This is a genomic window from Aidingimonas halophila (assembly GCF_900106955.1).
Classification (GTDB): domain Bacteria; phylum Pseudomonadota; class Gammaproteobacteria; order Pseudomonadales; family Halomonadaceae; genus Aidingimonas; species Aidingimonas halophila.
In genome coordinates this window covers 516,120-561,773 of the sequence record NZ_FNNI01000002.1, presented here as the reverse complement: position 1 = coordinate 561,773, position 45,654 = coordinate 516,120, and the positions used below count along the sequence as shown (strand labels likewise).

The window sequence follows — 45,654 nt, the reverse complement described above, 5'->3', positions numbered from 1 at the left end:
GCGCCGATGGTAGTGTGGGGCTTCCCCATGCGAGAGTAGGTCATCGTCAGGCCCTCACATGACAATCCCCCGGGAACCCCCCGGGGGATTTTTTTTGGGTCGTCGATGGGCCCGGCCGGGGCAAGGCGATGTGAGCTGGTCGCGTTGGAATGTCGGGCATAAGAGACAAGTCTTCAAATTCCTTGCATATATCAATCTGCTACTTTTGAATACAATGGCTCATGTAGCTGGAGCCAGGACAGCAGATACGATTAGAAGGTTGTAACTGTTGGACAGTCAGGGACTATCTCAGGAGGAGATTGCAATGAAGACGACCATGATCCGCAAGTTGGGTATAGCACTGTTGATGGCCTTGATGCTGGGAGGCCTTGTCGCCTGCGATAATGATGACGACGAAGGGCCCGCAGAAGAGGCTGGCGAAGAAATTGATGAAGGTGCCGAGGAAACCGGTGATGCCATGGAGGAAGGCGCTGAGGAGCTTGAGGAAGAGGCCGATGACGCTGGTGACGAGATGTCAGAAGCCGCTGATGAAGCTGGCGATGAAGTAGCAGAAGAAGCGGACGAAATGGAAGAGTCTGCTGAAGATGCTGGTGAGAATGCAGAAGAAGAGATGGATGAAGCTTCTGAGGAGACAGAAGAGGCTGGTGACGAGATGGCCGAAGAAGCGGACGAAACAGAGGATGAAGCGTCCGACGAGGCTGAAGAAGCCGCAGATGAGGTTGAAGAAGAGGCCGATGAAATGGAAGAGGAAGAAAACTGATTTCCTCTTGCAAGGTCGGAGTTGAAAAAGCCGGGCTTATTGCCCGGCTTTTGTCGGATGGTGGTATGTCCAACGCTGCACCCCTTGGGGGTAGCCTTTCAATCATTTGATGTAGCTTCGTCACGGGTAAAAACGAGCGTATTGCCCTCTGACATCGCGGCATTGAAGCGATACCCCTCGATAGTGAAATCCTTCAAATCATCGGGGTTGTTCAACCGGTTGCGAACCATCCAGGAGCACATCAACCCTCTGGCTTTCTTGGCATAGAAGCTGATGATTTTGTATTGACCATTCTTCGCATCTTTGAAAACGGGTGTAATGACATCAGCATTAAGCCGTTTGGTATCGATAGCCTTGAAATATTCGTTGGAGGCCAGGTTAACCAGCACAGGAGAGCCACTGCTCTCAAGTGCCTTGTCAAGTTCAGTGGTCAGGGTGTCTCTCCAGAATGCATACAGGTCCTTTCCTGCAGGGTTGGGCAATCGGGTCCCCATTTCCAGGCGATAAGGCTGTATCAAGTCGAGCGGTCGAAGCATCCCGTATAAGCCGGAGAGAATTCGAAGATGGTCTTGGGCAAATTCGTTGTCGGCTTCATTGAAACTATTGGCCTGTAAACCGATATACACATCACCCTGGAAAGCTTGTATTGCTTGCTTCGCATTGTCCAAGTCGAATGAGGGGTGCCATTCGGCAAAACGCGCGGCATTGAGACCAGCGAGCTTGTCACTGATTCCCATTAACTCTGACAGATCCTGGGGAGAATACTCTTGCAGGATGTCAATCAGTTGCTGGCTTTGCGGGAGAAAGTCAGGCTGCGTATATGTGGCTGTTGTGGGCGAGGATTCGAAATCCAATGTCTTGGCCGGTGAAATAACACTCAGCATACGGGCTCCTGCCATCCAAATGATTTGACTGTGAGTATATCAAGCTGCAATGGACGACGGGGCTATCGTTCTGATAGCCCATGATGCTTCTCTAGGGGCAAGGATTAGGCAAGCGCTTGTGCACATTCTCGATCGCATCGATGACTTCCTGGTCAAGGCGCAGTCCTTCACTGGCCAAATTGGTCTCGAGTTGTTCCATGGTCGTGGCGCCGATGATGTTGCTGGTAAGGAAGGGACGGGAGTTGACATAGGCCAGTGCCATTTGAGCGGGATCCAGGCCATGCTGGCGAGCGATTTTGACATAGGCACGGGTTGCTTGTTCAGCAGCTTCTGATGTATAGCGCTTGAAGCGTTCAAAAAGCGTCAAACGTCCTTTGGGTGGACGAGCGCCGTCAAGGTATTTCCCGGACAATACGCCGAATGCCAGGGGGGAGTAGGCCAACAGCCCCACGCATTCTCGGTGTGCGATTTCGGCCAGTCCAACTTCAAAGCTTCGATTCAGCAAGTTATAGGGGTTCTGTATGCTGGCGACACGGGGCACGTCCATGGTTTCAGCGAGACGTAAACATTGCATGACTCCCCAAGGTGTATCGTTGGAAAGGCCTATGGCTCTTACTTTCCCAGCATCAACCAGTTCCTTGAGTGCTGATAACGTCTCTTCCAGCGCCGTCGCATCTTCATCGTCATCGGGGGTATACCCTAACTGACCGAAGAAGTTGGTGTGACGATCCGGCCAGTGCAACTGATAGAGGTCGATGTAATCCGTTTGGAGCCGCGACAGACTACCATCGATGGCCTGATGAAGGTGATCGCGCGTCAGCCGTGGACCGCCACGTATGTGCTCAAGTCCTGGGCCTGTCGCTTTAGTCGCTATGATGACATCGTCACGACACTGACGGCGTCGCAACCAGCTACCTATATAGGACTCGGTTCTGCCCTGGGTATCGGCCTTGGGAGGGACAGGATACATTTCAGCCGTATCGATGAAATTGATGCCGAAAGCCACCGCTCGATCCAACTGTTCATGCGCCTCAGCTTCCGTATTTTGTTCTCCGAATGTCATTGTACCCAAGCACAAACGACTGACGTGAATGCCGGTATCGCCAAGAGGTCGGGTCTGCATCCATCTCTCCTGTTTGAAGGGATCGCTATATGAAATCGCATGTTAGCCGCGGGGCGGTTGCTCGGCAAATATCGGAGGGTTGAGTCGCTGACGTGGTGAGCGTATCCTTGCCCTCCCATCGCCCGGCGGTGCCGGCCGATGAATGATGAAAGCTGGATGATGGCAGGAGGTTTCTGCCACAAGCGGTTGTATTCGCTCACAGAATTCAGAGTCGTTTATCATGTCGCAGGCATCGTCACTGTTCACCCACCTTGAATTTCGCCTTGCAAAGCAACTGTGCCATGCACGTTGGCTGCCTCGCTCACCTCGTACGCAACGCTTCGCGATGCACCTGTTTCAACGTTGTGCCGAAGCGGGACATACATCCGCCTTATCGCGTTATGGGCACATGTTATTTCAGCGTGCCGTGAATCCTCAGGACAAGGCTCGAGGAGCGCAGTATGTGCTCCAGGCTGCCCACAGTGGAGAGAGGTGCGCACAGTATCAAGCCGGTCGCATCTATGAACATGGATGTACCCAGTACCCCAGCCGGAATGATCATGCTGTCACCTGGTATGCGCGTGCCGGTGAAGCCGGCCACCCATTGGCGGCTCGACGCCTGGCCCAAGCGTATCGAGAAGGCGTCTTGGGATTGCCGGTCGACTTGAACAAAGCAGCCTATTGGCAGCATCTTGCGGATCAGAATGCCATGCTGGAACCAGGAGACGGAATGACACGATGATCGACTTGGATCTCATGGGATCTTAAGCTGGGAGTGTCATGGGTTATAACCCTCATCGGGTCGTTGTCGTGTTCGCATTCGGGATGTGGAGGAAGGAGCCTTGTGACCTTGCCAGTTCTGCTCGATATCGAGGCCTCCGGCTTTGGACGCGGTAGTTATCCCATAGAGGTCGGACTGGCGCGTGCCGATGGTAGCTATTGTTCATTCCTCGTGCAGCCGTTGTCAGAGTGGACTCATTGGGATCCAAAGGCTGAGTTGCTTCACGGTATTTCCAGAGATCGCTTGGTTCGTGAGGGGCACGCGATCATTGAAGTCGCGCGTTGGCTTAATGATGAACTGACCGAGATCGGAGTGGCGTATAGCGATAGTTGGGGATATGACAACACTTGGTTGTCGTTGCTGTTTCACCACGCGGGAATGCTGCCTCGCTTTCGCCTCGAGGCATTACGCCGTCTGCTTGATGAGTATCAGCTGAGTGTCTGGACGGTCACCAAGGAAGCCTTGATTCGGGACAATGCCATTCAACGTCATCGGGCCGGTGACGATGCACATCTGTTGCAATTGACCTATCAGCACACGCTTGATGCTTCTAGACACCGGCCTAGCTCTGAGTGACTCTGTGTCGGAAACACGTATGAACGCTTCACCGATTACGAGAGGGCGAATAGCAGAACAACATCCATACACAGATGTTAGAGGCGTGATTCCAGTTCCGTGAGCAGCGCTTTAGGTGTGGCGCCCGAGCATAGCGTGGCTCGAGTTTGTGGAGCAAGAAACCCGGACTCGACAGTCGTATCGAGAAATTGCAATAAGGGGGTATAGAAACCTTCGACATCGAGAACGCCGATGGGTTTGTCATGCAGGCCCAGGTATTGCCAGGTCCAGCTTTCGAAAAGCTCCTCCAATGTGCCGATCCCACCAGGCAGCGCGATAAAAGCATCGGCATGCAATGCCATCGTCGCCTTGCGTTGATGCATGTCGTCTACATGGATCAACTTCGTCAGACCATAATGCGCCTGTTCACGTTCAATTAAATGCGTCGGCATGACTCCCAGGGCATTGCCGCCAGCAGCTAGTGTGGCATCCGCGATAGCTCCCATGAGACCGATGCGGCCGCCGCCGTAAACCAGGCGGTGTCCACGCTGTGCTATTTCATGACCCAAGGCTGCGGCTGCCTCCCGAAAATGGGGCTCTCGCCCTTCGCGGGAGCCTAGATAGACACAAATCGAAGCCACTGACTGAAAGTCCTTGTCAAGAATGGAAATGGAACGGTTAGGTCGACAGACTGTCTGCGATGCTGAATTCGGCGTCAAGCCACTCCCCGATCACGTTACTGCCGCACAAGTGGTGAGCATATTGCATATGCAGACAGCGAACTTGATTCCAGTTGCTGATGCCGCCGATGCCGCGTGATTCGAGTATATTGCGATACCCTCGACTCTCTATCTGCTGCCGTTGGGCCTGTGTCATGTAATGCCAGCGACGCGAGACATAGTCTTCATGGCTTTGGTGGTAAGCGGCGAGGAGTGCGGTATCTTCACTCAGCCGGGATTCCAGTTGCTTGATGAGCCCTTTGGCTTCGAGTTTCGATAGCGCGAGGTTGAGCCGGGTATCGCATAGCCAATAGAGGGTGGGAAATGGCCTGCCATCGATGATAGGCGACATGCGAAGTACCAAGGGAACACCTTGTTCATCGCTGGCCGCGATGGCGTCGAGACCTAGGGGAGCCTTCCCCAACTGCTTGGCTATGATGTCGAGTTGATACTGATCAGGTGCCTGATCGACTTGGGTCACCATGGGGTATCTCTAATGAACTTGGTCGAATGTCCTACTGCCAGGAAGAACGCCTTGTTGAGTTGAATCGGTGTGGGTACATACTGCCACTGTCGTTCACAATACTCGGCGGCCCGCGCAATCAGAACATCGTACAGGCGATTGAACGGCGCATCATAATCGTAGGGGTCCTCGCCGAACAAGCGTATATGAGGATAATCGGCAAAACGTTCCAGAAAGTAGTGTTCCAGGTCGGCTTCCACGATGCTATGAAGGGCATGATTGTCCGGGTCGAGCCACAGTGTGTAGCGAATGGCCATTTTGGGTTCCTGCTTGACCGTGTATGGCTATGACCATCAAGGAGCGCAAACATCTCACTTTTGGGTCAGTGAAGCCAGCGTCGCTTTCGTCAAGTGCTTGAGGTCATTGGGAGCCAGGGCGATCTCCAGACCGCGACGACCGCCACTGACGTGAACAAGATCCAGTTGCTCAACTGTGTTATCGATGAAGGTCGGTAAGGCCTTTTTCTGTCCCAGTGGACTGATGCCTCCGACAAGGTAGCCGGTAACTCGTTCCGCTTCTGCCGGCTCGGCCATGGTGGCTTTTTTGGCAGAGGCGGCTTTGGCCAATGCCTTGAGGTTCAATTGACGTGATACTGGCAGTATGGCAACGACAAGTCGACCATCCTCAAGACGAGCGAGCAATGTCTTGAATACGGCATCGGCAGAAAGGCCTAACGCCTTGACGGCCTCCTCTCCATAGGCAGGCGTTTTGGGATCGTGAGAGTACTCCTTCAATTCAAAGGGGACCTTGGCTTGTGTCAGCTGCCGTACCGCCGGCGTCATGACATGGTTCCTGCTGTCGTCTCCACCAGATGGACTTGTAAGGCCCGTCGCAACGCGCCGCTTATGGGTACGGCCTGCTTGAGCTCATGGTCGTAGTGCACCAGAACGACGTTCCCCCGAGCCCCAAGATTTCCCTCCTGCCAGGCTTCCTGGGTGACAGTCAACGAGCTATTGCCAAGCCGGCTCAGGTAAGTGCGAATTTCTACCTCCTTACCAAAATGAAGCTCGGCATGGAACTCGACATCCAGACGGGCCATGATCAGGGTCCATCTAGTGGGGTTGAGATCCGGTGTGAAAAGTTTGAACAGGTCATTGCGAGCCCACTCGAACCAGGCTGGAAGCCGAGTGTTGTTGATGTGGCCAAGGGCATCGGTATCGTAGAAAGCAGGTTCAATGGTTCGAACAAACATGATGCTGTCCTTGCTAGTATGCTATCCAGCATTACTCGGCGAGCAGAGTCGGTCAAGTGTTGCATCGGCTCGTTGTGCGGTACCGAGCCGCAGTAAACATAACTTCCTGATTTGTTGATTCAGAGGGGACTGTCATGCCGTCGGGACATGAGTATTCACCTCCTCCTCGTCCTTCCGGATGTGAACTTTGCGGTCGGGCAGCACCACTGACCAAGCATCATCTGATTCCTCGATCCCTGCATGGTAAGGCCAAGTATCGCAAAAGATTCAGCCGTGTTGAGCGGCAGACCTCGATTCTCTGGTTGTGTCACGCTTGCCATCGCCACATACATCATGTGCTCAGCGAGCGGGAAATGGCGGATGGTTATTGCAGCCGTGATGCCTTGATGTCCCATGAAAGTATCCGAACGTTTGTCGAATGGCTCTCGACCAAACCGGATGGGTTTCGCCCTAAGCGTCGGCATGGCTAGATCGAAATCAGATCAGTCGTAGTTCCTTTTGGTCATTCCAGGCCATCTCCAGGGCAGGCCAAAGTCGGCTCTGCAAGTGCTCAGGTAGTGCCTGCCAGGCCTCGTCTAGTCGTTCAAAGTGACGATTTCGCAACCAGCAATAGGCCCAGGCGCAAGCTTCACAATCATCGTGTGGTACAGGACGCGTGGGCATTTGCACCAAAAGGAAAACGACGGCGCGTGCAGCCCACAGTGGCGGCATGGAGTCCCTGCTCCAGGCTTCCAGGGTGGCACCGTCTGGCGTCTCATCCGGTTCGCCCAGTTTGGCCAAACGGGCCGTATCGGCGAGAATCATGGCCAAACGGTCCGGCGATGCGTCTCCCAACTGAAGCCAGTGGCCTACCAGACGTGTTTTCCCTCGCATCGCCTTGGCATAGAAAGGGCTATTGGGCATGTGTAATACGTATCCTCAAGGTTATGGAGCTATCAAACGTGACTGATGGACGTTCTGTTTTCGATTTTGCCATGCCAATCGAGCGTCGACAGCCTTGGCCTTCGCAGAAATGGCAACGGTATGACAGCGATGTATTGCCTCTCTGGGTGGCGGATATGGATTTTGCGTCACCCCCGGCCGTCATTGAGGCGCTGCATCGACGTGTCGAACATGGTGTGTTCGGCTATGGGCGTATTCCTGACAGTCTACGTGACTCGCTGTGTGGATGGAGTGATACCCATTATGGCTGGGGTATCGAGCCGCGGTCTCAAGTATGGCTGCCTGGTGTCGTTCCGGCGCTTCACTTGGCCTGTCAGGCGTTGACCGAGCCGGGTGATGGAATCATGACCGTTACGCCGATCTATCCCCCCTTTCTGAAAGTGGCATGTCAGCACGGACGACAGTCGCAAACGGTACCACTTTCGGCACCATCGACATCAGGTGACGAGTGGAGCCTCGATGCGGAGGCCATCGAAGCGACGATACGGCCTGAAACTCGCATGCTGCTGTGGTGTCATCCTCACAACCCGACGGGCCACATATGGCGTGACTGGGAGCTATCGGTTGTAGCGGAACTGGCTGAACGCCATGATCTGATCATCGTCTCGGATGAGTTGCACTGTGATTTGCTGCTTGATGAAGGCGCATGTCATCAGCCATTAGCATATCGGTTTCCCGAGTTAGCCGAGCGTATCGTCACCCTTTGGGCCCCCTCGAAGACCTTTAACCTTGCGGGACTGACCTGTGCTTGTGCCGTCATTCCTGATCGTGCACTACGACAGCGGTTCATGGCTGGAACACGTGGCTTGCGACCTGAACCCAATATTATGGGCCTGGTTGCCGCCGAAGCTGCCTACTTGCATGGAGAGCCTTGGCGACAAGCACTGCTGGAAACATTGCGTTCGAACCGTTCACAGTTGAGTAGCGCCGTGACGAACTGGTCGGGTGCTGAATTGCATTGGCCGGAAGCCACGTATCTGGCATGGTTGGACTTGCGCAATACTGGACTCGGCGAGTCGCCAACCATTCCGTTGTTGAACTCGGGGCGCGTTGCGTTATCCGATGGCGCCGACTTCGGTTGGCCAGGCTTCGCCCGCCTCAATTTCGGCACCACTCCGGACCGGCTCGCCGAGGCATTGTGGCGATTGGGGCAAATGATGTCTGCAAGCAGTCAATAGAGCATGGCAAACAGTTTGCGTCTATACGTGACTGTCAGTGGATGATCGGCTCCTAATGCATCGAAGACCCGGAGCAGTGTCTTGCGAGCCGCATCGTCTCCATAAGCGCGATCGGTCTGCATCAGCGACAGTAAGGCATCCAGTCCAGTTTCGTAGTCGCCATCGGCGACGTGCCGCAGTGCCCGCTTGTAGATGGCTTCGCTGTCATTTCGACCTTCCAGCTCATCGAGCTCCTCTCGATCCGGCGCTTCTTCACCGAACTCGATTCTGGCGCGAACCCCTTTTGCCTGAGGGCTGTCGCGATGCTCCGGTGGAAGGCTGTCGAGCAGGTTGCGCGCTTTGTCGGCCTCTCCATCTGCCAGTGTGGCGCTGGCCAGGGCCACCTGGTAGTCATAGTGCGTCGGGTTTTCTTGAACCAGTTGCTGGTAGATGGATCTTGCCGTCGTCGCGTCACCGGCATCGAGAGCCGCCTGCGCCTGTTCTTCTGGAGAGGCCGGAGCGTCTCCGGGGGCTTGAATGTATTGTGACAACCATTCGCGAATCTGGCTTTCGGGTAAAGCTCCCTGAAACTGGTCGTAAAGTTGCCCCTGCATGATCAATTTGACATCGGGGACAGAGCGAATCCCAAGCTGTGCTGCGATCTGTTGGTGCTCTTCTATATTGAGCTTGGCCAGAACGAAAGCCCCTTGATACTCCTTGGCTAGTTTTTCCAGTACAGGCATCAGGTTCTTGCAAGGCTCACACCATGGTGCCCAGCAGTCCAGGAGAACCGGGGTCTGCATTGAGCCTTCCAGTACGACCTGCTGGAAGTTGCTCATATCGATATCCACGATATAGTCCGCCGGGTCAACGGATTGACCGGAAGGAGAGGAGACATCGTCGGGATTGGTCAGCGGTGCGCCGCTATTCGGATCTATGATCGCCATGGGGTACCCTTATACCTTATATATAAATGCTGCAGTTTATCGTAGTAATGCGGGCCATATCGGCCATATTCAAGGGCGGCACATTTGGCCATTAGCCATTGGGACCCTGCTTCCGAGGATGTGCAATGAAACGACTCGCCAAAGTGGCAGTGGCCGCCCTGTTGAGCCTTATCCTGTTACTGTCTGGACCGCTGTTGATGCTTGCGAGTTCGCAGGTGACGCTGGACCACCACTGGTCCAGCGCAGACCGGTCGTCTGCCGGGTTGGCTCCCGCTGCCGATCAGGTTCAGGAAGCTGTAGTGCAGGTGTATTCTGCACGGGCTTACCACTGGCGTGGAGCCTTTGGGGTTCATACCTGGATTGCCACCAAGGAAGAAGGGGCAAATCATTATCGCATCTATCAGGTGCTCAGCTGGCGGCGACCTACTGTTGTCATCAATACCGGTGTGCCGGATCGGGCCTGGTACGGCAGCATTCCGGAACTATTAGCCGATTATCGTGGGCAATCTGCACAAGCCTTGATTCCACAGATCGATGCGGCAGTCGATTATTACCCTGCATCTCAACAATATCGTGCCTGGCCGGGACCGAACAGCAATTCCTTCGTGGCCTGGGTCATACGAAATGTATCTGGACTCGAGGTGGCATTGCCGAATACCGCGATAGGGAAGGATTTCCTGTTCGACGAACGCATTGCTCCTACTACCGGAGGGCATGGTGTTCAACTCAGTCTGTCGGGGGTGCTGGGTATCGCAGTGGGGCTGGATGCAGGAGTCGAGTTCAATCTGCTGGGGTTATCCGTCGGGATTGATGTGAGATATCCCGCCTTCAAGTTGCCCGGTATTGGACGGCTTGGTATGGAGCGTCCCGTAGCGGGGGATATCTACTGAACTCGCTGACAGTCTTTTTCGGATCAGAGTGGCAGACGAAAAAATGGTAGCGGGGACCGGATTCGAACCGATGACCTTCGGGTTATGAGCCCGACGAGCTACCAGACTGCTCCACCCCGCATCGACAAGACAAGATTCTACCTATTTTTTGCGCTGCGTCAATAGTTTATTCAACGCTTCTGTGAGCGTAGCCAGTGTATCCATACTATAGTTCAGGTGACGGCTATGCCATGAAGGGCGTGGCATGGCTGCAGCAAAAATCGCGCTATTTATTACAGGGAGGCCATCTATGACCAACACAGCACCTGTGGCTTGGGTCACCGGCGGTACCGGCGGTATCGGGACTGCGATCTGTCAGGCGTTGGCCAAAGCGGGGTACCACGTTGTGGCAGGCTACCACAATCCTGAAAAGGCCAAGGAGTGGTTGGAGCGACAACATGCTGATGGCTACAGCAATATTTCTCTCTCGGGTGTCGATTTGACGAATTACGATGATTGTATGGCCGGTGCTCGTGAGATGCACCAGACTTATGGGCCAGTGAGCGTTCTGGTCAATTGCGCCGGGATTACTCGTGATGGCACGTTGAAGAAGATGACGTCGGTACAGTGGAACGAAGTGATCGATACCAACCTGAATAGTGTGTTCAACACATGTCGGAGTGTCATCGAGGGGATGCTGGAAACGGGATATGGTCGTATCGTGAATATCTCTTCCATTAATGGCCGTAAGGGGCAGTTCGGTCAAGCCAATTATGCCGCTGCCAAGGCAGGAATGCATGGTTTGACCATGTCGCTGGCCCAGGAGACGGCTACGAAAGGCATCACGGTCAATACGCTATCGCCGGGTTATATCGCTACCGACATGATCATGAAAATCCCGGAGAATGTCAGAGAGTCGATCCGCGAGAGCATTCCGGTCAAACGTTTCGGCACGCCCGAGGAGATCGCGCGTGCCGTCGTCTTTTTGGCCGACAAGGAGTCCGGTTTCATCACCGGCGCCAACCTGGATGTCAATGGAGGGCAGTTCATGGGATGAGGGTGATGCATCCTCACATGTGCGCCTCGTAACGTAGATCAGGGAGGCGGCATACGGAGTAAATGCGTGAGATGTGCGTCAAGCTCCGGCGCCTCCCGAGCCCACAAGTCAGCCGGTACGGGCCCTGTTGCCAGAAGTTCTCTCAATACGTCATGTAATTCGTCGGCCTTGGATGGGTCGCGGCCCAGGTTGTCATTGATCCTCTCGACCTGAATGGCCAAACGCAAAGGTTCATCCTGCTGGCCAATACGACTTCCAGCCAGTAAAGCGAGGTGAACGCGCAGCCGTATGAGGGCGTTTTCCACGTCGTCCGAGGTCGGCGGCTGGAGGCGAGCTGCGTTACGACGCTGGTGAGCCACCAGCATGTCGCCTTCCAGATCATCCGGTGGAGTTACCTGGATGGCTTCCTCGCCATCATCCAGCAGGGCCTTGTCAGCACTCAGGTGTCGCTCGAGAAGAGGGTACAGGTTCTGCCAGCGTTCGACTTCTTCGCTGACCGCGAGTCTTGCCAGGCGTTCACGACGAGCTCTCACGATGCCCGACCAGCGACGACGCATACCTTCAGCGCGCCGTCCGGTCGGCAACGGTCCGATCTCTTCAGCTTCCGCGATGGCCTGTTCCAGTATATGGGTTTCCCGGCTGTTCGATGGTTGCCAGGTGTCCAGGCGGTCGATCAGCGCCTGCATGGTTTCCAGACGTTCCCTTACCCGCTGGGAGCGGTTCTCTCTTTCCGCATCGCGACTGGCAAAGATACGGTCGCATACGCTACGGAACTCTTTCCATAACTGCTGCTCTTCGCCTTTGGCGGCGCGACCCAAAGTGCGCCAGCGTTGCTGTAACTCCTTGACCCGTTCAGCCTGCTTTGTGGCTGGCATGTCGGCATTGAGCAGTGAGGTCGCCTCATCGATCAACGCTTGTTTGGCGGATGCGATCTCTTGAGCACGGCGATCGATCAACGCCTGGAGCTCATGACGTAAGCGGCCGAATCGGCGGCCAATGGCCTCGGCATGATCGCGCGGAACCGGTGAATGATGCCGCCATTGTTCTCTGGCACGGTCGCGAATCTCGCGCAAGGCATCAGGATCGGCATGCGGGTCAGGCTGTTGCAGCAATTGTTCGAGTTGCTCGCATAGTTGACGGCGGGCTTCCAGGTGTTGCTCGCGCTTTTTTGCTAGCGCGTCTTTCCATGGACGTAATCGCTCATGAAGGCGATCTGAAGCAGCGCGAAACTCACGTGACAGTTCCCGGTCGGCAGCCGCATCGCCAAGGGCCTTCCACTCCTTGACGAGTTGGCGGTGCCGACGGTCGAGTTCCTGCTCGCTCAGTCGTTGATCATCAGCCAGTTCAGTAATGGCTTGATGCAGTTGTACCCGTTTGGGGCCCGCCACAAAACTACGCCAATCACGTAATTCCGCGAGTTGAGCGCCTAATCGTTTCAGAGTGACTTCATGAGCATGCCGCTCTCCCGTGGGCAACTGTTCGAGCTGGTGTCGCAACGTATGGTATAGCCGGCTGGCGCTTTTGAAGGCCCCCTTGTCGAGTAATTGTCCCAGTTCATGCAGGTCTTCAGAGAATTTCTGAACAGAGGTTTCTGGCTTTTCTGCCGACGAGTCGGGCTGGAGCCGATGTCGTGCGGTATCCAATAATTTTGTCGGAGGGAGGTCGGAGGGCCATTGGCAGGCATCGAACTGCTGTTGCAGTGCATCCCGGTCATCGTCGTTCAATGCTTGTTGTAACTGATGTTGCCGCTGTTTGTACCGTTCCCATGCCTGGGTAATGTGATCGTAATCGGCTAAAGCATGGTCATATCTTTCACGCAGGCTGTCATCGGGGGCATGGTGGTCGGAAAGTTTTTGCCAGCGTGTGGCCAAGAGTTGCTTCTGAGAGCGGAGGCTGGCAATGTCCTGGGCACTCAGATGAGTCTCCCTGCGCAATCCGGCGAGTGTTTCCTCCAGTGCGTCGATCAGTTCTTCACGGGTGTGATCGGCATCCTCCCGTCTCTGGTCTGCCGCTTCATGGGCATGTTGCTGGGCCTCGTGATCAGTAATCGTCTTGCGGCACTTCAGGCAAGCTTCTTGATAACGGTGTTCCTGATCGGCACTGGGTAGATCGCCCAGTTTTTCCCACTCGCGTTGCAGATGTCGGTAGCGTCCGGCATATAAGGGCTCCCACGGGGTCCTGGCATGTTCTTCAAGTGCGTGGAGCAGCTGTTCCCGCTTGGCTTTGGCCGCCTCCAGCTGTGCGCTATCGACTTTTTTCCTGTTGAGTCTCTCTCTCGCGAGGCGGACCACTTGTTTGTCGCGCTTGGCACGTCGGACTAACTGTCGCAGTCCCTCCTCGCTGGTAACCCGTGTCGCGGCGGCATGGCGAACAGCGGCAATGCCGTTTGTGCAAGCCTGCTCGATCAGGGCGTCTTCGTCAGTGATGCGGGCCAGCGCTGCCAATCTCAATTGCTGGTTATCACCGTGAAATGCGATATCACCCAGCAACGTCGCATCGTTGATCTGAGCTACCAACTCAAGTCGTTCTTCCAGCGAGCCACCGGCTTCACTGCCGGTCAGTAATACCGCGAGCCGGTGTCTGAGCTCCGGGCTGCCATGCTCGGTATCATGCAGTGCAAGCAATTGTGACGCATCGTTCAATTTGGACAGGGCGGCCTGTCTCACGCCCCCGTCCGGATCCTGGGCCAACTGCAGGAGTCGGTGCACATCTGCATGGTGTGTATGGTCGAGTTTTTCGGCAGCGCGTCGGCGTACACGCGGGTCCGTGTGTTGCCAGCGTGGAGTGAACCAATGGCGTATCCAGCCTGACATCATATAAAGTGCTTCCCTGTGAGCCTGGCAAGGCGAAGAGTGTCGCTAATAGTATCTAATCATGTGCTGCGACAACGGAAAAGTCTTGCCACAGAGGTGAGAAACGAAAGTGTTGCTTTATGGAGACGCTGACAGTGATCGGTCTTGGTCGTATGATCGGTTGCAGTAGTGTCTTCTCTCGCTTAGTTTTACTCTCATCACCCGACTTGGAGTTCGGCAATGAGTCTCAATGTGGACAGGGCGGGTCTCGCCTTTACTTTCAAGGGTGGCATGTTGCCCATGACGGTCATGGAATTGACGAGTGCTGACCCGGAGAGAATACGTGATCAGTTGGCCGGTAAACTGAGTCAGTCACCAGCCTTTTTCCAGCACACGCCGGTGGTGCTGAGCGTCGAAAAACTGGATGAGCCGCATCTGGCACTGGAGCGCATCTGTGCCGTGTGCCGTGCGCATAAATTGCTTCCTGTCGCTGTGCGGGGAGGGCCGGATCCGGTAAAACAATCCGCCTGGGCATTGGGATTGGGGTGGTTCCCTCCTCAGGAGATCAAGTCGCGCAACCTGGAGAGTGTCGGGAGCGATACCCCGGCTTCCGATGAGGAAGACACACCAACCTCCCGGCAGGAAGAGGCCCCCGCTTCCAGCGGAGGACGTATATACCGTGGAACGGTACGGTCAGGTCAACAATTGACAGCCCCTGACGGTGACTTGGTCGTAGTGGGTGCTGTCAATGCCGGAGCCGAAGTGTTGGCAGCCGGTAGCGTTCATGTCTATGGAGCATTGCGTGGGCGGGCTCTCGCGGGTATCCACGGCGACCATGACGCAGGTATATTCTGCCGAGAATTGCATGCCGAGCTGCTATCCGTTGCGGGCAACTACAAGCGTCTGGAGGATGTCGACCCCCGTTTGCTGGGGCGCTCGGTTCAGGTACGGTTGAGCGATGATCAACTGACCATGGCATCGCTGGATTAGCGTCGATCTCCGACGTTGGCAATTTGTCGATCTCCTATCAACAACAGGACGTTTATCTTGGCCAAGATCATTGTAGTCACCTCGGGCAAAGGCGGGGTTGGTAAGACAACGAGTGCCGCGGCAATTGCTACCGGCTTGGCGTTGAGGGGCAACAAGACCATCGTTATCGATTTCGATGTCGGGCTGCGCAACCTGGACCTGGTCATGGGGTGTGAGCGGCGTGTGGTTTATGACCTTGTCAATGTCATTCAGGGCGAGGCCGGTCTCAATCAAGCCATGATTCGGGATAAACGGGTCGATAACCTGTTCATACTACCGGCCTCACAGACCCGGGATAAGGATGCCTTGACCAGTGAAGGCATCGAACGGGTTTTGGAAGAACTCAACAAGGATTTTGATTACATACTCTGCGACTCTCCGGCCGGTATCGAACAGGGGGCGCAGCTGGCCATGTATTATGCGGATGCGGCCGTGGTCGTCACGAATCCCGAGGTGTCCTCAGTACGCGATTCTGACAGGATATTGGGACTGCTGGCATCAAAGACTCGCCGTGCTGAGCGTGGTGAAGACCCCGTGAAAGAGCATCTGTTGATCACGCGATACAATCCGGCCCGCGTGGATGATGGTGATATGCTGAATCTCGAGGATATTCGTGAAATACTCGCTATCGATTTGATTGGTCTGATTCCCGAGTCGGAAGCCGTTTTGCGCGCTTCAAACCAGGGCATTCCTGTGGCTCACGATCAAGGGAGTGACGCAGGTCAGGCTTATGTCGATACGGTATCGCGTTTGTTGGGTGAAGATGTGCCGCTACGCTTTCATGAATATCAGAAGAAGGGCCTGCTAAGCCGTATGTTCGGGGGAGGTCGTCGTTGAAACTTCTCGATTTTCTCAAGGGTGAGCGCAAGAAATCGGCATCGGTCGCCAAGGAGCGGCTGCAAATCATCGTTGCCCACCAGCGAAGTCAGCGTGACCAGCCGGATTATATGCCGATGCTGGAGCGTGAGCTGCTGGAAGTGATCCGGCGCTATGTTCAAGTGGATCAGGATGCCATCAACATCAATCTCGATCGTGATGAGGATTGCTCGGTGCTCGAGCTAAATGTGACGTTGCCGCGCACCTGACACTATTGGCGCCATAGCGTGGATCCGACGGGTGACGGAGTCACTGGCTAAAGCGGCTGAGCCAGGCCCCATGTCTGTGCTAGGCTTTCGCACTCTGGCAATGATAGTGGGAGAGTCGCCCTATGGCGCAGCCTCAAGCCGCTCCAAAGACATTTCTCTGGCACGATTATGAAACCTTCGGGGCGGATCCGCGCCGTGATCGTCCGGTTCAGTTTGCCGCCATCCGTACAGATGCCGACTTCAATGAAATCGGTGAGCCAATAGAGCTGTACGCCAGACCGGCCGATGACGATATTCCCAATCCCCAGGCCTGTCTTGTCACAGGCATCACCCCTCAGCATGCGACTCGAAATGGTGTGCCGGAGACAGAGTTCGCCGGTGCGATCAACGCGGCCATGAGCGAGCCGGGAACATGTGCACTGGGTTATAATAGCCTGCGTTTCGATGATGAAGTCAGTCGTCATCTCTTTTATCGCAATTTTTTGGATCCCTATGCACGTGAATGGCAAAACGGCAATTCACGTTGGGATCTGATCGATGTCGTACGAGCTTTCCATGCGCTTCGTCCGGAGGGGATCGAATGGCCGCATCGCGATGATGGCGCTCCCAGCTTCAAGCTCGAGGACCTGACTGTCGCCAATGGTATCGAGCATGTCGGAGCCCACGATGCTCTGGCGGATGTCCGTGCAACCATCGCGCTCGCGGGTCTGTTGAAGTCCTGTAACGAGCGCCTGTTTACCTATCTGTTGAACCTGCGTAGCAAGCGTGAAGTGGCTAAGCTGCTGGATATTCCCTCGGGCAAGCCGATGCTGCATGTTTCCCGACGCTATCCGGCGAGCCGGGCATGTAGCGCGTTGATCATGCCTCTTGCTGAGCATCCGACTAATCCCAATGGCGTCATTGTCTATGACTTGGCTGAAGACCCGACGCCGTTACTCGACTTGTCCGAAGAGCAGATTCACGAACGAGTCTTCGTAAGTGCCAGTGAGTTACCGGAAGGCGATAGCCGTATTCCCTTGAAGGTGATACACATCAACCGGAGTCCGGTACTCATGCCCCTGACGGCTGTCGATGATGCCGTGGCCAAACGCACCGGGATCGACCGGGACCTATGTGAGCGCCATTGGCAACTGTTGCGTGAACATCCGGAGGTGGCGCGGAAAGTGGCTTCGGTATTCGCCGACTCGCCGACCGGTGAGAGCAGTGATCCGGACCTGATGTTGTACTCTGGCGGTTTCTTTTCTCCAGCCGACCGTCAGGAGATGCAACGTGTGCGTGAGACTGACCCTTACCAGCTGGCCGAGACGGCATTCGCTTTTCAGGATCCTCGTCTGGAAGACATGCTGTTCCGTTATCGGGCACGCAATTATCCCGATACGCTTACCAGTGATGAACAGATGCAATGGGACGCCTACCGTTGGACACGTATGAACGATGCGTCAGTCGTGTCATTGACGCTACAGCAATTTGCACGCCACATCGAGGAACTCAATCAGCAGTCGCTGAGTGAACGGCAACGACAAATTCTCGAAGAACTCGTCATGCACGTAGAAGCCATCATGCCCCCCCAAGCGTTTGAGTATTGAACGATTTCGCTTATGTCATAATGGGCCCTCCGGCGTCCGGAGGGCCCATTATGATTGGACGGTGGTCGGCGATTGCCATCACTCCTCGCCTTCTGGCAGGGGGGATAGTTCCGATACGACCTCCAGTACGTCGCTGGGGGTGTCGCCAGGATCGTAGGTAACGCTGACGACAGCATCACCACGTAATGATTCCCATGTTTCTCGCAACGCCTCATGATCCACTTCCATGACCTGCTCCGCGAGTCGTTCACGTCGATCGAAGTCGGTGTCCCCGTAAGCCAGAGCATACCAAAGCCGATTGGTCAGTTCTCCCAGTGAATTGTCCCGTTGCATCAGCCTGTCTCGAACTGCTTGGCGATATGCCTGGATATCCTCGTCATTCAGTGAGTCGAGCCGGTCACTGAACGTGTCGAGAAAGTCATCGATGTGTGATTGGATCGTTTCGCTCTCGGTGTCCGGTGACTGGACCAGTAGAGACAGGCCGGGGGCATCGAGCATGGGGGAGTAGCCAGCGTTGACGACGTAGCCGAGTTGTTGCTCGGTACGCAGGCGATCATAGAATGGGGACTCGATCAGTTGGCCCAGAACGGCCAGCTTGGCTTGGCTGGCCAGGCTGCGGTCTTGCCCCTGCAAATAGCGCAATACGACGTGCTCCTTCCGGGTGGTTTCCGGATGCAGGGTCGGTAATTCGCTGGTTATGGCTAGGGGCTCGAGCCGAGGAGTATCGTCTGCCTCCAGGCGAGGCTCGAGTGCATCGGCCACCAAGCGTCCGGCACGGGCCGCTTGCTCTTCATCGATATTACCGATAACCATCGATTCGATACGCAGGTTGTCGAGAAAGTGGCGACGGTACTCGCGGACATCTTCTGCACTCAATTCGGCACTCGCGGCGAGCAAGTCGCCCGTCGGCCATTGCGGACGAATCAGCGCCTGGCTCAAGGTGCGGTTCGCTTGACGATGGAGGGCATCCTGAGGTTCGTTGCGCCACTCGCGTTCGAGACGGTGGCGGACCCGTTCGATGCTGCCCTCATCGATGTCCCCCTCCACCAATTGGGAAAGCGCTTCATGCATGACCAGTTCCTGGCGATCACGCCAGCCTGAGAACGATAGCGTCATGCCGCGTGAGTGGGCGTAAGGGTCGAAATTTTGCCCTGCCAAGCGAGCGGGATAGAAGGTTTCATTCAGGCTATCTCCCAGCCATCCGGCCAGCAACCGGGCAAGCACGGCCTCCCTGGCGCTGGTGGCAGCATCCGGATGCTGCAGGCTGAATCGCCATTCCACCTTGGGCGTGTCGAACCCGCTATGTGCCTGGTGCCAGAGCGTGAAACTCTCTTCATCGATCAACAGTGACGGTGCATCATCCTGTTCATCGAGCAGTGACATGTCCTTGGCGATAAACGGGTTTGGCTCCGGAAGAGAAAGGCCGGAAAGGGGCTCTGCCGAGCTGTCGGCCTTTTCATGGATACGATAGTTCGCCTGGAACCAGGGAGACTGTTGATCTCCATCGACATCGGGGCCGCTGTATAGACGTATCAGGTTGTCCGGATTCAGAGCCTGCAGGTACGTTTCTATCTGTTCGGCGTCATAGCCGTCCATGCGGTAGGGAGCATAGTTGACGTCTTCCAGAGGATAATAGGCAAGGTTCATGGACAGCCGCATGGCACTTTGCAATGGGGACCCATGCTGCTGAAACCGAAACTCCTGTTCCGCAAGCTGGGCCTGCTCATCGTAGCGCCACTCTTCGAGGCCGTCTTTCCTGATCAGTTCGATGGCCTCGAACAGGGTGGCCTGGATGCGTGACAGGTGTTCAGCGCCGGCCGGTGTCAGGCTGATATCGATACTGAAGAGGGCTTCATTGCCGTCAGATCGGCTGACGCCTGCCGATAGACCATCGGCGAACCCTGCATCACGTAATGCAGCCAACAGGCTGCCCTCTCCTTCATGGCCCAGGAGGTTGGCCAGATACGCGGCCGGCTTGGTCCGGTAGTCTTCATGTGGGTCGGGGATCGGGAACAGGAACCGTACGCTACGGCTGTCTCGCAGCGATTGCATTGAGACGATACGAGGTAGCTCGTCCTTATTGGCCAATGGTTCCTCAATGGTCTCACGCTCACGATCGTTGTCGGCGATATTGGTGAACCGTTTCCGCACCATGTCTTCGAGTTCATCGAGCGACTGTGGCGCGACGATGGCCAATTGCATGACATTGGCATCGTAGTAACGATGATAGAAATCGATGACGCGCTCGCGCAGGCTCGGCTCGCCCTCCGGCTGATCCGCGAGCGTTTCGCGGCTGCCTACTGAAAAGCCGGTGGTGGGATTATCCGGGTTGAGAAGCTGGTTGAGAACGTCGTTCTCGCGGCGACCATCATCGCGAATCCGCGATTGATATTCGGAATGAACAATACTCCGCTCACTACTCAGTTGGTCGGCGTTGAAAAGTGGCGCGATGAAAAAGCGACTGAAACGGTCCAGGGCGCCTGCGAGGGCATCAGGTTCGATGTCGAAAAAGTAGTTGGTGTCGCGTGTCGACGTGAAGGCATTGTGATTACCGCCGTGACGACTGAGATAGCTCTGGTAGGCATCGGGGTCTGTGTAGTCGTCCGTGCCAAGAAAGAGCATATGCTCCAGCAGATGTGCCAGGCCATCCAGGTCCTCGGGATCATTGGCGCTTCCTACCCCGACATTCATGGAGGTCGCTGCCTTATCTGCCTCAGGGTCGCTGACCAGGAGGACTTCGAGGCCGTTTTCGAGTTCGAGCGTGCGATACTCCCGGGAATCGTGCTCACTGATCTTGGGTGTATCGATGTCGGCGATACCTTCGGCAGGGGCGTCGTCCGCTTTGACATGCCCCGTCGTCACGAAAGCCAGGATGACCAGGATGGACAGAATGGGAATCGGCATACGACGCATGTCACCTGTTGTCGAGATAGTCCATGGGAGCCGGTACGTCGTTAAGCGGGACATGCAAGCAGCTAGGGTAGGCATCATCTCTCCTGTACGTGATGCTGACAGAACATGGGGCCTGTCGGGTAGGCGCAGGACCACTCCTGGCAGGTTGGATCATTCACTTGTCTTGATACCGGAAATGCGCCCAACAGTTCCGCAGGGGACGAAGAAAGTAGCGTCTCTGCATGCTCTCCGGACGCTTCGGAATCCAGCCATTCGGTCGCCCTGTCCGGGGCAATGATGGTCGGGAGACGGTCAGTGAGTGAGGCGAGAAAGGGCGGTGCAGGCACCGTGATCAAGGCCATCGAGTCATGATACTGGGATTCGGAGGTCGGATAGCGGGTCCATATTCCGGCAAGCAGCAAAGGCCCCCTATCATGACGCGTGATCAGAAACGGCTGTTTCATGCGTGGGGCGGGTTTCCACACATAGAAGCCCCCCACTGGCACCAGGCAGCGCTGTGATGCCAGGGCCTCGGCAAACATCGGGCGGCTTCTCAGCGTCTCGGCACGTGCACAATGCTGGGCATGATCCAGTACTTTCAACCATGGTGGAGTGAAGCCCCAGAAAGCACTGGACAGCCGATGTCCCGGGGAAGCCTGCCTGATGATCGAGACAGCCTGTCGAGGTGCCATGTTGGGGCTGGTATGCATGGATGTGTCGCCATGTAAATGATTCAACAGCGTTTCCGGTTCAAATGCAGGTATATAGAGTCGACCGGCCATGGGAGCTCCATTCATGCGAGGGTGATCACGAAGGACAGCGGCGTTCGTGGATCGTCTGCAGCAGGTGGCGGATTGGCATCAGATTCGACATTCTGGTCGAAAACAGTGTTCGATTGCGCTATTCTGGGGCTTGTCCGTCAGCCTATCAACATGCGAGGTGATCATGGCACGTCCCAGACAGCATGCGCCCGAGGCGTTGCATGCCCAGGTCATGTCGGCATGTGATGCCTGGCTCAAGGACAATCCGGTACACTCCCTGTCGCTTCGGGCGCTGGCGAGAGAAGTCGGCTGTGCGCCCAGTACGCTACTCAAACTCTACGGTAGCTTCGGTAATCTGCTTCAGCACGTCAATATCGAGACTCTCTCGCATTTGCGCAATGCGATGGAAGGGTTGAGCGACGCCGGGCCGGAATCTCGCTTGAGGGGGCTGGCGATGGCGTATTGGAGCTTCGCCGAACAGGAGCCCTATCGCTGGCAACTACTGTTTGATCATCCATTGGCCCAGGAAGGTGAACTCGATCAGCGTCAGAATCACCTCATTGAGGCGCTATTCGTCAGGGTCGAGGGGACGTTGAAAGAGTATCAGCCAGCGTTGGATGATCAGGAAGCACAGCGATTGGCGCGGACGTTGTGGGGAAGCGTTCATGGGCTGGTTCAGCTCGGGCTGAATGAACGTCTGGGATATTGGCGGGGGCAACAGCTGGAAGTCAGCGACTTGATAGAGCAGCTGCTGATAACCATCCTGGCAGGCCTTAGGCAGGCACCGAGGGGAACGTGAGTTTGAGGGTGCTGCTCCAGCGCCGCTTTGCTGCTCTCTTCTGGACCCAGGCGTTGGGAGCCGTCAATGATAACCTGTTTCGCCATGTGTTATTGCTGACACTGGCCTATGCGGCGATCCCGCGGCTGGAGTGGGATTCGGGGTTGGTCCTCAATCTGGCGGTTGTCCTCTTTCTGCTGCCTTATCTGTTGTTGTCGGGGTGGGCCGGCAAGTTGGCCGATCGGCTGGATCGGTCGCGACTTATCCGACGGCTCAAACTGCTGGAGCTGATGATTGTCCTCATGGCTGTCGCGGCTATCGCGATGGATGCCGAGATTTTGCTGCTCGTATTATTGCTCATGATGGGCATACAGTCGGCCCTGTTTGCCCCCGTCAAGTATGCCATCCTGCCGCAGTTGGTATCCTCGACCGAGTTGTTGCATGGCAATGCCTGGATGGGGATCGGGACCTTTGCTGCGATGCCGGCAGGGGTCCTGCTGGCCGGTTCCATTGTTGTCCTTCCCGACCCCTGGTGGCATATCGTTGCGATGGCTAGCTTGTCCGTCCTTGCCTTGGCAGGACTTGTTGCCAGCCTGAAGATCCCGCTCATTCGGACGCAGGGCCGAGCGTCCATCGAGACGGTGGGAATTACGCCTTGCACATTGGTGCGCCAGGCGAGTCGTGAACGGCATGTGTTCCCGGCAATACTCGGTATCAGCCTGTTCTGGTTCCTCGTTGCCTGTTATCTGGTGCCGCTGCCGAGCTGGGAAGCGGTGGCTAACAGAGGCGCCCAGGCGGAAACAGCTATCTTGTTGATGGCCTTTTCAACGGGGGGTGCCGTTGGCGCCCTGTTATGTGCTCGCTTGTCGGCCGGTCGCCTGGAAATGGGGTTGGTATCCATCGGAGCGGCAATCATGGGGGGGGCCGGCTTATATCTCGCCGGGCTGGCAGTCAATGGGCAGCCCTTGCAGGTCTCTAACGCCGTCTCCTTCTGGCAACTGGCGTTGGGGTTTTCTCTGGTGGGCGTCGGTGGCGGCCTGTTCGTCGTGCCTCTCTACACCCTGCTTCAGCTGATCAGCCGAAATGAACATCGTGGTCGGATCATCGCGGCAAATAACATCGTCAATGCGGCTGCGATGGTGTTGGCCATGGTATACGCCACGGCGCTACTGTCCTGGCTTGATATCGGACAGCGGCGTTTCGTGGCCAGTTTAGGACTGGTCGCCTTGCTGGTCGGTGTCGTCTTGATGGTGCGGCGCCCCCGGCCGGTCCTGCGACTGATGGTGTTCACTCTGGTGCATTTGATCTACCGCTTGCGCTTTCGGGGTCGACACCATATTCCGACGCGGGGGCCGGCGCTGGTCGTGTGTAATCATGTCAGTTTCATGGATGCGTTGGTCGTGGGAGGGGGATGCCCTCGGCCATTGCGGTTTCTCATGGATCGTCCGATTTATGAGTCGCCGTGGTTGAACTGGTGGTTCCGCATCGTGGGTGCCATTCCCGTCGACGCCGATCGGCGTGACCCGGGGAGTGTGCGGCGTGCGCTTGATGAGGTAAGCCATGCGTTGCGTAACGGGGAGGTCGTCATGTTGTTCCCCGAGGGACGCTTGACCCCCGATGGTGAAATTCGTCCCTTTCGCCGAGGGTTGGATATCATCCTGGCTCGGGATCCCGTGCCGGTAGTTCCTGCCGGGCTGGCTGGATTGTGGGGGTCCTGGACGTCACATTGTGGTGGCAAGGCGCTGACCAAGATGCCAAGGCGAGTTCGGGCAAGAGTGGCGCTTTACTTTGGCCCTCCGTTGACCCCTGAGCAGGCAAGGCGGGGGGAAGTCGAAGCGCATGTCCGCCGCCTCAAAGAGGAAGCCGATCAGTGGGCATCGCCCACTGCATCGTCTCTTTCCAGGGGATAACCGAGAGGCTCAGTCGTTACGCAGGGACCGGCGGGCGTGCTGCCAGCACCGTGCCGAAGTGATCAACTTGTCATGTACGTCGATGATTTCCATCCGCGTTGTCCCCACCTGCAGGCAGGCTGGGCCATCCGGAAAGGATTCCAGATGTTCGAGTATCAGGCCGTTCAACGTCTTGGGACCATCGGTGGGTAGCTGCCAACCGAGTGTCTTGTTCAACTCCCGGATATTGGCGGTGCCTTCGATGACATAGCTGCCATCGTCCTGTGGATGAATCTCCTTTTGCATACCGGCGACGTCTGTGGTGAATTCACCGACGATTTCTTCAAGGATATCCTCGAGCGTGACCAGGCCCTCCACATCCCCGTATTCATCGACCACGATACCGATGCGCCGTTTTTGCTGCTGAAAGTTGAGTAACTGCGTATGCAAAGGGGTGGATTCAGGAATGAAATAGGGCTCTCTGGCCTCTTGAACGATGGCGGCCTTGGTGACCTGGTCTCGTGAAAGAAAACGTGCCGCATTGCGCAGATGAAGCATGCCGATGATGTTGTTGATATCGCCTTTGAAAACGGGAACCCGTGTATGCTGACTGGTGCGAATCTGGGCCAGGATGCTGTCCAGGTCGTCATCCAGATCGATACCGGCGACTTCATGGCGAGGTACCATGATGTCATTGACGGTGACATTTTCCAGGTCGAGTATCGAGAGCAGCATATTACGGTGGCGATGGGGGATCAGCGTCCCGGCCTCATGAACGACGCTACGCAGTTCATCGCGATCGAGACTCGCGGCATTGCCGTCGATCTGTTTGACCCCTGTCAGCCGCAACAGTCCATTGGAGATAATATTGACGAGCCAGACCAATGGGTAAAGCAGTTTCAGCAACGGCTCTAGGGCAAATGAAGCCGGAAAGGCGATCCGTTCAGGCTTGATGGCCGCGTAAGTCTTGGGGGTGACCTCGGCAAAGATCAGAATCACGATGGTGAGAAGCGTGGTGGCAATCGCTGGGCCGGAGACTTCGCCGAAGTAATGGATTGCAATGATGGTGGCGATCGATGCGGCAAGGTTGTTGACGAAGTTGTTGCCGATCAGGATCACGCCGATAAGGCGGTCCGGTCGTGACAGCAAGCGCGTCACGCGCACGGCCGAGGATTCACCGCTACTGGCCTGGTGATTCAGGCGATATCGGTTGATCGACATCATGCCTGTCTCTGAGCTGGAAAAGAAAGCCGACAGGCAAATGAGCAGAAAAAGTAAGCCGAACAGAAGTCCGAGCGGGAAGTCGTCGCTCAAGATCGAAGGGTCCTCGATGACATGTCTGGCTGTTTTTAGGGATAACCGGCACAGGTGTCAAGGTGACGGTCGTCTAAGGTTCGGTACTGCGGGGCTAGGCCCGATGAAACACGATCTCCAGGGCGAACTTGCTCCCGAAATAGGCAAGAAGCAATACAACGAAACCGCCAAGCGTCCAACGAACCGCTTTCAGGCCACGCCACCCAAGCAGGTGGTGTCCTGCCAGCAATAACGAAAAGATGATCCAGGCAGCCAGTGATAACACTGTTTTATGAGCCAGGTGCTGGGCAAATAAGTTGTCGACGAACAGAAAACCGCTGACGATGGAGAGGGTCAATAAGCCGACACCTGCCCAGATGAGTTTGAACAATACCCGTTCCATGGTCGTCAAGGGCGGCAGTGCCTGGACGATACCGAGGGTATGATGGTGACGTAACGCGTGGTTCTGCAAGCCCAGCAGCACGGCTTGTACGGCAGCGATGATCAGTAGCGCGAAGGCCAGAGCCGAACTGATGGCATGGAGTGCGATCCCCGGGCCCAGTTCGCGCCCGGGGACAGGGCTGGCACCAATGATAAGGATCAGGCTGATTGCCGCCAGGGGAAAGACGCCGACAGACGCATTGGTGAGAGGCAATGCCACGCTCACGATTAACAGCAGCAGGACAACCACGCCACTGGCGAGGACGAGGCTCGACAACAGATCCAGGCTCAACCCACCGTGATGGATGATGGCGCCAGCGATGACGACCCCGTGACACGCTAGGGCCACGCAGCCTGCGCCACGAATCAACGTCGGCTGCTGGGAAACACGGCGCCCCAGTGCCAGGGCCTGCCACAGGGCGGCTCCGGAATAGAGTATGATGGCCAGTAAAGCAAAAGGGAACGACTGCATCGATTGCTGTCCATGCGCCGACGATGTCGGCGTTGCGGTCGTGAAACACAGGATGACGAGAATACTTACGCAAGCGAATACTATACCGAAGTCTGGGCCCTACGCACAGCCGGCTGGAATCGATACATCATGATTGCATGGAGACTGGGCCGGGTAAGGCGTATAATCCGTAACCAAAGGCTAGGTTTACCCGCCGGAGAGGCAACATGTTCGAGAGTCTGACAGATCGCCTGTCGAAAACGCTCAAGTCAATTAGTGGTCAGGCCAGACTGACCAACGAAAATATCCAGGATACGCTGCGGGAGGTTCGTCGCGCCCTGCTGGAGGCCGATGTCGCCCTCCCGGTGGTGAAAGCGTTCATCGAACGGGTGCGTGAGCGCGCAGTGGGCCAGGAGGTGTCCAAAAGCCTGTCGCCAGGCCAGCAGTTCGTTAAGATCGTCCAGCAGGAGCTCGAGGCGATCATGGGCGAAGGCAATGTCCCGCTGGAACTCAAGGCACAGCCTTCGGTCATTCTGATGGCCGGTCTGCAAGGGGCAGGCAAGACGACATCCGTGGCCAAACTGGCGCGCTATCTGCGTGAGCGTGAAAAAAAGAAGGTGCTGGTGGTTTCTGCGGATGTGTACCGTCCGGCGGCGATCGATCAACTCGAAACCCTGGCGGGTGAGGTCGAGGTGGATTTCTTCCCCTCGAGCAGTGATCAGCAGCCGGTTGCGATCGCCAATGCGGCGATCAAACACGCCAAGATCCAGTTTCATGACGTGGTGATCGTCGATACGGCCGGACGGTTGCACGTCGACAGCGACATGATGGACGAGATCCGGGCCCTCCATAAGGCGGTGTCCCCGGAAGAGACGCTATTCGTTGTCGATGCCATGACCGGCCAGGATGCTGCCAATACGGCCAAGGCGTTCCACGATGCTCTGCCGCTGACGGGGGTGATTCTGACCAAGGCGGACGGTGATGCGCGTGGCGGCGCGGCATTGTCGGTGCGCCATGTCACCGGGAAGCCGATCAAGTTCATGGGGATGGGGGAAAAGGTCGATGCCCTGGAGTCATTCCATCCCGATCGTGTGGCTTCACGTATTCTCGGCATGGGAGATGTGCTCTCCCTGATCGAAGAGGCCGAGCGAACCGTCGACAAGGGAAAAGCCGATAAGCTCGCCAAGAAAGTCAAAAAAGGCAAGGGGTTCGACCTCGAGGACTTTCGTGATCAGCTTCAGCAGCTCAAGAAAATGGGCGGCATGGGGGGCCTGATGAGCAAGATGCCCGGTATGGGGCAGATGGCTGAGATGGCGCAGGGGCCGGGTCCCGAAAAGGAGTTGGGCAAACTTGAGGCCCTGATCAATTCCATGACTCCCCATGAGCGGCGCAAACCCGAGATCATCAATGGGTCGCGCAAGCGCCGTATTGCGGCTGGTGCCGGCTTGCAGGTTCCTGACCTCAATCGTCTGCTCAAGCAGCATAAACAGATGCAGAAGATGATGAAGAAAGCCGGCAAGAAAGGCGGGATGCAGAATATGATGCGGGGGCTGCCCGGTATGGGAGGTGGCCAGGGAGGTCCTGGCGGCCCCGGAGGTCTCGGTGGGCCGGGGGGCATGCCCTGGCGTTAATGGGCTGTCAAGGAAAAGGTTTCCAATTGGCTGCGATTTACGTAGAATACTGCGTCTTCGCAGCGTGGCTATGTAATGTCGCCTAGCCCGCTAGCCCTGATATTCATTCAGCAAATCCAACTGAAGGACAGATAACGCAATGGTTACCATTCGTCTGGCTCGCGCTGGCGCCAAGAAGCGTCCCTTCTATCATTTGGCGGTCAGCGATTCACGCAATCCCCGTGATGGCCGTTTCATCGAGCATGTGGGCTTCTTCAACCCGGTCGCTCGTGGCCAGGAAGAACGGCTGCGCATTGACCTTGATCGCATTGGCCATTGGCAAAGCCATGGTGCACAGGTCTCTGATCGTGTCGCCGAGTTGATCAAGGAAGCTCGCAAGCAAGCGCAAGCGTAACGTCTGCTGGATAGCATGGTGCGTTGAATCCGGTTCCGGTCTACCGGTGCAGCGGCGTCCAGGAGTCCCTCGACCATGTCGACAGGTCACGAGCACGAAATGATATCCGACACCGGAAAACAGCATGTCGTGCTGGGAAAGCTGACCAGTGCTTATGGCACCAAGGGGTGGCTGAGAGTGTACTCCTATACCAGCCCAATGGACGGCATCCTCGATTATCCGGAATGGCTGTTGCATCAGGGAGAGACGGTGGGCTCCTGGAAAGTCCGGGAGGGGCGTCGTCAGGGCAAGGGTCTGGTTGCTTGCCTTGAGGGGGTCAACCATCGTGACCAGGCAGAGCGGTTGGCTGGCGCCGAGATCTTGCTGCCCACCGAGGCGTTACCGGCGCTCGAAGAGGGCGAGTACTACTGGTATCAGCTGGAAGGTCTCGATGTCGTCACACGTCATGGGGTCGTACTCGGACGGGTTGATTACATGCTGGAGACGGGCGCCAATGATGTGCTGGTTGTCAAGCACCCTGATGAGGGCAGGGAGCGGTTGCTACCGTTCGTTCCCGATGATGTCGTGGTCGATGTTGACCTGGAAGGTCAGCGTATGACGGTCGATTGGGATCCGGACTTTTGACGATGCCGGGTTGCTCATGTGGGTAGGCGTCGTGTCTCTGTTCCCCGAAATGTTCGATGCGGTGACGCGTTATGGTGTGACCGGTCGAGCCGTGTCGAAGGGGCTGCTGGAAGTCGCATGCTACAATCCACGGGATTACGCACAGGACAAGCATCGTACTGTGGATGACCGCCCCTATGGAGGTGGTCCCGGCATGCTGATGAAAGTCGATACGCTCAGGCAGGCGATACATGTCGCTCGTGAAAGCGCAGAACGTCGAACCGGGCAGCGTGCCAAGGTGGTTTATCTATCGCCTCAAGGTCGGTTGCTCGATCAGCGAGGAGTGAAGAACCTGGCAGCCTCGTCGCCGCTGGTATTGGTTGCCGGGCGCTATGAGGGTATTGATGAGCGCGTCGTGGAAGCTGACATCGATGAGGAGTGGTCGATAGGTGATTACGTGCTCAGTGGAGGCGAACTGCCGGCGATGGTACTGATCGATGCAGCGGCCAGATTGGTCCCCGGCGTCTTGGGGCACCAGGATTCGGCGGATGAGGACTCCTTTAGTGATGGCCTTCTCGACTGTCCGCATTATACCCGACCGGAGGCCGTCGATGGGCGTGAAGTTCCCAAGGTCCTGCTCAGCGGCGATCATGGGGCGATAAGACGCTGGCGGATGAAATCCTCCTTGGGTCGAACGTGGCTTCGGCGCCCGGATCTGTTGGAGAATAAGACGTTGGATACGGAGCAGCGCAAGCTGCTGGATGAATTCATTGAAGAATACGCCGACCAGGCGGAGGTGCAGGGTTCTTCGGAATCGACATGACTGGATGTCGTCGGTCTGATGGTCGAAACACCTGTGTCACTCATAGGATTCCCGCGTCATCGCGCCATGAGGCCGAGAGCGTCGGGGTCACGACTTCCGGGGTAACCCGGTTGGCAAGAATTGACGAGGAGCTAGCAATGAGTAGCAAGAACAAGGTGATCCAGGCGGTTGAAGCCGAGCAGATGACCAAGGAAATCCCGGCATTTGCACCCGGCGACACCGTGGTCGTACAGGTCAAGGTCAAAGAAGGCAACCGAGAGCGCCTGCAGGCATTTGAGGGTGTGGTCATCGGCAAGCGCAACCGGGGACTGAACTCCGCTTTCACCGTACGTAAGGTCTCTCACGGTGTGGGCGTAGAGCGCACCTTCCAGACCTACAGCCCGTTGGTGGACTCCATCTCGGTCAAGCGTCGCGGTGACGTTCGGCAGGCGAAGCTCTACTATCTCCGCGAGCGTAGCGGCAAGTCTGCACGTATCAAGGAAAAGCTGGCGTAACGCCCCAGGCCTCCCTGGTACGGCACTAGGCCGTGAACCGTATACCCCGTCACCGCATGCGCGGGGCGGGGTATTGTCGTTTCGGGGGAACCCTGATGAGTCGAGCGGACGAGCAAACAGGGCAGGTGGATGCCTTTCTCGATGTCCTGTGGCTGGAGCAGGGGGTGAGTCCACATACCTTATCCGCTTACCGTAATGACCTGGAGGCATGGAGCAAACGGCTCCGGGAGCAGGGGCGGTCGCTAATGTCACCAGGCCAGGAAGCATTGCCAGCATGGCTCGACGAGCGTCGTGCCCAAGGATATCACTTGCGCACGAATGCCCGTCTATTGTCCACATTGAGACGTTTCTACCGATGGGCATTGGCATCGGGAGCCATCGAGCATGATCCACTGGCCGACGTAGCCCTTCCCCGTGTTCGTCCCAGCCTGCCAAACACCTTGGACGAGCAAGAAGTCGAGCGCTTGCTTGAGGCTCCGGATGTGAGTACGGCCATCGGCCTACGCGACCGTGCCATGCTTGAAGTGCTCTACGCTGGAGGCTTGCGGGTGTCCGAATTGGTCGGTTTGACCATGGATTCGGTGAATGTTCGCCAAGGTGTGGTTCGCGTGGTCGGGAAAGGGGACAAGGAGCGTTTGGTCCCCTTGGGGGAAGAGTCGCTGTATTGGTTGGAGTCCTATCTGCGATCCGGGCGAGGAGTGCTGATGAAGGACGTCGCACGGCCAGCACTGTTTCCTGGACGAGGAGGCGGTTTCATGACACGCCAGACCTTTTGGCATCGTATCAAGCATTACGCTGTCGTGGCCTGCATCGATAAACCGTTGTCCCCTCATACGCTGCGCCATGCGTTTGCAACGCATCTATTGAATCATGGCGCCAACTTGCGTGTCGTACAACTGTTGTTGGGTCACAGTGATCTGTCGACGACGCAAATTTATACGCATGTTGCGCAGGCTCGCCTGGAAGCGCTACATGCCGAACACCACCCCAGAGGTTGATGATGAGAATCCCCCCGTTGCTGGCATTTGGCGCCTTCATGTTGGTTGCACTGACAGGACCTTCCGTACAGGCAGACCCTCCGGATGCGTTGCTTGAAGATATTGAAGTCAACGGTGAACCCATGCCGGTCGAGAGCGTTCGTGATACCCCGTTGCCGGACATTTATCACGTCCGACTGGAAAATGGCGAAACCTTCTACAGCGATAGTGAGGGCAAGCACTTTCTGGTTGGCGATCTTTACAGGAATGGTGAAGATGGGTTGGTCAACTTGAGCGAGCAGGGGCGTAATGAAGAGCGTGCTGCCCGTATCGCCACGGTGCCTGAAAGTGAAAGGGTCATCTTTCGTGGTGTGCATGACACCAAGGCAAGAGTCACGGTATTTACCGATGCCACCTGTCCGTATTGCCGTAAATTTCATGAAGAGGTTCCGCGGCTGAACGAGATGGGCATTGCAGTACATTATCTGGCATTCCCGCGCGGCGGGTTGTCGTCCGAGGGCGGTCGGGAGTTGCGTCAGATCTGGTGTGCCGACAACCGAACCGAGGCGATGAACGCCGCCAAGCGGGATGAAGCGCTACCCGATACCGAAGACTGCGACAACCCGGTCGAGGATCAGTATCATCTTGGTATGGATATCGGGGTCGAAGGCACGCCGGCGATCGTGCTTCCCGACGGTCGCCTGGTGCCTGGATACGTACCGGCCGAACGGCTCGCTGACATGCTGGGCGTGTCGGGTTAAGCATAGCCGTTGACAGGCCCGATGGGGCTTTTTAGTTTGAACGATTCTATCGGCGGTTTGGCGAAAGTGCTGAGCCCGAAAGCAGGATACAATCAAGGGGATGGCAACATTGAAACCGGTGAGAGTAGGAATCTGTGGTCTTGGAACCGTCGGTGGCGGGACGTTTAATGTGCTCATGCGCAATGCCGACGAAATTGCCCGGCGTGCCGGACGGCCGATCGTGATCGAGCAAGTGGCGATGCGCCGCGACAACCCGGACTGCGATACCACCGGCGTCAAGACCACTTCCGATGTGTTCGAAGTGGCCGGCAATCCCGATATCGATGTCCTGGTCGAGCTGATCGGTGGCTACGACACGGCCAGGGAATTGGTTCTGACAGCCATTGGCAACGGCAAGCATGTCGTCACCGCCAACAAGGCACTGATCGCCGTTCACGGCAACGAGATTTTCCAGGCGGCCCACGAGAACGGTGTCATTGTGGCGTTCGAGGCGGCTGTGGCCGGTGGTATCCCGGTGATCAAGTCGCTTCGCGAGGGTTTGGGCGCCAACCGGATCGAATGGTTGGCTGGCATCATCAACGGTACAGGCAACTACATCCTGACCCACATGCGCGATGAAGGCCGCGCATTCGAAGATGTACTCGCCGAGGCGCAAGCCCTGGGGTATGCCGAAGCGGATCCGACATTCGATGTCGAGGGGATCGATGCCGCCCACAAGTTGACCATTCTGGCCTCGATCGCTTATGGCGTTCCTTTGCAGTTCGACAAGGCCTATACCGAGGGGATTTCACGGATCACCTATGATGATGTCGAGCAGGCCGATAACCTGGGCTATATCATCAAACACCTCGGTATTTCCAAACGCACCGAATCCGGATTCGAGTTGCGTGTCCATCCGACACTGATTCCCAAGGAACGTTTGCTGGCCAACGTTCACGGCGTCAAGAACGCTATCGCCGTGATGGGGGATGCCGTGGGGCCGACACTGTATTACGGCGCCGGGGCCGGGGCCGAACCAACGGCCTCCGCCGTTGTCGCCGATTTACTCGATGTGGCGCGCGACATCACGACGGATCACCACTATCGTGTCCCGTATCTTGCCTTCAGCGGCATCCATGAAAACGATAATAACCTGCCGATGCTGCCAATGGAGGATATCGTCACAGCCTATTATCTACGGCTATTGGCGGTGGATCGCCCGGGGGTGCTGGCCAGGGTCGCAACGATTCTTTCCGAGCGGGGCATTTCGATCGAGGCAATTATCCAGAAAGAAGCCACCGAGGGCGAACTGGTACCGATCATCTTGCTGACGCACCGCACGCGCGAAAAGCATATGAACGAAGCGATTCGCCAACTCGAATCGCTGGCTGACATTGCCGGTCCGGTAACGCGGATTCGGGTCGAATCGCTCGACGAGCAGGAATAACGACGCCACGCTTGGTACCAGCGGAGCCAGGCACAGGCATGCGCGAAGCGTCTTTCTCAGGGGTGAAAAAGCCGAGCCCCCAAGGATGTTCACCGCGTCTTCGCGTAGCCTGTGGCTGGCCAAGCCGCGAGCTGGACGACAGGATAAACGCATGCGCTATATCAGTACCCGCGGGCAGGCGCCCGCACTGAGTTTCGAAGAGGTCGTGCTGACCGGCATGGCCAGCGATGGCGGACTCTATGTGCCAGAGGAGATTCCGCCACTATCGCACGAGGCGTTGGCCTCCATGGCGGGGCTTTCGTACGCCGAGATCGCCTTTCGGGTCATGAAGCCCTATGTGGGTGGGGAAATCGACGACGATACCTTCCGTACCATTGTGCGTGACGCTTATGCCGCCTTCAGTCATGATGCGGTCGTCCCTCTGAACCAGCTCGATGCCAACCATTTCCTTCTCGAGCTTTTCCATGGACCGACACTGGCATTCAAGGATGTCGCTCTACAACTGCTCGGCCGTATTCTCGATCATTTTCTGGCCAAGCGCGGTGAGCGTGCGGTGATCATGGGGGCCACTTCCGGCGATACCGGGTCGGCGGCGATAGAAGGCTGCCGTCATTGCGATAACCTCGATATCTTTATCCTGCATCCGCATAATCGGGTGTCAGAGGTGCAGCGCCGCCAGATGACCACGGTGTTGGCCGACAACGTATTCAACATTGCCATCGAGGGCAACTTCGACGATGCCCAGGCCATGGTCAAGGCCAGTTTCGCCGATCAGGATTTTCTCGATGGCACGCGCCTGGTCGCGGTCAACTCGATCAACTGGGCGCGCATCATGGCCCAGATCGTCTATTACGTGGCCGCTGCGGTTGCCTTGGGAGCCCCCCGTCGTGATGTCAGTTTCTGTGTGCCCTCGGCCAATTTCGGCAATCTCTTCGCGGGTTACATGGCTTATCGAATGGGGTTGCCGGTCCAGCAGTTCATCATCGCGACCAACGCCAACGACATCCTGCACCGGACCCTGGCCGACAACGATTTCTCCAAGCGCGATCTGATCGCGACTCTGGCCCCATCGATGGACATCGTCGTCTCATCGAATTTCGAGCGTTTGTTGTTCGAGGCTTACGATCGTGATGCCGAGGCGGTAGGCACGTTGCTGGAACGCTTTCAGGTCGAGCCAGCCGCATTGGCTGATGCTCCGCTGGCCGATTTAAGGCGTCTTTTCGCCAGCCACAGCGTCGATGACGACACGATTCTCGACGTCATTCGTGAAGCACATCAGCGAACCCAGGAAACGCTGGATCCTCATACCGCCACTGGCTATCGAGCCGCAGAACGGGTCCGCAGTGACAGCACGGTACCGATGATCACCCTGGCCACAGCGCATCCGGCCAAATTTGCCGAGGCCGTGGTCAAGGCCGGCTTTCCAGGCGTGCCGTTGCCTCCCCACATGGATGATCTGCTGGAGCGCGAAGAGCGGTATACGGTGTTACCGGCAACGCTGGAGTCGGTCCAACGCTTTGTGGCCGAGCAGCGTCGCTGATGTCACTGGTGCCGCGTATCGAGCAACGTCTCCGCGATGAGGCGCTCTATGCCCGCGCGCGGTCCGAGGGGATGACCGAACTGCAGGCACGGGTCCTGGCCGGGCGACTGTCGGGATACCAGGGGGATGTCAAGCGACTGGTTTCTCCCAGCCTGCGATACCTGGACCATCCCGAACATCTGCAGGATGCTCGGCGTGCCGCGGAGCGTATCGCTCAGGCGGTCAGCGAGGGAGAGCACATCGGCATCCTCACGGACTACGATGTCGACGGCATCACTTCGCATGTCATCATTCTTCGAACATTGAATGAGCTGTTCGGTGTCGCCTCCAGTAAACTCCATAGCCTGATTGGTCACCGTATCCACGATGGTTACGGGATCAGCTTGCCATTGGTGGAACGTGCGCTGTCGCTGTCTCCGCCCCCGAGCGTCGTGATCACGGCTGACTGTGGCTCGTCGGATGAGCCCCGTATTGCGCGACTCCGGGAGGCGGGGATCGATGTGATCGTGAGTGACCATCATGCACTGCCTCACGAGGGGCCTCCTCCATCGGCTTATGCCACCATCAACCCGACACGCGATGATTGCCCTTATCCGGACCCGACGATTGCCGGGTGCATGGTGGCGTGGTTGGTCATGTCGTTGACCCGTAGCGTATTGATCGAGTGGGGAGTGTTGTCTGAATCGACGCCCAAACTGTCGCCCTGGCTCTCTTATGTTGCACTGGGTACCGTGGCCGATTGTGTCTCGCTCGGTGGCAGTGCCACTAACCGAGCCGTCGTCACCCATGGGCTGACGCTGATCAATCGTATGGAAGCTCCCTGTTGGCGGGCCATGGCCGAACGACTCGGCCCCGATAGTCTTCCCTTTGATGCCGAGACGCTGGCTTTCCAGATGGGACCTCGAATCAACGCTCGGTCTCGCTTGGATGACCCCTATGCCGCCTTGCACTTCATGCTGGCGAGCGAGGATGCTGCGGCAACCCGTCATCTTGATGTGCTGGAGCAGGATAACCAGTCACGCAAGGCGATTGAAGCCGATATGACAGAAGCTGCACGACAGCTGGCGATGCCCCAGTTGGCAGATGAGATGCCTGCCTTGGTAGTGTTTCTCGATGATGGGCATGCAGGGGTACAAGGGATCGTTGCCTCGCGATTGGTGCAGGCCTTCGGAAGGCCGACCATCGTGCTGACGCGGGCCTCGACCCCGGGCATGCTCACCGGCTCGGGACGTTCCGTAGAGGGAATTCATCTACGCGATGCGTTGCAGCGGGCTCATGACTTGGCCCCAGAGGCGTTACCCCGGTTCGGTGGACATGGCGGTGCAGCAGGCGTCGGATTGCCGGAAAGTGAAATGCTTACCTTCCAGACAGCCTTTCTCGATGCGATACGTGAACAGTTGGGTGACCGGGAACTCTACCCACGTATTCTCACCGATGGCGAATTGGCTCCGGAGCAGTTGTCATTGGCAACGCTCGAGGAGTTGGACAGCCTGGCACCCTATGGCCGAGAGTTCGAATCGCCCTTGTTCGAAGGCGAGTTTCTGCTGGAGAATCTCCGGGTTGTGGGAGCGGAGGGCAATCATTTGATGCTGGAGGTGTCGTCTGGCCACATCGCATTACGAGCGATCTGGTTCCGGGCGCTGACTCCGGGAGAGGTGCCGGGATTCACGCTGGGGCAACGGTTGCATTGCGCGTTCAAACTCAACCGCAATCGCTGGAAAGGGCGGGAGTCTCTCCAGCTCATGATTGAACATGCAGAGCCTGTTCAGTAATTCGGCCAGACACCAGGCGTCGCCAGTTCCAGCAGATGACCGTCAGGATCACGGAAGTAGACACTCTCCCCGCCGCGCGGCCAGTGAGTGCGACCTTCGATGGTGATGCCGTGATCCTCGAGCTGAGCTTCCCAGGACTCGAGCTCGCGAGTCGCGATGGCAAAGGCCATATGGATACGGCCCTGGCCGTCATGGGGAGGAATCGTCCCCATCTCATCGGGAAGCATGACCGTTTCCAGAGTTTCACCACGCAGGAAAAGTAGCAGCACGGTACCGGCCCCGGCGTCATAGGCAGTGAACCGGTGGTCGGCAGTGAAGGGAATGAGCCCCAGCGCTCCCTCGAAGAAGGCGCGCGCCCTGGCCATATCCTCTACGTAGAGTGCCGTTTCTAACACACCATTGAGCTTGGGCATCATCACTCCTCATTACCGATATCACTTGCAGCTTAGCAAGTCTCACGACCTTAGTGTCTAGGCCACCAGAACCACCAGGCGATCGCTGCGATCAACATGATTCCTGTCAGATTGACCACCCATGTCATGCGTTGACCTCCTCTGCCCGAGACATTTGATTATCCTGGCGTGGTGTTGCCTGATGCGACGTGCGGAACATTCTCAGTCGGTTGGCATTGCTGACCACCGTGACGGACGACAGTGACATGGCGGCACCGGCAATCATGGGGGAGAGCAGCATGTCGGTGAATGGATAAAAGATACCGGCAGCAATGGGGATGCAGAGACTATTGTAACCAAAGGCTCCCCACAGGTTCTGCTTGATATTGATCAGTGTAGCGCGGCTGATCTCGATGGCATCGGCGACGCCATGCAAGGAATTACGAATGAGGGTCATACCGGCGCTTTCGATAGCGACGTCCGTTCCCTGCCCGATGGCGAAGCCGACATCGGCCTGTGCCAGTGCAGGGGCATCGTTGATGCCGTCACCGACCATTCCCACGACCTCGCCCCGTTGTTGCCGACGCTCGATATCAGCGTGTTTGTCCTCCGGCATCAGACCGGCCTGGAACTCGTCAATGCCGACACTGGCGGCGATGGCAGCCGCCGTATGCTGATTGTCACCAGTGAGCATCACGATGCGCAGGCCATCATCTTGCAGGCGTTTGACGGCGGCGATGGCATCGTTTCGCAAGGGATCGCTAATGCCGAATACGGCTTCGAGCCGTTGGTTGCGTGCAAAGTAGATGATGGTTCGTGCGTCTTGTTCCAGTTGACTGGCCCAGTCAGAACCATCGGCAAGTGATATGCCGGCGTCCTCCAGCAACGCTGCATTGCCAAGACGCAGCGTATCGCCATTAGTCTTGGTGGCCATGACGCCACGACCGGTAAGGCTGCCGAAATCACGAACCTCTCCCGCTGCGGCTCCCCGGCTTTGTGCATAACTCAGCAGAGCACTGGCCAAGGGGTGTTCCGACCCACGTTCCAGGGCGGCGACATCGGCCAGTATCTCGCTCTCCCCTCGTCCAAAGCACCGAGCTTCGGTGACCCGCGGCTTGCCTTCGGTCAGGGTGCCTGTCTTGTCGACGATCAATGTGGTCAGTCGGCTGGCGGTTTGCAGAGCGTCACCGCTGCGAATCAGGACACCTTGCTCGGCGGCCTTGCCGACGCCGATCATGGTCGAGATCGGGGTGGCCAGGCCTAGCGCACAAGGGCAGGCGATGATCAGCACGGTAGTGGCAGTGACCAGCATGTGGATAACCCGTGGTTCGGCACCGATGTTGAACCAGACCATTGCCGTGAGTACGGCGACGATCATGACGGCGGGAACGAAGACGCTCGAGACGCGATCTGCCAACTCACCAATGGGGGGGCGCGAGTTCTGAGCACGAGCGACCTGCTCGGTGATCTGGCCAAGCCGGGTATCGGCCCCGACACGGGTAGCCTGGTAAACCAGACTGCCCTTGCCGTTGACGGTGCCGGCATTGACCTCGTCACGGGGCTGCTTGGCGATGGGGACAGGCTCGCCGGTCAGCATGGACTCATCGACATGGCTCCGGCCTTCGATCACCTCTCCATCCACGGGTAAACGTTCACCGGGCCTGACCCGGATGTGATCGCCTTTGCGTACAGCGTCGACGGCGATGTCGATCTCATCGCCATTGCGGATGACCCGAGCCGTCTTGCTTTGCAGGTCAAGCAGTCGTTTCAGGGCCTCACTGGTGCGGCCGCGTGCTTTGAGTTCCATCGCCTGGCCCAACAGAATCAGGCCGATGATCATGGCTGATGCCTCGAAGTAAATACCCCGTGCCGCTTCGGGCAGAAACTCGGCGAACAGCACCACGACCATGGAGTAGAGCCAGGCAGTGCCGGTCCCCAGTGCGACGAGCGTGTCCATGTTGGCCTGGTGATGGGTGAAGGCTTGCCAGGCGCTGATAAAGAAGTGGCGCCCAGGCCCGGCGAGGATCCCCAGTGACAACAGGCCAATGACAATCCAGAACAGTTGACCGGAGCCGCTGGGATCGGGATGGACAATGAACATGCCGGCCATGAGAGGCACTCCGAGCCCCAGTGCCATGGCGCTTCCGCGCAGGTGGCGGCGATAGTCTCGCGTCTGATTGTCCTCGCGTGCCGCTTCCGCCTCCTGGAGATCGGCCATGGGTTCGGCACCGTAGCCGACGGCCGTTACCGAGGCGACCAATTGCTCCGACGACGCCGTGCCATGGACCTGCGCCGTGTGTGTCCCGAAATTCACGTCCGCATCAGTTACGCCGGATGTCGAGGATAACGCTTGTTCGACGGTACGAACGCAACTGGCACATGTCATCCCGGAGATGGCAAGGCGTTGGGTTGTGCCATGTTTGGCCGGGCGCTGCTCAGATATCAGGGATCGAGGCGATTCAACTTCTCCGTCCTGTTCGCGCGACAGAGGCGTCTGTCTGCCGTTGTCCGTTCCTGTGCCTTCCCCCTCTGGCGGATAGCCGGCGTCAGCGAGCAAGCGGTCGAGTGTTTCCGGTTCCAGCGAGGTTGTGACATGGAGTTGCTTATCATCGGATGAACCGACGATGTCCGCGTTATTGTCGTGCGCTTGTATCGCTCGCCGTATGTTGTCGATGCACCCCTGGCAACGGATGTTCGGGACATGACGATGTTGGAGGTTCGGCTGATTCATGAGCCTTCCTCCTTGTCTTCCGACGACGGGTCGAGCGGTTCGGGAAAACTCTCGATCAGCCGGCACAAACTATGGCCATCAGGCGTACCGTCAGGCATGTCGGCCCAGTTCTCCAGCGCCTTCTCCATGCGTGTTGCCAGTGCCTGGAGCTCGGCGATTTGTGCGCGAATCTGAGGCAGGCGGGTGGCTAGCAGGTCACGGACCATCGGGCAGGGAGAATCGCCATGGTCCGCGTGGGCCAGGATGTCAGCGACTTCTTTCACACTGAACCCCAGTGTTCGGGCTCTCTGAATGAAACGTAACCGTTGCAGGTCCTCCCCGTCATAAAGCTGATAGCCGTTATTCGGGTTGCGATCCGGTGTCAGCAGCCCCTCTCGGGTGTAATGACGTACGGTTTCTGGCGTAACGCCTGTGGCACTGGCCAGGTCACTGACTTTCATCAGGGTCTCCATCACGGGAACACGTTATCGTGAGTGTAAAACCTTTGTGTTACACAAAGGTCAACTCAGAAAAAGGGTCGGCTGGAGGACGAGTGCGGCATGACACATTAACTGATTGAAAGTTCGGGATATGACAAGGATCTAAGCCTAAAGTATGAGCAAAAATTCGATTAAAACGAACGTTTGCTCTTGAACGATGCGGGAAATTGCGCCAAAAAAGAAGTGTACGCCAGTGCCCGGTCAGGGCATGCCTGTCAACACTTCCAGTTTCCTGGAAAAGGACGTCACAAGATGCATAACAAGTTCAATAAACTGTCAATCGCCGTGGCGATTGCTTCGTCTGCCCTGGTCACTACGTCGGCTTTCGCCTCGGGTTTCCAGGTGCGAGAGCAGAGTGCCAAAGCCCTGGGGAATGCGTTTTCCAATGCGGCGGCAGGGGCCGAGGACGTCAGTTTCATGGCCTACAACCCAGCCGCCATCGGCAATATCGAGGGGACCCAGATCGCCGGTGGTCTCTCTTATATCGATGCCAATTTCGAACTGACGGATGCCGAGGCTTCCAATGTCGCCGGGGTACCTTATTCATCCAGTGCATCAGGCCAGGGAGGCGAATCCGCCTGGGTTCCCAGCTTTGCGGCCAAGACCCGGCTCCACGAGGAACTGGACCTGGGGCTGGCAATCTACGCACCTTATGGGCTGTCGACCAAGTACGATCAGGAATGGATCGGCCGTTACCATGCCATAGAGACGGAACTGGAAACGATCGACATTCAGCCTACCCTGAATTATCGCGCGACCGATCGTCTCGATCTTGCCGTGGGACTGCGCGCTCAGTATGCCGATGCCACGTTGTCCAATGCCATCGATCTGGGAGGACGTTCCGGCAATCCGGCATTGGTGGGTAACGCTGATGGCATGGCCGAGGTGACCGGCGATGACTGGGGATACGGCTACACCCTGGGCGCACTGTTTCAGGCCACCGAAAAAACTCGTTTCGGGGTCAGCTATCGTTCGGAGGTCGATCTAACATTGGATGGTGAGGTCGATTATAGTGCCGACAATGCTGCAGGCCAGCAAGTGTTGGCGGAGTCGCAGGCCACTGGCCAGTTACAGGATGGGGGCGGAAAGGCGGATATCACTACTCCGGCCAATGCCAATCTAGGTGTCTATCATCAACTGACCGATCGCTTGGCGTTAATGGCCAATGTCGAGTGGACCGAGTGGAGCAGCTTCGATGAACTGGTCGTCGAGTTCGCAGATGGCTCAAACAGTACGACCACTGAAAACTGGGACGATACCTGGGCCTTCTCGGTGGGGGCGAACTATACGCTGAATCCTCAGTGGATCTTGCGTGCCGGGTTGGGCATCGACGAGAGTCCGGTGCCGAGTGCCGAGTATCGCACCCCGCGGGTACCGGATGCAGACCGTCGCTGGGCCTCCCTGGGGGCGACCTGGATGCCGAACGAGAATCTGGGGATTTCCGCCGGCTACATGCGTGTCTTTGCCGATGATGGCGACATTGATCAAGACGCGACTCCCTCCAATGAAAATAGGATACGAGGCAATCTGTCCGGAACCTATGAAGTCGATGCGGATGTGTTTGCCCTGTCAGTCGATTATCGTTTCTGAATCGCCACGAGCCCTGCACGAAAACACCCGGTTACACCGGGTGTTTTCGCGAGTGAGTCCCGGTGGCGGGATAGCCGCTTCGCCTTGCTTTCGCTACAATGATGGGCTTTCCGCCGTCGCGCGTGACGGCGCCATTTTCGCGAACGCTTTGGCGAGATAGTCATGCAAGAGATCAACCCGATCAATCAACGTATCAAGGACCTGTCGGATCGGACAGACGTCCTGAGGGGGTACCTTTGACTACCCTGGCAAAAAGGAACGGCTAGAGGAAGTCACCCGCGAGCTCGAGAATCCCGACGTCTGGAACGACCCAGAGCATGCTCAGAAGCTGGGTAAGGAGCGTGCCAGTCTGGTTTCTGTCGTCGAGACTCTGGATCAATTGTCACAGGGCGTGACCGACAATGCGGATTTGCTCGAGTTGGCAGCCATGGAGGACGATGGCGAGACTGTCGAGGAAGTCGAACGCGAACTGGATGGTCTGCAGCAAAGCCTGGAAAAGCTCGAGTTCCGGCGCATGTTTGCCGGTGAATTGGATGAGAATAACGCCTATCTGGATATCCAGGCCGGTTCTGGTGGCACAGAGGCTCAGGATTGGGCGAACATGCTGTTGCGCATGTACCTGCGGTGGTGTGAGCACCACGGCTTCAAGGCGGAAATCGTCGAGCTGTCCGAGGGAGACGTGGCCGGCATCAAGTCGGCGACGATCCATGTCGAAGGGGATTACGCATTCGGATGGTTGCGTACCGAAACCGGTGTGCATCGATTGGTGCGCAAGAGCCCCTTCGATTCCGGCGGTCGTCGCCACACCTCCTTTGCATCCGTCTTTCTGTCTCCCGAGATCGATGACAGTTTCGAGGTGGAAATCAATCCGTCGGATCTGCGCGTCGATACCTATCGCTCCAGTGGTGCAGGCGGTCAGCATGTCAATACGACCGACTCTGCGGTGCGCATCACGCACGAACCGACCGGCATCGTCGTGTCGTGCCAGAACCAGCGCAGTCAGCACGCCAACCGCGACCGGGCCATGCAGATGCTCAGAGCCAAGCTTTATGAGCGCGAGATGCAGGAGCGCAATGCGGCCAAACAGCAGGCCGAAGATGCCAAGGCCGATATCGGCTGGGGGAGCCAGATTCGTTCCTACGTTCTGGATGACCAGCGCATCAAGGATCTGCGGACCGGTGTGCAATCCAGCAATTGCGAAAAGGTACTCGACGGCGACCTGGACCAATATATCGAGGCCAGTTTGAAGCAGGGACTCTAGGCGCTTCAGCGAGCGACGCGTTCGGGTGACGAACGGGGGCCGTGATGACGCTGTACCCTGATGAAGCCTGAAGCCCAACTTTTGATAGGTAATGACATGTCGAACCAGAGCTCTTCCCAGGATGGCTCCCAGCAAGACGAAAACCACTTGATCGCCGAGCGCCGTGCCAAACTGGCAGCCCGGCGTGAGAAAGCGGGGGAGCAAGGCGGTAGTGCCTTTCCCAATGATTTTCGCCGCGACAGCATGGCGGCCGAATTACAGGCCGAGTTGGGCGACAAGGAAAAAGCCGAGCTTGAAGAGTTGGACAGGCAGGCTGCCGTTGCCGGTCGAATCATGCGTAAACGTGGTCCCTTCATCGTCATCCAGGACGCCTCGGGTCAGATACAGCTCTATATCGACAAGAAAGGGTTGTCGGCCGAGCTTCTTGAGGACATCAAGGGATGGGATATCGGTGATATCGTCGCGGGGCAGGGGCCTGTGCATAAGTCCGGCAAAGGGGACTTGTATGTGATGATGCGTGAGGCGGTACTCCTGACCAAGAGCCTGCGTCCGCTGCCCGACAAGTTCCATGGCCTGACCGACATGGAAGCGCGTTATCGTCAGCGCTATGTCGACCTGATCATGAATCCGGAATCACGCCGAGCCTTCGAGATTCGTGCCGGTGTGGTGTCGGCGATTCGCCGCTTCTTCGAGGCGCGGGGATTCATGGAAGTGGAAACGCCGATGCTGCAGCCGATTCCCGGCGGTGCGGCGGCACGTCCGTTCATTACCCACCATAATGCGCTCGATATGGATATGTATCTGCGTATTGCGCCGGAACTCTATTTGAAACGTCTGGTGGTGGGGGGCTTCGAGAAAGTCTTCGAAATCAATCGCAATTTCCGTAACGAGGGGTTGTCGACGCGGCATAACCCCGAGTTCACGATGCTTGAGTTTTATTGGGCGTATGCTGATTATCGCGATCTGCTCGATCTGACGGAGGCGTTGGTTCGGCAAGTCACTCGGGAGGTGCTGGGAAGCGCAGCGCTGGATTACCAGGGGCGGCGCTATGACTTGGAAGCTTCCTTCCAGCGATTGACGCTGCGTCAGGCAATTCTCGAGTATGGCGAAGGGATCGGTGAGTCCGATATCGATACCCATGACGGGGCAGCTGCCTTATGCGAGCGCCTGGGAATCGAGCCCAAGCAAAGCTGGGGGTTGGGCAAACTGCAGACGGAAATATTCGAGGCCGTGGCAGAACCCAAACTCGATCAACCGACCTTTATCATCGAGTACCCGGCCGAAGTGAGCCCCTTGGCACGACGTAACGATGATAATCCGTTCGTCACCGATCGCTTCGAGTTCTTCATCAATGGTCGTGAAATCGCCAACGGTTTCTCGGAACTCAACGATGCCGAGGATCAGGCGGAGCGCTTCCGTGAGCAAGCCGCCGAAAAGGATGCTGGTGATCTGGAAGCCATGTATTACGATGCGGATTACGTCCGTGCGCTGGAATACGGTCTGCCGCCCACGGCAGGAGAAGGTATCGGCATCGATCGTTTGGTGATGCTGCTGACTGATAGTGCGTCGATACGTGATGTACTGCTGTTCCCGGCGATGCGCCCGAGTGGAGACTGAGCGTTCACGTGTGCCAGGCGGGCTCCCCGTGGGGTGGATCTGGACCACATGGCGATTCCTTCACGGAATTCGTTGGTAAGCGGCGAGACAAGAGCCCATAATGATCAGCGTTTCGATGTCGAGGAGAGTCCAATGAAACTGCTCAATCGCTCTGCGCTGAGCGTCAAGCCCACCCAGGCGTTTCTGGATTGGGTCAACTCGCTGGAGCCAACTGTCGGTGAGGAGGACCTCACGCTGGATGATGTCGATCGGGAGAGCACTGTCTACCTGATTCCGGAGATGGATACTCCGGAAGCGCTGGAAGCCTTTATCCAGGAGCGTTTCATGGACATCCTCGAGTGCGAGTTGCGCGCTTGGGAGGAGGATGAGCGCCAATGGCCCGAGGCTCTGAACTGGGCGCTGTTCCAGCGTTTCCTTCGCATCGAACACAGCTACTTGGCGGTAGATCTCGACGACGAGACACCCTTGGAGATCGCTGAACTCGATGACTCGCTGCTGCTGGAGACCGACCTGGACTGAGCCGCGCGGTTATGGCTTCCCGCGGGCTCTCCATGTCCGCTTATGACCGGCGTTTGCCGGTTTTTTCGGTACTAATGAAAGAGTGTTAATGAGCAGATTGTTCGAGACACGTCCCGGCGATGATGGCTTGCCCGGTCCGGAGCGTCGTCTTGCGGTACT

The 45,654-nt window shown here is 57.0% G+C and carries 44 protein-coding genes and 1 tRNA gene (1 of these 45 cut by a window edge); 27 read left to right on the top strand and 18 right to left on the bottom strand.

Features of this window, described 5'->3' with window-relative positions; genetic code table 11:
- Nucleotides 1-304: 304 nt before the first annotated feature.
- A complete protein-coding gene (locus BLW01_RS18645; RefSeq protein WP_229806393.1) occupies nucleotides 305-760 on the top strand; it encodes a hypothetical protein in 456 nt (151 codons plus the stop codon).
- 98 nt (nucleotides 761-858) lie between these two features.
- Here the strand turns inward: BLW01_RS18645 and yaaA are convergent, their stop codons facing one another.
- Nucleotides 859-1,644, bottom strand: a complete 786-nt coding sequence (gene yaaA / locus BLW01_RS05970) for a peroxide stress protein YaaA (protein WP_092568556.1) — start codon at nucleotides 1,642-1,644, stop codon at nucleotides 859-861.
- 91 nt (nucleotides 1,645-1,735) lie between these two features.
- A complete protein-coding gene (locus BLW01_RS05965) occupies nucleotides 1,736-2,767 on the bottom strand; it encodes an NADP(H)-dependent aldo-keto reductase (protein WP_092568555.1) in 1,032 nt (343 codons plus the stop codon).
- A 220-nt stretch (nucleotides 2,768-2,987) separates the two neighbouring features.
- Here BLW01_RS05965 and BLW01_RS05960 point away from each other — a divergent pair, with 220 nt between their 5' ends.
- Together BLW01_RS05960 and BLW01_RS05955 are read left to right on the top strand one after the other, a co-directional pair.
- A complete protein-coding gene (locus BLW01_RS05960) occupies nucleotides 2,988-3,488 on the top strand; it encodes a tetratricopeptide repeat protein (protein WP_092568554.1) in 501 nt (166 codons plus the stop codon).
- Nucleotides 3,489-3,590: 102 nt separating this feature from the next.
- Nucleotides 3,591-4,103, top strand: coding sequence for a hypothetical protein (locus BLW01_RS05955; RefSeq protein ID WP_092568553.1), 513 nt, complete (start codon nucleotides 3,591-3,593; stop codon nucleotides 4,101-4,103).
- Between the two features lie 77 nt (nucleotides 4,104-4,180).
- On the opposite strand, the gene BLW01_RS05950 is transcribed toward BLW01_RS05955, so the two are convergent.
- From BLW01_RS05950 to BLW01_RS05920, 6 genes are all read right to left on the bottom strand, one after another.
- A complete protein-coding gene (locus BLW01_RS05950; RefSeq protein ID WP_092568552.1) occupies nucleotides 4,181-4,723 on the bottom strand; it encodes an LOG family protein in 543 nt (180 codons plus the stop codon).
- A gap of 37 nt (nucleotides 4,724-4,760) precedes the next feature.
- Complete coding sequence (locus BLW01_RS05945) at nucleotides 4,761-5,285, bottom strand: DUF501 domain-containing protein (RefSeq protein ID WP_092568551.1); 525 nt, start codon at nucleotides 5,283-5,285, stop codon at nucleotides 4,761-4,763.
- Nucleotides 5,279-5,581 (bottom strand): hypothetical protein, encoded by a 303-nt coding sequence (locus BLW01_RS05940; protein WP_092568550.1) that lies wholly within the window; start codon nucleotides 5,579-5,581, stop codon nucleotides 5,279-5,281. The genes BLW01_RS05945 and BLW01_RS05940 overlap by 7 nt, the downstream gene beginning before the upstream one ends.
- A gap of 54 nt (nucleotides 5,582-5,635) precedes the next feature.
- Nucleotides 5,636-6,106, bottom strand: a complete 471-nt coding sequence (ybaK, locus tag BLW01_RS05935) for a Cys-tRNA(Pro) deacylase (protein ID WP_092568549.1) — start codon at nucleotides 6,104-6,106, stop codon at nucleotides 5,636-5,638.
- Nucleotides 6,103-6,516, bottom strand: coding sequence for an acyl-CoA thioesterase (locus BLW01_RS05930; RefSeq protein WP_092568548.1), 414 nt, complete (start codon nucleotides 6,514-6,516; stop codon nucleotides 6,103-6,105). Before BLW01_RS05930 ends, ybaK begins: the two co-directional genes overlap by 4 nt.
- Nucleotides 6,517-6,993: 477 nt before the next feature.
- On the bottom strand, nucleotides 6,994-7,419 hold the full coding sequence (locus BLW01_RS05920; protein ID WP_092568546.1) for a hypothetical protein: 426 nt from the start codon (nucleotides 7,417-7,419) through the stop codon (nucleotides 6,994-6,996).
- 71 nt (nucleotides 7,420-7,490) lie between these two features.
- Here BLW01_RS05920 and BLW01_RS05915 point away from each other — a divergent pair, with 71 nt between their 5' ends.
- On the top strand, nucleotides 7,491-8,636 hold the full coding sequence (locus BLW01_RS05915) for a MalY/PatB family protein (protein WP_229806398.1): 1,146 nt from the start codon (nucleotides 7,491-7,493) through the stop codon (nucleotides 8,634-8,636).
- On the opposite strand, the gene BLW01_RS05910 is transcribed toward BLW01_RS05915, so the two are convergent.
- Nucleotides 8,630-9,562: a thioredoxin family protein gene (locus BLW01_RS05910; RefSeq protein ID WP_092568544.1), complete on the bottom strand. Its 933-nt coding sequence runs from the start codon at nucleotides 9,560-9,562 to the stop codon at nucleotides 8,630-8,632. The genes BLW01_RS05915 and BLW01_RS05910 overlap by 7 nt on opposite strands.
- A 125-nt stretch (nucleotides 9,563-9,687) precedes the next feature.
- Here BLW01_RS05910 and BLW01_RS05905 point away from each other — a divergent pair, with 125 nt between their 5' ends.
- The gene (locus tag BLW01_RS05905) at nucleotides 9,688-10,452 is read left to right on the top strand and encodes a DUF3750 domain-containing protein (protein ID WP_092568543.1); all 765 of its coding nucleotides are present in this window, start codon (nucleotides 9,688-9,690) and stop codon (nucleotides 10,450-10,452) included.
- Between the two features lie 44 nt (nucleotides 10,453-10,496).
- Here BLW01_RS05905 and BLW01_RS05900 read toward each other — a convergent pair.
- Nucleotides 10,497-10,573 (bottom strand) — tRNA-Met (locus BLW01_RS05900).
- A gap of 168 nt (nucleotides 10,574-10,741) precedes the next feature.
- On the opposite strand from BLW01_RS05900, the gene phbB reads away from it, so the two are divergent.
- A complete protein-coding gene (gene phbB / locus BLW01_RS05895; RefSeq protein ID WP_092568542.1) occupies nucleotides 10,742-11,488 on the top strand; it encodes an acetoacetyl-CoA reductase in 747 nt (248 codons plus the stop codon).
- A 38-nt stretch (nucleotides 11,489-11,526) separates the two neighbouring features.
- On the opposite strand, the gene BLW01_RS05890 is transcribed toward phbB, so the two are convergent.
- On the bottom strand, nucleotides 11,527-14,304 hold the full coding sequence (locus BLW01_RS05890) for a DUF349 domain-containing protein (protein WP_229806392.1): 2,778 nt from the start codon (nucleotides 14,302-14,304) through the stop codon (nucleotides 11,527-11,529).
- A gap of 216 nt (nucleotides 14,305-14,520) precedes the next feature.
- Between BLW01_RS05890 and minC the strand changes: the two genes are divergently transcribed.
- From minC to sbcB, 4 genes are all read left to right on the top strand, one after another.
- On the top strand, nucleotides 14,521-15,270 hold the full coding sequence (minC, locus tag BLW01_RS05885; protein WP_092568541.1) for a septum site-determining protein MinC: 750 nt from the start codon (nucleotides 14,521-14,523) through the stop codon (nucleotides 15,268-15,270).
- Nucleotides 15,271-15,327: 57 nt separating this feature from the next.
- Complete coding sequence (gene minD, locus BLW01_RS05880) at nucleotides 15,328-16,146, top strand: septum site-determining protein MinD (protein WP_092568540.1); 819 nt, start codon at nucleotides 15,328-15,330, stop codon at nucleotides 16,144-16,146.
- Nucleotides 16,143-16,394 carry a cell division topological specificity factor MinE gene (gene minE / locus BLW01_RS05875; RefSeq protein ID WP_092568539.1) on the top strand — a complete coding sequence of 84 codons (252 nt, stop codon included), beginning with the start codon at nucleotides 16,143-16,145 and terminating at the stop codon, nucleotides 16,392-16,394. The genes minD and minE overlap by 4 nt, the downstream gene beginning before the upstream one ends.
- Before the next feature lie 122 nt (nucleotides 16,395-16,516).
- Nucleotides 16,517-17,980, top strand: a complete 1,464-nt coding sequence (sbcB, locus tag BLW01_RS05870; protein WP_092568538.1) for an exodeoxyribonuclease I — start codon at nucleotides 16,517-16,519, stop codon at nucleotides 17,978-17,980.
- Between the two features lie 78 nt (nucleotides 17,981-18,058).
- On the opposite strand, the gene BLW01_RS05865 is transcribed toward sbcB, so the two are convergent.
- Together BLW01_RS05865 and BLW01_RS05860 are read right to left on the bottom strand one after the other, a co-directional pair.
- Nucleotides 18,059-20,884, bottom strand: coding sequence for an insulinase family protein (locus tag BLW01_RS05865; protein WP_092568604.1), 2,826 nt, complete (start codon nucleotides 20,882-20,884; stop codon nucleotides 18,059-18,061).
- A gap of 83 nt (nucleotides 20,885-20,967) precedes the next feature.
- Complete coding sequence (locus BLW01_RS05860; RefSeq protein ID WP_092568537.1) at nucleotides 20,968-21,654, bottom strand: SOS response-associated peptidase; 687 nt, start codon at nucleotides 21,652-21,654, stop codon at nucleotides 20,968-20,970.
- A gap of 163 nt (nucleotides 21,655-21,817) precedes the next feature.
- Here BLW01_RS05860 and BLW01_RS05855 point away from each other — a divergent pair, with 163 nt between their 5' ends.
- Nucleotides 21,818-22,432, top strand: coding sequence for a TetR/AcrR family transcriptional regulator (locus BLW01_RS05855; protein WP_092568603.1), 615 nt, complete (start codon nucleotides 21,818-21,820; stop codon nucleotides 22,430-22,432).
- Complete coding sequence (locus BLW01_RS05850; protein WP_092568536.1) at nucleotides 22,429-24,321, top strand: MFS transporter; 1,893 nt, start codon at nucleotides 22,429-22,431, stop codon at nucleotides 24,319-24,321. Before BLW01_RS05855 ends, BLW01_RS05850 begins: the two co-directional genes overlap by 4 nt.
- 9 nt (nucleotides 24,322-24,330) lie before the next feature.
- Here BLW01_RS05850 and BLW01_RS05845 read toward each other — a convergent pair whose 3' ends face one another.
- Both BLW01_RS05845 and BLW01_RS05840 read right to left on the bottom strand, forming a co-directional pair.
- Entirely contained in the window at nucleotides 24,331-25,614 is a 1,284-nt protein-coding gene (locus BLW01_RS05845) for an HlyC/CorC family transporter (protein WP_092568535.1), read from the bottom strand.
- A gap of 94 nt (nucleotides 25,615-25,708) precedes the next feature.
- Nucleotides 25,709-26,506 (bottom strand): cytochrome C assembly family protein, encoded by a 798-nt coding sequence (locus tag BLW01_RS05840; RefSeq protein ID WP_092568534.1) that lies wholly within the window; start codon nucleotides 26,504-26,506, stop codon nucleotides 25,709-25,711.
- Between the two features lie 206 nt (nucleotides 26,507-26,712).
- On the opposite strand from BLW01_RS05840, the gene ffh reads away from it, so the two are divergent.
- From ffh to BLW01_RS05790, 10 genes are all read left to right on the top strand, one after another.
- Nucleotides 26,713-28,116: a signal recognition particle protein gene (gene ffh, locus BLW01_RS05835; RefSeq protein WP_092568533.1), complete on the top strand. Its 1,404-nt coding sequence runs from the start codon at nucleotides 26,713-26,715 to the stop codon at nucleotides 28,114-28,116.
- 139 nt (nucleotides 28,117-28,255) lie between these two features.
- Nucleotides 28,256-28,510: a 30S ribosomal protein S16 gene (gene rpsP / locus BLW01_RS05830; RefSeq protein ID WP_092568532.1), complete on the top strand. Its 255-nt coding sequence runs from the start codon at nucleotides 28,256-28,258 to the stop codon at nucleotides 28,508-28,510.
- A gap of 75 nt (nucleotides 28,511-28,585) precedes the next feature.
- Complete coding sequence (gene rimM / locus BLW01_RS05825; RefSeq protein ID WP_229806391.1) at nucleotides 28,586-29,134, top strand: ribosome maturation factor RimM; 549 nt, start codon at nucleotides 28,586-28,588, stop codon at nucleotides 29,132-29,134.
- A 16-nt stretch (nucleotides 29,135-29,150) separates the two neighbouring features.
- Nucleotides 29,151-29,936, top strand: a complete 786-nt coding sequence (trmD, locus tag BLW01_RS05820; RefSeq protein WP_092568531.1) for a tRNA (guanosine(37)-N1)-methyltransferase TrmD — start codon at nucleotides 29,151-29,153, stop codon at nucleotides 29,934-29,936.
- A 137-nt stretch (nucleotides 29,937-30,073) separates the two neighbouring features.
- Nucleotides 30,074-30,430: a 50S ribosomal protein L19 gene (gene rplS, locus BLW01_RS05815; protein ID WP_092568530.1), complete on the top strand. Its 357-nt coding sequence runs from the start codon at nucleotides 30,074-30,076 to the stop codon at nucleotides 30,428-30,430.
- A 95-nt stretch (nucleotides 30,431-30,525) separates the two neighbouring features.
- Nucleotides 30,526-31,428, top strand: coding sequence for a site-specific tyrosine recombinase XerD (gene xerD / locus BLW01_RS05810; protein WP_092568529.1), 903 nt, complete (start codon nucleotides 30,526-30,528; stop codon nucleotides 31,426-31,428).
- Nucleotides 31,428-32,168 carry a DsbC family protein gene (locus BLW01_RS05805; RefSeq protein ID WP_342341869.1) on the top strand — a complete coding sequence of 247 codons (741 nt, stop codon included), beginning with the start codon at nucleotides 31,428-31,430 and terminating at the stop codon, nucleotides 32,166-32,168. The genes xerD and BLW01_RS05805 overlap by 1 nt, the downstream gene beginning before the upstream one ends.
- A 109-nt stretch (nucleotides 32,169-32,277) precedes the next feature.
- Nucleotides 32,278-33,594: a homoserine dehydrogenase gene (locus BLW01_RS05800; protein ID WP_092568600.1), complete on the top strand. Its 1,317-nt coding sequence runs from the start codon at nucleotides 32,278-32,280 to the stop codon at nucleotides 33,592-33,594.
- Between the two features lie 151 nt (nucleotides 33,595-33,745).
- Nucleotides 33,746-35,134 (top strand): threonine synthase, encoded by a 1,389-nt coding sequence (gene thrC / locus BLW01_RS05795; RefSeq protein WP_092568528.1) that lies wholly within the window; start codon nucleotides 33,746-33,748, stop codon nucleotides 35,132-35,134.
- Nucleotides 35,134-36,906, top strand: a complete 1,773-nt coding sequence (locus BLW01_RS05790) for a single-stranded-DNA-specific exonuclease RecJ (RefSeq protein WP_092568527.1) — start codon at nucleotides 35,134-35,136, stop codon at nucleotides 36,904-36,906. The genes thrC and BLW01_RS05790 overlap by 1 nt, the downstream gene beginning before the upstream one ends.
- Here the strand turns inward: BLW01_RS05790 and BLW01_RS05785 are convergent.
- The 3 genes from BLW01_RS05785 to BLW01_RS05775 all read right to left on the bottom strand — a co-directional run bounded on the left by BLW01_RS05785 (nucleotide 36,900) and on the right by BLW01_RS05775 (nucleotide 40,469).
- On the bottom strand, nucleotides 36,900-37,319 hold the full coding sequence (locus BLW01_RS05785) for a VOC family protein (RefSeq protein WP_175529779.1): 420 nt from the start codon (nucleotides 37,317-37,319) through the stop codon (nucleotides 36,900-36,902). The two genes, BLW01_RS05790 and BLW01_RS05785, sit on opposite strands and share 7 nt — an antisense overlap.
- A gap of 124 nt (nucleotides 37,320-37,443) precedes the next feature.
- On the bottom strand, nucleotides 37,444-40,029 hold the full coding sequence (locus BLW01_RS05780; RefSeq protein WP_092568525.1) for a heavy metal translocating P-type ATPase: 2,586 nt from the start codon (nucleotides 40,027-40,029) through the stop codon (nucleotides 37,444-37,446).
- On the bottom strand, nucleotides 40,026-40,469 hold the full coding sequence (locus tag BLW01_RS05775; RefSeq protein ID WP_092568524.1) for a MerR family transcriptional regulator: 444 nt from the start codon (nucleotides 40,467-40,469) through the stop codon (nucleotides 40,026-40,028). Before BLW01_RS05775 ends, BLW01_RS05780 begins: the two co-directional genes overlap by 4 nt.
- A 291-nt stretch (nucleotides 40,470-40,760) precedes the next feature.
- Here BLW01_RS05775 and BLW01_RS05770 point away from each other — a divergent pair, with 291 nt between their 5' ends.
- The 5 genes from BLW01_RS05770 to BLW01_RS05750 all read left to right on the top strand — a co-directional run.
- On the top strand, nucleotides 40,761-42,098 hold the full coding sequence (locus tag BLW01_RS05770; RefSeq protein ID WP_092568523.1) for an OmpP1/FadL family transporter: 1,338 nt from the start codon (nucleotides 40,761-40,763) through the stop codon (nucleotides 42,096-42,098).
- 162 nt (nucleotides 42,099-42,260) lie between these two features.
- Nucleotides 42,261-43,359, top strand: a protein-coding gene (gene prfB, locus BLW01_RS05765) for a peptide chain release factor 2 (protein WP_139243916.1) whose coding sequence is annotated in 2 segments (ribosomal slippage) — nucleotides 42,261-42,335 and nucleotides 42,337-43,359 — 1,098 coding nt in all. Because the reading frame shifts where the segments join, the coding sequence is not laid out codon by codon here.
- A 96-nt stretch (nucleotides 43,360-43,455) separates the two neighbouring features.
- Nucleotides 43,456-44,976, top strand: coding sequence for a lysine--tRNA ligase (gene lysS, locus BLW01_RS05760; protein ID WP_092568599.1), 1,521 nt, complete (start codon nucleotides 43,456-43,458; stop codon nucleotides 44,974-44,976).
- A gap of 132 nt (nucleotides 44,977-45,108) precedes the next feature.
- Nucleotides 45,109-45,495: a hypothetical protein gene (locus tag BLW01_RS05755; protein WP_092568522.1), complete on the top strand. Its 387-nt coding sequence runs from the start codon at nucleotides 45,109-45,111 to the stop codon at nucleotides 45,493-45,495.
- An 88-nt stretch (nucleotides 45,496-45,583) separates the two neighbouring features.
- Nucleotides 45,584-45,654: the beginning of an MFS transporter gene (locus tag BLW01_RS05750; RefSeq protein ID WP_092568521.1), read on the top strand. 1,333 nt of this gene lie beyond the right edge of the window; only the first 71 of its 1,404 coding nucleotides appear in the window; its start codon is at nucleotides 45,584-45,586; its stop codon lies off the right edge, out of view.

Coding starts and splice junctions, on each gene's coding strand:
- BLW01_RS18645 (WP_229806393.1), top strand. CDS start 305: ATGAAGACGACCATGATCCGCAAGTTGGGTATAGCACTGTTGATGGCC.
- yaaA (WP_092568556.1), bottom strand. CDS start 1,644: ATGCTGAGTGTTATTTCACCGGCCAAGACATTGGATTTCGAATCCTCG.
- BLW01_RS05965 (WP_092568555.1), bottom strand. CDS start 2,767: ATGCAGACCCGACCTCTTGGCGATACCGGCATTCACGTCAGTCGTTTG.
- BLW01_RS05960 (WP_092568554.1), top strand. CDS start 2,988: ATGTCGCAGGCATCGTCACTGTTCACCCACCTTGAATTTCGCCTTGCA.
- BLW01_RS05945 (WP_092568551.1), bottom strand. CDS start 5,285: ATGGTGACCCAAGTCGATCAGGCACCTGATCAGTATCAACTCGACATC.
- BLW01_RS05940 (WP_092568550.1), bottom strand. CDS start 5,581: ATGGCCATTCGCTACACACTGTGGCTCGACCCGGACAATCATGCCCTT.
- ybaK (WP_092568549.1), bottom strand. CDS start 6,106: ATGACGCCGGCGGTACGGCAGCTGACACAAGCCAAGGTCCCCTTTGAA.
- BLW01_RS05930 (WP_092568548.1), bottom strand. CDS start 6,516: ATGTTTGTTCGAACCATTGAACCTGCTTTCTACGATACCGATGCCCTT.
- BLW01_RS05920 (WP_092568546.1), bottom strand. CDS start 7,419: ATGCCCAATAGCCCTTTCTATGCCAAGGCGATGCGAGGGAAAACACGT.
- BLW01_RS05915 (WP_229806398.1), top strand. CDS start 7,491: ATGCCAATCGAGCGTCGACAGCCTTGGCCTTCGCAGAAATGGCAACGG.
- BLW01_RS05910 (WP_092568544.1), bottom strand. CDS start 9,562: ATGGCGATCATAGATCCGAATAGCGGCGCACCGCTGACCAATCCCGAC.
- BLW01_RS05905 (WP_092568543.1), top strand. CDS start 9,688: ATGAAACGACTCGCCAAAGTGGCAGTGGCCGCCCTGTTGAGCCTTATC.
- phbB (WP_092568542.1), top strand. CDS start 10,742: ATGACCAACACAGCACCTGTGGCTTGGGTCACCGGCGGTACCGGCGGT.
- BLW01_RS05890 (WP_229806392.1), bottom strand. CDS start 14,304: ATGATGTCAGGCTGGATACGCCATTGGTTCACTCCACGCTGGCAACAC.
- minC (WP_092568541.1), top strand. CDS start 14,521: ATGAGTCTCAATGTGGACAGGGCGGGTCTCGCCTTTACTTTCAAGGGT.
- sbcB (WP_092568538.1), top strand. CDS start 16,517: ATGGCGCAGCCTCAAGCCGCTCCAAAGACATTTCTCTGGCACGATTAT.
- BLW01_RS05865 (WP_092568604.1), bottom strand. CDS start 20,884: ATGCCGATTCCCATTCTGTCCATCCTGGTCATCCTGGCTTTCGTGACG.
- BLW01_RS05860 (WP_092568537.1), bottom strand. CDS start 21,654: ATGGCCGGTCGACTCTATATACCTGCATTTGAACCGGAAACGCTGTTG.
- BLW01_RS05855 (WP_092568603.1), top strand. CDS start 21,818: ATGGCACGTCCCAGACAGCATGCGCCCGAGGCGTTGCATGCCCAGGTC.
- BLW01_RS05840 (WP_092568534.1), bottom strand. CDS start 26,506: ATGCAGTCGTTCCCTTTTGCTTTACTGGCCATCATACTCTATTCCGGA.
- ffh (WP_092568533.1), top strand. CDS start 26,713: ATGTTCGAGAGTCTGACAGATCGCCTGTCGAAAACGCTCAAGTCAATT.
- rpsP (WP_092568532.1), top strand. CDS start 28,256: ATGGTTACCATTCGTCTGGCTCGCGCTGGCGCCAAGAAGCGTCCCTTC.
- rimM (WP_229806391.1), top strand. CDS start 28,586: ATGTCGACAGGTCACGAGCACGAAATGATATCCGACACCGGAAAACAG.
- trmD (WP_092568531.1), top strand. CDS start 29,151: ATGTGGGTAGGCGTCGTGTCTCTGTTCCCCGAAATGTTCGATGCGGTG.
- rplS (WP_092568530.1), top strand. CDS start 30,074: ATGAGTAGCAAGAACAAGGTGATCCAGGCGGTTGAAGCCGAGCAGATG.
- xerD (WP_092568529.1), top strand. CDS start 30,526: ATGAGTCGAGCGGACGAGCAAACAGGGCAGGTGGATGCCTTTCTCGAT.
- BLW01_RS05805 (WP_342341869.1), top strand. CDS start 31,428: ATGATGAGAATCCCCCCGTTGCTGGCATTTGGCGCCTTCATGTTGGTT.
- thrC (WP_092568528.1), top strand. CDS start 33,746: ATGCGCTATATCAGTACCCGCGGGCAGGCGCCCGCACTGAGTTTCGAA.
- BLW01_RS05790 (WP_092568527.1), top strand. CDS start 35,134: ATGTCACTGGTGCCGCGTATCGAGCAACGTCTCCGCGATGAGGCGCTC.
- BLW01_RS05785 (WP_175529779.1), bottom strand. CDS start 37,319: ATGCCCAAGCTCAATGGTGTGTTAGAAACGGCACTCTACGTAGAGGAT.
- BLW01_RS05780 (WP_092568525.1), bottom strand. CDS start 40,029: ATGAATCAGCCGAACCTCCAACATCGTCATGTCCCGAACATCCGTTGC.
- BLW01_RS05775 (WP_092568524.1), bottom strand. CDS start 40,469: ATGAAAGTCAGTGACCTGGCCAGTGCCACAGGCGTTACGCCAGAAACC.
- BLW01_RS05770 (WP_092568523.1), top strand. CDS start 40,761: ATGCATAACAAGTTCAATAAACTGTCAATCGCCGTGGCGATTGCTTCG.
- lysS (WP_092568599.1), top strand. CDS start 43,456: ATGTCGAACCAGAGCTCTTCCCAGGATGGCTCCCAGCAAGACGAAAAC.
- BLW01_RS05755 (WP_092568522.1), top strand. CDS start 45,109: ATGAAACTGCTCAATCGCTCTGCGCTGAGCGTCAAGCCCACCCAGGCG.